Raw genomic sequence first — 55,365 nt, forward strand, 5'->3', positions numbered from 1 at the left:
CCCTGTTCGACGAGGAGAACCAGGAGCACAACCACACGATCTGGCACCTGTCCGACGGCCCCGACGGGAACAAGGGCGGCTGGAGCACCGGCGAGGACCGCCTCGACTACCTGATGGACCCCAAGCCCCTCGGCGGCCCCGGCACGGCCCCGAAGCCCGACCCGGCCCTGTACGGCACGTACTCCGCCACGCAGGACACGGTCGGCGTCGTCAAGGGCAAGGCCCAGGAAGTCAAGAACAAGCTGAGCTGAGCGAGACAAAAGGGAGGGGCGCCCAGGCCAAGGCGCCCCTCCCTTCTTGCCACAGCGGGAAAATCAGGCCCGGCTGGCCGCGGCCCGCGACGTGGCGGGCTTTTCCGCCAGCGCCTTTTCGTACACGCGCAGGATGTCCACGGCGATGCGGTCCCACGAGTACCGCGACTGCGCCCGGTCCATCCCCGCCACGCCGTACGCCTCGCGCTGCGCCGGGTTCTCCAGCAACCGCCGCAGGGTCGCGGCGAGCACCTCCGGCCGCTTCGGCGGCACGAGCTCGCCGGTCACCCCGTCCACCACGGTGTCGGTGAGCCCGCCGACCGCGGCCGCGACCACCGGGCGGCCACACGCCATCGCCTCCAGCGGGACGATGCCGAACGGCTCGTACCACGGGGTGCACACGACGAGGTCGGCCGAGCGCAGCAGCGCCGGCATGTCGCTGCGCGACACCTTGCCCAGCAGGTGCACCCGGTCCGCGACGCCGCACCGCTCGGCCAGCTCACGCAGGCGGCGCGCCTCCGGGTCGTCGGCGAGCCTGCCGTGGTCCGGACCACCGGCGATGACCAGCTCCGTGTCCGGCACCCCGGCCAGCGCGGCGATCGCGGTGGCGAAACCCTTGCGCGGCACCAGTCTGCCCACGCTGACGACGCGGTACTTGGCGCCACGGGACGCCGACGGCCCCTCCGCGCCGAACCGCTCCAGGTTCACGCCACACGGCACGACGGACATCTTCGGCCGCGGCAGGCCCATGCGCGCCAGCTCGAACACCTCGTCCGAGCACGTGGCCGCGACCTGCGCCGCGTTCTTGCCGATCAGCCGCTCCAGCCGCACCCGGTCCGGCGGGCTCGTGTCGGCCGAACCCTGGTGCCTGCGCTTGACCGCCCCCAGCGCGTGAAAGGTCTGGACCACCGGGAGGTCGCTGCCGCGCGTCGCGAGTATCGAAGCGAGCCCCGACATCCAGAAGTGCGCGTGCACCACGTCGGGCTGGTCGGCCGCCCACTGCCGGGCCAGGAACCGGCCGAACTCGGTCATGTGCGGCAGCAGCTCGTCCTTCGGCACGTACCGCGCCGGCCCGGCCGGCACGTGGACCACCTCGTACCCGGCTTCCGTGCGCACGCGCTCCGGCTGGCCCGCGTCGTCGCAACGGCTGTAGACCGTCACCTCGTGCCCCTGCCGGCACAGCGCCGCCGACAGCTCGGCGACGTGCACGTTCTGGCCCCCCGCGTCGACCTCGCCGAGCGCGGCCAACGGGTTGGCGTGCTCGGAAACCATCGAGATCTTCATGTCTACCTCCAGACGTCTCAGCTCCGCACCAGCCGCTCGAGCAGGTCGTCCCAGTTGCGCAGGAACGCCTCGAGCCCGTAGTGCGCCAGCGCGTACTCGCGGGCGCTCTTGCCCATGCGGTGCGCGAGTTCGGGTTCGGAAACGAGTGCACGGACCGCGTCCGTCAGCTCCGCGACGTCGGCCGAGACGAACCCGGCCTCCCTCGGCACGGCGCGGGCGGCTTCCGTGCTGGCCACCGCGACCACCGGCATCCCCAGGTGCATCGCTTCCAGCAGCGAAAGCCCCAGCGACGTCCAGCGCGGGGTGTGCAGGTACAGCCGGCACCTGGCCAGTTCGTCGTACATCTGTTCCTGGCCGAGGTCGCCCTTCGGCCGCACCCGGTCACCGAAGGCCAGTTTCTCGACCCCGATGCCGAAGACGTGCAGTGGTGCCGCTTCCGCGAACACGGGCAGCAGGTCCGTCCCCACCGCCCTGCCGCGGCGGACCGGTTCGTTCATCACCACGCCGGCCACCGGGTCCTCGCCGGTGTAGCGCTCGCCGGGGTCGACGATGCCGTGCTCGATCACGGTCGTCGGCGCCCGGCCCGAGTCCCACATCAGCCGGTTGTAGTGCGTGACGTGGACGATGGGGATTTCGGCGGTGTCGGCGAGGAAGTGCCGCGTGCGCGGCACGTCCCCGGTGGGCGTGTTGTGCTCGAGGAAGACCGCGGGCACGTCACGGCCGGGCTTGCGCCCGGTCCAGCGCTCGACCAGGTCGAGCTCCTCGCGGCGCTGCAGGACGACCACGTCGAACCCGTCGTCCCGCAGCTGCCGCGGGCTGACCTCCTTGGCCGAGTCCGGCCAGTCCCGGCCGGCCCGGCCCATCCCCCATTTGCCGCCCTCGGGAAGGGCCGGCAGCAGGTATTCGTGCCGCCCGCGCACGAACGCCCCGGTGTAGGAACCGTGCGAGTGCCACACGAGTACCCGGAGCCGCTCCTCCTCTGCCCTCTTCATGGTCGAAACATTCACCCGGGAAGGAGCAGCTAAACGCACCCGAGAGAACTGCTACTCTCCGTGTTCAGACTTCACCTGAGCGTGTGCGAGCCCGCTGCGGCAGCAGTCCCATGACCAGGCCCAGGACAGCGGTGACGCCGTGCAGGACGTTGTCGCCCCAGCCCACGTCGAAGAAGTGCCGGACGTCACCCGGCTGCATGGTCGCCGCGGACAGCGAGCCGTACACCGTGAACGCGGCGAGGCCGAAGAACAACACGAACCCGGCGACCTGCGCGGCCGCCCCGCCGCGCCACGCCGCCCCGAGCGCCAGCAGGCCGAGCGCGGTGCGCACCACGTCGAGCAACGGGCCGGTGTGGAACACCCACAATGGCTGGTCGATCAGGAAGAACCCGACGACACCCAGCGCCAGGTACACGACCCCGATCACCAACGCGAGTGCCCGGGACACCGCCGTGCGCGGGCGCGAGCGGATGTCGGAAGTGGTCATCGTTGTTACCTCCTCGCCGGTTACCTGGGCCCGGGTTTCCCGTACCGGGTCAGGTCAACCAGGATTGAGCGCTGTTCCACCGGGGTAGCCCGGACCATGCGACCAGACCACAGGACCTGCTCGGTCCGCGTTCCGCGGGCGTCCGGGGCATGACGGTGGCCAAGTCCCGCACCCAGGCAGGTACCGGCGAACTGTCCGACGAGGAAAAGATCTCGCTGTTCAAGCAGCTGGCCGCCACCGATCCCGCCGACCCGCGGCGGGAGAGCCTGCGGACCGCGCTCGTCACGGAGTACCTGTCCGTGGCCGAGCACATCGCCCGCCGCTTCAGCGGCCGGGGCGAGGCCTACGACGACCTGGTCCAGGTCGCCCGCGTGGGGCTGATCAACGCGGTGGACCGGTTCGAACCGGACCGTGGCAGCGACTTCCTCTCGTTCGCGGTGCCCACGATCATGGGCGAGGTGCGCAGGCACTTCCGCGACGCCAGCTGGTCGGTGCGGGTGCCCCGGCGCCTCAAGGAACTGCACCTGCAGATCGGGCAGGTGAGCGGTGAGCTGGGCCAGCGCCTCGGGCGCGCCCCGACGCCGACGGAAATCGCCCGCGCGCTCGACCTCACGGTCGACGAGGTGAGCGAGGGGCTGCAGGCGGGCAACGCGTACTACGCCATCTCCGTCGACAAGCCGGCCGGAGAGGAAAGCGAATCCGCTTCGCTCGCGGACACGCTCGGCGAAGAGGACAACGGGCTCGAATCCGTCGAGAACCACGAGGCGCTGCAGCCGTTGCTGCGCGAGCTCCCCGAACGGGAGCGCACGATCCTGATGCTGCGCTTCTTCGGCAACATGACGCAGACGCAGATCGCCAAGCGCGTCGGCATCTCCCAGATGCACGTGTCGCGGCTGCTCGCGCAGACGTTGCAGCACCTGCGGGAGAAGCTCACCGACGAGCGGTGAGCCGTTTCGCGGCCACGGGCCCCGGGTAGCCGCCCTGCCATGACTGGTTTCTTCCCCGGCGCGGGCGGCCCGAGCCCGTTCGACCAGTTCCTGGCCCAGTTCTTCGGCAACGCGATGCCAGGACGGCGGCCGCAGGCGGTGGACATCACCCGGTTGCTGACCGACCAGGCGCGTGAGCTGATCTCCGACGCCGCGGACAAGGCGGCCGAGCAGGGCCGGGACGACGTCGACACCGAGCACCTGCTGTGGGCCGCGACGCGCCTGCCCGCGACCCGCCAGCTGCTCGAAAACGCCGGTGCGAAGCCGGAAACCATCGCGAGCGAACTCGAAGGGCATCCGGGGTCCGAGCGCTCCACCCCCACCGCGCTCGCGCCCGGCGCGAAGCGCGCGCTGCTGGACGCGCACGGCATCGCCCGCAGCCTGGGCTCGTCCTACATCGGGCCGCAGCACCTGCTGCTCGCGCTCGTGGTCAACCCCCACTCGGAGGCGGGCCGAATCCTCGCCCGCGCCGGAGTGGACCCCCAGTCGCTGCAAGGGCCGCCGCCCGGGCGGCCGCAGCAGAGCGGTCCGCAGCAGCGGCGTGGCGACACGCCGACGCTCGACCAGTACGGCCGTGACCTCACCGAGCAGGCGCGTGAAGGCGGCGTCGACCCGGTCGTCGGCCGGGACGAGGAGATCGAGCAGACCATCGAGGTGCTTTCCCGGCGTACCAAGAACAACCCGGTGCTGATCGGCGAGGCCGGGGTCGGCAAGACGGCGATCGTCGAGGGGCTCGCGCAGCGGCTGGCCGACGGCGATGTGCCGGACAGCCTCGCCGGGCGTCGCGTCGTGCAGCTGGACCTCACCGCGATGGTCGCGGGCACGCGTTACCGCGGCGACTTCGAGGAGCGGATGACCAACCTGCTCAACGAAATCCGCGGGCACCGTGACGACCTGATCGTGTTCATCGACGAGCTGCACACCGTGGTCGGCGCCGGTTCGTCGGAGGGGTCGATGGGGGCGGGCAACATGCTCAAGCCCGCGCTGGCCCGGGGCGAGCTGCACATCGTCGGTGCGACCACTTTGGACGAATACCGCGAGAACATCGAAAAGGACCCCGCGCTGGAGCGGCGGTTCCAGCCGATCCTCGTGCCCGAACCCAGCGTCCAGGACACGATTTCGATCCTGCACGGGCTGCGTGACCGGTACGAGGCGCACCACCAGGTCCGCTTCACCGACGAGGCCCTCGCGGCGGCCGCCGACCTGTCCGACCGCTACCTGACCGACCGGTTCCTGCCGGACAAGGCGATCGACCTGATCGACCAGGCGGGCGCGCGCGTGCGGCTGCGCGCCGGGCGCAGGCCGAACCAGGTGCGGGAGCTGGAAAGCAGGCTGGAACAGCTGAACCGCGACAAGGAGCAGGCGATCGCCGAGGAGGATTTCGAGCGTGCCTCCCGCGCCCGCGATGAGATCAACGCGATCCGCGAGCAGCTGCGGCACGCCGACTCCGCGGGCCGTCCGTCCGGGACGGTGGAAGTCACGCCCGAGGACATCGCCGAGGTGATCTCACGGCTCACGGGCGTGCCGGTCAGCCAGCTCACCGAGGACGAGCGCGACCGCCTGCTGCGCCTGGAGGACCACCTGCACGAGCGCGTGATCGGGCAGGACGAGGCCGTGGCGGCGGTGGCCGAGGCGGTGCGCCGCTCGCGCGCCGGACTCGCCGAGCCGAACCGGCCGTTCGGCAGCTTCCTGTTCCTCGGGCCCACCGGCGTGGGCAAGACCGAGCTGGCACGGGCACTCGCCGAGGCGCTGTTCGGCGACCAGGAGCGGATGATCCGCATTGACATGTCGGAGTACGGCGAGCGGCACACCGTCTCCCGGCTGATCGGTGCCCCGCCCGGCTACGTCGGCTACGAGGAGGCCGGGCAGCTGACCGAGGCCGTGCGACGGCGCCCGTACTCGGTGGTGCTGCTCGACGAGGTCGAGAAAGCGCATCCCGAGATCTTCAACGTGCTGCTGCAGGTGCTCGACGACGGGCGGCTGACGGACGGCCGCGGCCGCACGGTGAACTTCGGCAACACCGTGCTGATCATGACGAGCAACATCGGCTCGGAGCTGATCACCAGCGGCACGCAGGGCGCGCTCGGGTTCGTGCAGAGCGGCGCCGGGGACACCGACCGGCCGTTGCGGGAACGCCTGATGCGGCGGCTGCGGGAGACGTTCCGGCCGGAGTTCCTCAACCGGATCGACGAGATCATCGTGTTCCGCAAGCTCGACGCCACCCAGCTGGAACGGATCACGGACCTGTTGCTGGACCAGACGAAACGGCGTGCGCACGCGCAGGACATCACGGTGGAGTTCACCCCGGAGGCGATCTCGTGGCTGGCACGCGAGGGCTACCAGCCGGAGTTCGGCGCCCGGCCGATGCGCCGCACGATCCAGCGTGAAGTGGACAACCAGCTGTCGAAACTGATGCTGCGCGGCGACGTCGGGCCGGGTTCGCTGGTCCGGGTCTCCGCGGGCGAGCAGGGCCTGTCCTTCGACGTCTCCGCCACCGCGGGAAGGTGACCCGACCATGAGCAACCCCGATCCCGAGCCCGACCGCACCCCCGGCCTCGAACCGGGCGGCGGCGTGCAGCCCGGCGACACCCCACCGGACTCCGGCTCGACGACGCTCGGCCTGTCCCACCACGAGCCGGACCAGCACCGGTCGGTGCCGGTGATCGCCATCGTGCTGTCGGTGGTGCTGGCCGTGCTCGTCGCCGCGCTGCTCGTCTCACTGGCCGTGGGCTGGCTGCGCTTTTAGCCCGCCTCAGGGTTCCGGTGCTCCCACCGGGTTCGGTGTGGGGACGACCGCCGGTACGAGCGCCTTCGCCAGCGGCCGCAGCACGGCGTCGAGTTCGTGCAGCTCGGCGTCCGTGGCGGCGGCGTATGGCTGGGCGGCCAGCTCGTCCGTCCGGCGTTCGATGTGCTCGCGCAGACGGCGTCCCTCGGCGCTGAGCCCGCCCTCGGCGAGCAGCCCCCGTGCCGTCAGGCGAGCGGCAGCGGCCTGCCACTCCTCCTCCGTCCAGCCGCGGCTCCGCAGCATGAGTTGCCTACTGCCGTCCTCGGCGTCACGCAGGACGTGCGCCTCCAGGCCGCCGATGTCCTCGGACACGAGCAGCGCCACGTGCCCGTCACCGCGGTGCTCGCGCAACACGCTGGTGGCGTGCCACAGCGCGGCGACCGGGTCGTCCGGCCACTCCAACTCAGCGTTGGCCGCCGCGAGCGGGCGCCCCTCGCAGCGCGCCGACCCGACGATCCGCCGCAGCACCGCCGTGACCTCGGCCAGCGGTTCCGCGTCCAGCCCCGGCAGGTGGGCGCGCAACGCGGCCACCGCCCCCTCGGTGCGAGCGGCTAGCGCCTGCGCGGGAGACGCCATCGTCCACACCTCCGGCACGGCGCGAGCCACGAAGGACGGGGCGAAGTTGTGGAACACCGCGGTCACCGTGCCGGCCCCGGCCTCGCCCAGCGGCGCCGCGCGCATCGCGAAGTAGCCACGCCAGAAACCCCGCAGCCCCACGGCTTCGTGCGCCGCGCGCGCCTCCGGGGCGAAGTACGTGACGTCGTGGATGGCCTCCAGGACCGTCCACAGCTCGCGCGGTCCCGTCACGGCCGCGTCACCAGGCAGCTCCCCGAACCGGTCGCCAGCAGGTTGCCCTGCTCGTCCCGCAGTTCCGCCTCGCCGAACGCCACCCGCGAACCGACCTTCACCACCCGGCCCGACGCCCGCAGCTCACCCGCCGACGGGTGGATCGCCTTGAGGTAGTTCACCTTCAGCTCGATGGAGGAGTACAGCACCCCCGCCGCCAGCTTCGTGTGGACCGCGCAGCCGATCGCCGAGTCGAGCAGCGTCGCGGCGACCCCGCCGTGGATCAGGCCGATCGGGTTGTACAGGGACTCGTCCGGCACGGCGGTGAAGATCACCTCCCCGTCGGCCACCTTCACCAGCCGCATGCCGAGGTGGGCGGCGATCGGCGCGCCGGGGATCCGGCCCTCGGCGATCTCCGTGAGGTACTCCAGCCCCGGCAGCTCACGTCCCCGTGCCGCCGCCGCGAGCGGGTCCTCCCACGTGATCGTCTTCTGCCGCACCGCGTCGTCCGCCATCGAAACCCTCCTAAGACAGCTGTCATAACCGACGTCATCTTATGACAACTGTCTTAATCCGTCACCGGTCGGCGCCGCCCGAACCCCGTCGCCGCCTCGAAGGCGTGCCCGGCCTGCAGCACCGCGAAGTCGGCGAGGTGCGGCCCGACGATCTGCACGCCGATCGGCAAGCCCGCCGGGGAGAACCCGGCAGGCACCGCCAGCGCGGGGCAGCCGGTCACCGAGACGAAGTAAGCCGAGCGCATCCAGTCCAGGTACGTCTCCATCGGCACCCCGTCGACCTCTGCCGGGTACTCCAGCGCCGCGTCGAACGGCGGCACCTGGCTGACCGGCAGCACGAGGAAGTCGTACCGCGTGAAGAACTCGTGCACGCGCCGGAACAGCTCCGTGCGCAGGACCTCCGCCCGCCCCAGGTCCGGCCCGGTCAGCCGCCTGCCCTCCTCGGTGTTCCAGCGGATGGTCTCCTTGAGCGCCCCCGAGCCGAGCAGCGGCCCGAACTGCACCTCGAACTGCCACGCCCGCAGCGTGCGGAACGCCTCGTCGGCGCCGGAGAAGTCCGGGCAGTCCCGCTCGACGAGGCAGCCCAGCTCCTCGAACACCTTCGCCGACGCCTCGACGACCGCCCGCACCTCCGGCTCGACCGGCACCGCGCCACCGAGGTCCGGCGACCACGCGACCCGGGCCCCCGCGAGATCGCGCGCGAGCGGCCGCGCGAAGACGGCGCCCGGTTCGGCGAGGGAAATCGGCGAGCGCGGGTCCGGCCCCGCCACCGCCGACAACAGCAGCGCGACGTCCTCCACCGACCGCGCCATCGGCCCCTGCACCGACAACGTTGCCCAGCCCAGCCGCGCGTTCGGGCTCGGTACCCGTCCCGGTGATGGCCGGAAGCCGACCACGTTGTTGAAGGACGCCGGGTTCCGCAGCGACCCGCCCATGTCGCTGCCGTCGGCCAGCGGGTGCAGGCCGCACGCGAGCGCGGCCGCCGCTCCCCCGCTGCTGCCACCCGCGGACCGGCTCAGGTCGTAGGGGTTGCGCGTCAACCCGAACACGGGGTTGAACGTGTGCGAGCCGGCGGCCCACTCCGGCACGTTCGTCTTGCCCAGCGTGATCGCGCCGGCCGCCCGCATCCGCGCCACGATCAGCTCGTCGTGCTCGGGCACGTGGTCGGCGAACAACGGCGAACCGTAGGTGGTGCGGATCCCGGCCGTGTCGTGGGTGTCCTTGTGCGCCACCGGAAGCCCGTGCAGCGGCGGCAGCGGCGCGCCCGACGCGGCCAGCTCGTCGGCGGCCTTCGCCGCGGCCAGAGCCTTCTCGGGCACGAGGGTGACCACCGCGTTGACGGCCGGGTTCACCCGCTCGATGCGGTCGAGGTGCGCCTGGACCACCTCGCGCGCGGACAGCTCCCGCGCGGCGAGCGCGTCCCGCAACTCCACAGCGGAGGCGAAGCAGATTTCATCCATTGTTCGATGATGGGCCATGTCACCGCCTCGATCAGCCGCGATGAGACCATGACGCCATGCCCGAGGAGCCGGAACGCCGTGTGATCGACCCCGCCGCGGTCGCGGCCGCGCTCGAGGGCCTCGGCGACCGGGCCGTCGTGCAGCGGTGGGCCGAGCGCTTCTCGATCCTCGCCGACCCGTCGCGGCTGACGCTGCTCGTGTGCATCCACTACGCCCGCGAGATCGCTGTGACCGATCTCGCGGCGGCGGCCGGCATGACCGACACCGCGGTCTCCCAGGCGCTGCGGCTGCTGCGCGCACACGGCCTCGTGACCGGCCACCGCACCGGGCGGGTCGTGCGCTACCGGCTCGCCGACGCCACCGTGCACGAGCTGATCCACCACGTCCGGCCCCACCCGGACGCGCTGCCGTAGCCCGTCCGGCCGGGTACGGTGCGAGGCATGATCGGCCTGCCCGAAGGAATCACCGCCTGCCTGTTCGACCTCGACGGTGTGCTGACCGGCACCGCCGCCCTGCACCGCGAAGCGTGGAAGGAGACCTTCGACGCGTTCCTGCGCGAACGGGACGGAGAGGGCTTTCAGCCCTTCACGGACGCCGACTACGCGACCTACGTGGACGGACGTTCGCGCGCCGACGGCGTCCGCGAGTTCCTGACGTCGCGCGGTATCACGCTGCCCGAGGGCACCCCCGACGACGCACCGAGCACGCCGACCGTCAACGGCCTCGGCAACCGCAAGAACGAGCTGGTGCTCAAGGTCATCGAGGAGCACGGCGTCGACCCGTACCCGGGTTCGGTGCGGTACCTGGAGGCCGCCGAGCAGGCCGGGCTGGCGATCGCCGTGGTGACGTCGTCGGCGAACGGCGCCGCGGTGCTGGAGGCCGGGCACCTGAGCCGGTTCGTCAAGGCCCGCATCGACGGCATCGTGATCCGCGAAGAGCGCCTGCGCGGCAAGCCCGCGCCCGACTCGTTCCTCGCGGGCGCCAGGGCGCTCGGTGTCGCGCCTGAACACGCCGCTGTGTTCGAGGACGCATTGGCGGGGGTGCAGGCGGGCCGGGCGGGTAACTTCGGTTACGTGGTCGGCGTCAACCGCGCGAACCAGGCGGACGAGCTGCGCGCGCACGGCGCCGACGTGGTGGTGAACGACCTCGCGGACCTGCTGGGGGACCAGGGATGACCGGAGCGGCCGAAGGCTACGAAACCGCGCCATGGCACCTGACGTGGCGCAACCTGGCGGTCGACCAGCTGCAGCGGACGGAATCGACGTTCGCGCTCGGCAACGGGCACATCGGCATCCGCGGCACGTTCGAGGAAGGTGAGCCGCGCGGCCTGCCCGGTACCTACCTCAACGGATTCTACGAGGAGCACGACCTGCCCTACGCGGAGGCGGGCTACGGCTACCCCGAAGCGGGGCAGACGGTCGTCAACGTCACCGACGGCAAGGTCATCCGGCTGCTCGTCGAGGACGAGCCGTTCGACACGCGGTACGGCACGGCGACGGCGCACGACCGCACGCTCGACTTCCGCGCGGGCACGCTGACCCGCAACACCGAGTGGGTCTCCCCCACCGGCCGCCACGTGCGGGTGCGCACGCAGCGGCTGGTGTCGTTCACGCAGCGGGCCGTCGTCGCGATCCGGTACGAGGTGGAGCCGCTGGACGCCGACACGCAGCTGGTGCTGCAGTCGGACCTGCTCGCCAACGAGCCGATCGAGTCCGACACCAGCGACCCGCGGGTGGCGGCGGCGCTGCAGAACCCGCTCGCGTCGGAGTTCTCGTTCGCCGAGGACTTCCGCGCCGTGCTGGTGCACCGCACGAAGCGGTCGGGGCTGCGCGTGGCCGCGGCCATGGACCACCTCATCGAGTCGCCGGACGGGCTGCGCACCACCATCAGCGCCGAGGACGATCTCGCCCGGCTGACCATCGCGGTGGACGTGCCGCGCGGGAAGGTGTTGCGGCTGACCAAGTTCCTCGCCTACGGCTGGTCGGCGCAGCGCTCGATCCCCGCGCTGCGGGCGCAGGTGGACGCCGCGCTCGCCGGGGCGGTGCAGACCGGCTGGGACGGGCTGCTGGCCGAGCAGCGCGCGTTCCTCGACGACTTCTGGGACACCGCGGACATCCAGCTCGACGGCGATCCGGAACTGCAGCAGGCGGTGCGGTTCGCGTTGTTCCACATCCTGCAGGCCGGGGCCCGCGGGGAGAGCCGCGCGATCCCCGGCAAGGGGCTGACCGGCCCCGGCTACGACGGGCACGCCTTCTGGGACACCGAAACGTTCGTACTGCAGGTGCTCACGTACACCATGCCCGAAGCCGCGCGAGACGCGCTCCGCTGGCGTCATTCCACTTTGGACAAAGCGCGGGAGCGCGCGGCGCAGCTGGGGCTGCGGGGCGCGGCGTTCCCGTGGCGGTCGATCAACGGCGCCGAGTGCTCGGCGTACTGGCCGGCGGGCACGGCGGCGTTCCACGTCAGCGCCGACATCTCCGACGCCGTCGTGCGGTACCTCGCCGCGACGGGTGACGAGGAGTTCGAACGGGGCTGTGGCACCGAAATCCTCGCCGAGACGGCCCGGCTGTGGATGTCGCTGGGCCACTTCGACTCGCACGGGCGGTTCCGCATCGACGGCGTGACCGGGCCGGACGAGTACTCGGCGGTGGCGGACAACAACGTCTACACGAACCTGATGGCCGCCAGGAACCTGCGTGAGGCCGCGGCTTCGTGCGAGCGGTGCCCGGAGGTGGCCGAGGCGCTGGGCGTGACCGCGCGCGAACTGGGCGACTGGCGCGAGGCGGCGGCGCGGATGCTCGTGCCCTACGACGCCGAGCGGGGCGTGCACCCGCAGTCGGAGGGGTTCACCGAGCACAAGGACTGGGACTTCGGCAACACCCCGCTGGAGGACTACCCGCTGCTGCTGCACTACCCGTACTTCGACCTGTACCGCAAGCAGGTCGTGAAGCAGGCGGACCTCGTGCTGGCGCTGCACCTGTGCGGCGACTCGTTCACGCCGGAGGAGAAGGCCCGCAACTTCGCCTACTACGAGGCGCGGACGGTGCGGGACTCGTCCCTTTCGGCGGCGACGCAGGCCGTGATCGCGGCGGAGGTCGGGCACCTCGACCTCGCGTACGACTACCTCGGTGAAGCGGCGCTGACGGACCTGCACGACGTGCACAACAACGTGCAGAACGGGCTGCACATGGCCTCGCTGGCCGGAGCGTGGCTCGGGATCGTCGCGGGCTTCGGCGGCATGCGCGACCACAACGGCGAGTACGGTTTCGCGCCCCGGCTACCGTCCGCTTTGGACAGGATCGAGTTCCGGATGTGCGTGCGCGGCAGCCGGTTCGCGGTCGAGATCCACGCCGACCGCGCCACCTACCGGCTCCTCTCGGGCAAGCCGGTCGAGATCACGCACCACGGCCAGGCGTGCACGGTGGCGGAGGAGCCGGTGACGCTGCCGATCCCGCCCATCGACCCTGGCCCGGCACCGCAGCAGCCCCCGGGCCGCGCGCCGTCACGGCGGCACCCGGAGAGCCTGCGGCCCGAGGAGCCGGTCCCGGCGTCCTGACGACGTCGCGTCCGGAAAGCGCCGGCGCCGCCGACCCATCTCCGGTTGACTACCCGCGGTACGCGGAAGCCGGGCACGGAGGAGCGTCATGGAACGCGGTGGGCAGTTCGCGGTCGTCGTCCAGTTCTGCCTGCTGGCGCTGGCGTGGGGAGCGAGCTTCCTGTTCATCAAGATCGGGCTCACCGCCCTGTCCCCCGCCCAGGTCGTGTGGTCGCGGCTGGTCTTCGGGGCACTCGCGCTGGTACTGGTGGCGATCGTCCGCCGCACGGCGGTGCCACGGGAACCGGCGCTGTGGGGCCACCTCGCCGTGGTCAGCGTCCTGCTGTGTGTGGTGCCGTTCCTGCTGTTCGCCTGGGCGGAGCAGCGCGTCTCCTCCGGGCTGGCCGCCATCTACAACGGAACCACCCCGTTGACCACGACGGCGTTCGCCGCGGCGGTGCTCCGCACCGAGAAGCTCACCCGCGACCGGGCCGCCGGACTGGTGCTCGGTTTCCTCGGCGTGCTGCTGATCATCGGCCCGTGGTCGATCACCGGGCAACACGATCTTTTGCCCCAGCTCGCCTGCCTCGGCGCGACCACCTGTTACGGACTGGCCTTCGCCTACCTGCGCAGGTTCGTGTCCCCGCGGGGGGTGCCGGCGCCGACGGCGGCGTTCGTCCAGGTCACCGTCGGCGCTGTGCTCATGCTGGCGGCCACCCCGTTCCTCGCCGCCGACCCGATCACCCCGACCTGGCCGGTCGTGCTGAGCATGATCGCCCTGGGGCGGTCGGCACGGGTCTGGCCTACATCTGGAACACCGCCGTCGTCAGCGCGTGGGGCGCGGCGAACGCCGCGTCGGTCACCTACCTGACGCCGGTCGTCGGAGTCGTGCTGGGCGTCGTCGTGCTCGGCGAGCCGCTGACCTGGCACCAGCCGGCCGGCGCCGCGCTGGTGCTCGCCGGCATCCTCGCCGCACACGGCCGGTTGAGCACGCGGCGGAAGCGGGAACCCACTGCCCACGACATCGGCGCCCGGGTCACCCCGACCTGGCCGGTCGTGCTCAGGAAGCGCTCGCCTGCAGGTAACGGGCGAGCGCGTCGCGGTGGTGGGCGAGCCTGTCCATCCGGGACTGCACCTCGCGCATGGCGTCGGCCAGGATGGCGGTCAGCGCCGGGCAACCGTTGAGGCGCGGTTCCTTTCCTTCCGCGCACGGGAGCAGGTCGCGGATCACTTCGGTGGGGAGACCGGCGTCGAGCAGCCCGCGGATCTGCGCGACGATCATCGGGGCGTCGTCGGCGTAGTCGCGGTACCCGTTGGCCCGCCGCGACGAGACCAGCAGGCCCTGCTGCTCGTAGTAGCGCAACAACCTGGGGCTGACCCCCGTCAGCCGCGACAGCTCACCGATCCGCACGTGATCTGCTCCACATCCGTTGGACCTTGCCACCAGTGTCACACTTTACCTTCGGCCGCATGGAACACACCCATCTCGGCCGGACCGGGCTGCGGGTCTCGCGGCTCGTGCTGGGCACCATGAACTTCGGCCCGGACACGTCCGAAGAGGACAGTCACGCGATCATGGACAGCGCGCTGGCGCACGGGATCAACTTCTTCGACACGGCCAACATCTACGGGTGGCGGACCGGCGAGGGCTGGACCGAGCGGATCGTCGGACGGTGGCTGGAGAAGTCCGGCCGCCGCGACGACGTCGTGCTCGCCACCAAGGTGTACGAGCCCATGGGCGACGGCCCCAACGACCGCGGGCTGTCCGCACGCCACATCCGGCAGCAGGTCGAGGGATCCCTGCGCCGCCTGCGGACCGACCACATCGACCTCTACCAGGCACACCACGTCGACCGGCACACGCCGTGGGAGGAGTTCTGGCAGGCGATGGACACCCTCGTCGCCCAGGGCAAGGTGCTCTACGTCGGCTCCTCCAACTTCGCCGGGTGGCACATCGCGCAGGCCAGCGCCGCGGCGAAGGGCCTCGGCCTGGTCAGCGAGCAGCACCTCTACAACCTGGCCGAGCGCACCGCCGAGCTGGAGGTGCTGCCCGCCGCGCGGGCACACGGGCTCGGCTTCATCCCCTGGTCGCCGCTGCACGGCGGCGTGCTCGCCGGCATCCTGCGCAAGTCCCGCCGCCGCGGCAGCGGCTCGGAGATCACCGCGAAACGGCTCGCCGACAACCGCGAGCGGGTCGAGGCGTACGAGGCGTTCTGCGACGAGCTCGGGCACCACCCCGCCACCGTCGGCCTCGCCTGGCTGCTGCACCAGGAAGGCGTGACCGGGCCGATCGTGGGCCCCCGCACGGTCGCGCACCTGGAACAGTCGCTCACCGCGCTCGACGTCCACCTCGGCGAGTCCGAGCTGGCCAGGCTGGACGAGATCTTCCCCGGCCCCGGACCCGCACCGGAGGCCTACGCCTGGTGAGCCCCCTCAGCGGGTGGGCAGGCGGATCGTGAATGCGGAGCCCCTGCCCGGGGTGCTCGCGACGGTGAGTGTGCCGCCGTGGGCTTCGACGAGGTGCTTGGCGATGGCGAGCCCGAGGCCGCTGCCGCCGGGGGACGGGGATGCGCGGTAGAAGCGGTCGAAGACGTGGGGCAGGTGCTCCTCGGCGATGCCCGGTCCGGTGTCGGTCACGGTGAACTCCACGGCGTGCGCGCGCTCGAGCACCGTGACCGACACGGTCCCGCCGGCCGGGGTGTGCCGGATCGCGTTCGACACGAGGTTGCCCAGCGCCTGGCGCAGCCGGGTGGGGTCGGCGTGCACGACCACGAGTTCGGCGGCCACCACGCGCAGCTCGACCGCGGCCGCCTCCGCCCGCGCGCGGTGCGCGGCGACGGCCTGCCCGGCGAGGTCGGCCGCCTGCCGGTCCTCCGGGTGGACCCGCAGCATGCCCGCGTCCGCGAGCGCGAGGTCGTGCAGGTCGGCGACGAGGCGTTCGAGCAGCACCTGCTCCTCCAGCAGCGACGCGACCAGCGCCGGGTCGAGCGGGAGCACGCCGTCCTGCACCGCTTCCAGGTGGCTGCGGACGTTCGCGAGCGGGGTCCGCAGCTCGTGCGTCACGTCGCTGACGAACGCCCTGCGGTGCCGCTCCGTCCTCCCGATCGCGTCGGCCATCGTGTTGAACGCGGCGGCCAGGCGCGTGACCTCGTCGTTGCCGTGCACCTGGACACGGGCCGCCCGGTCGCCGTTCGCCATCCGCCGCGCCGCGGCGGTCAGCGCGCTGATCGGCCGGACCAGCCGGCGCCCGGCCCACACCGTGACCACCGCCGCGACGGCCAGGACGGCCGCCGCGGTCGCCGCGGTGCGCCACCAGCCTTCCGGCGAGAACGGGTCGAACCGGTCGCTCTCGCCGAGGTACAGATCCGCGGGCGCGGCCACATACGGTTCCTTCGCCTCGGCCCGCGCGTTCTCCACACAGCCTGTCCACTGTGGACTCAAGGCCTGCCGTGGACGCAGCACTCGCGCCCCGGCCTGATCGGTCCCGGTTTCGAACGCCAGGCCGTGCGCGGTCAGGCACGGGGCGGCGAGGTCGACGACCCGGTCGTCGAGCGCTCGGGTGGCCGCCGAGGGCGCGGACAACGCGGTGGGCACACACGGGTCCTGCGGCGCAGCGCCGGAGCCCCGCTCGCTGATCTGCCGGTTCGGGACGGTGCGGTCCGCCGCCGTGCGCCGCAGGCAGTCGAGCGCCTCCTGGACGTGGGCCTGCCGCTCGCGCTGTTCCTCCTCGGTGAGCTGCCAGACGTAGAACCCGATGTCCACGCCGAGCGACGGTTCGCGCACCACCACGTTCGGCTCCGGCCGGCCGGTGCCGGGCGGCGGCCGGGTCGCGTCGATCCTCGCCGCAGGCGTCGACGGCAGCGCGGCGGCGCCCTGCCCGAGCAGCGCGGCCGAGTCCGCGAACGGCTCACCGCCGGGGGCGGCGAGCGCTATGCGGCGCCCCGTGCGCTCGGCCAGCTCACGCACCAGCGCCTCGACGCCGTCCCAGCCGCGGTGCTCGTCGGCGTAGGTGTACAGCTGGGCGAGGATTGCGCTGTCGGTCGGCAACAGTGCGGCGTCGGCGGCCAGCTCGTCCCGCAACCGGCTACCCGTGCCGTAGGTGGCGAGCACGGCTGTCGCACCCACGGCGAGCGCCGCCACCGCCAGTGACAGCCCGACCAACCGGGCCAGGAGGCTACGGCGCACCGCCGGTCCCCTCCTCGCGCGGCTCGGCCAGCTTGTAGCCGACGCCGTACACCGTCAGCAGGTACCGCGGCCGGGTGGGGACGGGCTCGACCTTGCGGCGCAGGTTCATCACGTGCATGTCGATCGTCCGGCTGGTGACGTCGAACCCGCCGACCCGCTCCAGCAGCGACTGCCGCGTGAACGCCCGCCCCGGCGAGGCCGCGAGGCAGGCCAGGATCGTGAACTCCGCCGGCGTCGTGGCAACCGGGCGACCACCGGCGTGGACCTCGTGCCGGGCGAGGTCGACGACCAGGTCGCCGACGCGGTACCGCTCGGGATCGGCACGCGGGGCGCGGGCCGCGCGCCGCAGCACCGCGGCCACCCTGGCGACGAGCTCCCTCGGCCGGTAGGGCTTGGTGAGGTAGTCGTCGGCGCCGAGCGCGAGGCCGAGCAGCAGGTCGTCCTCGGCGGCCCGCGCGGTCAGCATGATGATCGGGATGTCCCGGTCCGACCGCAGCGACCGGCACACGTCCAGCCCGTCCACCCCCGGCAGCAGGACGTCGCGCAGCAGCAGGTCCGGCGCGCGGTGCCGCGCGTGGTCGAGCGCGGCCCGCCCGTCGTGCACGACCGTGGCCTCGTGCCCCTCGCGTTCGAGGTACCGGCGGATCAGCTCCGCCTGCTTGCGATCGTCCTCGGCGACCAGGATGCGTGCGGGCATACCGCGAAGTCTGGCCGACCCGGCTGTGAACTCCCTGAAAGAACCCGGCGCCCGCCCGATCCTGACAAGATCCTGACCACCGCCCGGCAGGCTGCGGGCCATGACCACAAACGACACGACCGCGACCTCCCGCCGGACCGTGCTCGCCGCGCTCGGCGTCGGCACGCTCGCCGCCGGTGGGGCTCTGACAGCCACCGGCTCCGCCGGGGCCACCAGCGCCCGGCTCCCCGCCGCACTCCGGCCCGGCGGCGAGTTCGACCGGTACCTCGCCCAGCTCGCCCGGGATGACGCGTTCTCCGGCACCGTCCTGCTGACACACGACGACAGAACCGTCCTGTCCCGCTCGCACGGCCTGGCCGACCTGGCGCGGGGCATTCCCAACGGACCGGACACGCTCTTCGCGCTCGGTTCCATCACCAAGCTCTTCACCGCGACCGCCATCCACCAGCTCGCGGAGCGGGGCGCGCTGTCCTACGGCAAGCCGCTGAAGAACTACCTGCCGGGTTTCCCGCCGGAGGTCGGCGAGTCCGTGACCATCCACCAGCTCCTCACGCACACCTCCGGCCTTGGCCGTCCCTCGATCAACCCGCCGCGACCGCCCGGCTCCGAGCAGTGGAAGACACTGGACGAGATCTTCACCGGCACCCTCGACTTCATCCGCGGCCTGCCGCTGAACTTCACCCCGGGCAGCAGGAACGCCTACAGCAACGACGGCTACTTCGTGCTCGCCGCGATCGTCGCCGAGCTGACGGGGCAGCGGTACTTCGACTACGTGCGCGAGCACGTCTTCCGCCCCGCGGGCATGTCCACCGCGGGTTTCTTCACCGCCGCCCAGTGGCGCGAGGACCGCCGCATCGCCCACCCGTACGACAAGTCCGGCGGCGGGTGGACCGACGTGATCGACATGTCCGACGGCGCCATCATCGGCAGCCCGGCGGGCGGCGCGTTCGCCAGCGCCGCCGACCTGGCGCGCTTCGCGAGTGCGTTCCAGCGGAACAGGCTCCACTCGGCGGCGTACACGCACCTCGCGGCGAGTCCCAAGTGGCCACTCGCGGCGGACAACTCGTTCTTCGAGGGGTACGGGCCGACCACCCAGTACACGAACGGCCGGCTCAGCAACGGCCACAACGGCGGCGCGAGAGGGGTGTCCACGAACCTGGACTGGTTCCCCGGCTCCGGCTGGACCGCCGTGGTGCTCGCCAACCACGAGGCGGCCGCCGTGGGCGTGGCCCACAAGGCCCGCGAGCTGATCACCGCGGCGCCCTGATCCGGCCGGGAACCGCCGTTCGTGCGGGACGGCGGTTCCCCCGGCGGCCTAGTCCGGCGGTTCGGGGGTCGGGTTCCCGGCGGGCACGTCCTCGGACTCCGGCTGCTGCCGGACCTCCCCGCTGTTCGGCGGTTTCGCCGGGACGTCCTCGGTCTGGCCGGGTTCCAGATCCGGGTGCTGCAGCCGGGGGAACTCCGGCGTCAGCGGCGGATCCGGGTCGATGTGGTGCTTCCTGCCCTGTTCCTGTGCCATGACACCGGCCTACCGCATTTCCGCGAAACGTCAACCCGGCTGGCACCGCGGGCACCACACCGTCCCGCGCCCACCGGTCCGCCCGTGGCGCAGCGCCGTCCCGCAGCGGGGGCACGCGCCGGAGGGCTCGTCGCGGTGCCCGGTCAGCCAGGACGCCCTCGGCGGCACCCGCCCGGCCCGCACCGCCGTCCGCAGGGTGGACCGCATCCGCGCGTGCAGCCGGTCCACTTCGGCCGGGGACAACTCCCCCGCCGGCGTCCGCGGGTTCAGCTTCGCGCGCCACAGGATCTCGTCCGCGAGCAGGTTGCCCAGCCCGCTGAGCACGGCCTGGTCGGTCAACGCGCCCTTGAGCTGCCGCCGCGCGGGCAGCAGCTCGCGGAACCGTCCTTTCGGCACCTCCAGCGCGTCCGGCCCGGTACCGGCCAGCAGCTCCTCGAGCCCGGACTCGCCGAGCAGCCGCAGGCCCTGGAGCTTGCGCATGTCCCGGTACCGGAGCTCGCCACCGGCCATGCGGAAGACCACCCTGTCGTGCCGGTGCGGCGGACCGGTCGACAGCGAACCGGTCATGCCGAAGTGCAGCACCAGGGTCTCCGGCCGTCCGCCGACGGGCGCGATCAGCCACTTCCCCAGCCGCCGCGGCGGCTCGAACCGCTGCCCCGTCAGCGACTTGCGCAGCCGCTGCGCACTCACGCCCCGCAGCACCTGGGCGTCGTGCACCACCACGTCTTCGATCCGCTTCCCGGCGTGTTCGGCGAGGACGCGCCGGAAACCTTCGACATCGGGTAGTTCGGGCACGCTGCCCGGCTTCCACGCCGGCGCGAAGGGCAAACTGGGCAGATGGTGCTTCCGAAGGGCCTCGCCCGCTTCAACCGCGTCGTGACCAACCGCCTGCTCGGCCCGCTCGCCGGCCGGGGCGGCCCGCTGGCCCGGGTCGTGCACCGCGGCCGGCGGTCCGGCCGCGAGTACCGCACCCCGGTCGGCGTCTTCCCCACGCCGACGGGCTACGCCATCCCGCTGACCTACGGCCCGGACACGGACTGGGTGCGCAACGTCCTCGCCGCGGGGGCCTGCGAACTCGAGATCGGCGGCGGGGTCGTGAAGCTCACCAACCCCCGCGTCGTGCGCGACGAACGGCGCACGGTGGCACCGGCCGCCCAGCGGTTCTTCCTGGCTCTGACGGGGATGACGGAGTTCCTGTACCTCGACCGCGCCTGATCAGCTCAGCATCTCCCGCAGCTGGCCGACCACCTGCACGCGCCGCTCCAGGCCCGGCTCCAGCAGCTGCGCCTGGAGCGTGGTCACCCCGGCTTCGGCATACGCGGCCAGACGCTCCTTGACGTACCCGGCGGGCCCGATGAGGGAGATCGCCTCCAGCAGCTCCGCCGGGATCGCCGCGGCGGCCTCGTCCTTCTTGCCGTCCAGGTAGAGGTCCTGGATCTTCTTCGCCTCGGCTTCGTACCCGTAGCGGCACGCCAGCTCGTTGTAGAAGTTCTTGCCGCGCGCGCCCATCCCGCCGACGTAGAGCGCCACCACGGGCCGCACCCAGTCGAGCATGTGCTTGACGTCGTCACCGATCGCGACCGGCACGCCGACCTGCACGTCCAGCTCACCCAGCGCCGGGTCGCGCTTGGCCTTGCCCTCCGCCAGCGAGGCGCCCCACACGTCGGCCGCCTTCTCCGGGTGGAAGAAGATCGGCTCCCAGCCCTCGGCGATCTCCGCGGTCATCGCCACGTTCTTCGGCCCCAGCGAGGCGAGGATGATCGGGATGCGCTCGCGCACGGGCTGGTTGATCAGCTTGAGCGGCTTGCCCAGCCCCGTGCCCTCGTCGGCGGGCAGCGGGATCTTGTAGTACTTGCCCTCGTGCACGACGCGCTCGCGCCGCCACACCTGGCGGCAGATGTCCACGATCTCGCGGGTCCGCCCCAGCGGCGCGTCGTACCGCACGCCGTGGAAACCCTCGATCACCTGCGGCCCGGACGCGCCGATGCCGAGCGAGAACCGGCCACCCGACACGAAGTCCAGCCCCGCGGCCGTCATCGCGGTCAGCGTCGGCGTGCGGGTGTAGATCTGCAGGATCCCCGACGCCAGCTCGACGCGTTCGGTGCGGGCGGCGAGGTAGCCGAGCTGGCTCACCGCGTCGAAGGAGTACGCCTCCGGCACCGACACCAGGTCGAGCCCGGCCTTCTCCAGCTCGACGACGTCGGCCACGCTTTCCGCGAAGCCACCGGCGTAGGAGATCTGCGTCCCGATCCGCATCTGTGCCGCCTTCCGAACTGAGCGCCCGCTTAGCTGCTGGCCACCCTACCGCACGGAGGCGACCCAGTTCCGGACCACGGTGTCGAGCACGGCCAGCGGGAGGATGCCGGAACCGAGCACCGCGTCGTGGAAGTCGCGGATGTCGAACCGCTCCCCCAGCGCCGCCTCGGCTTCCGCCCGCACGCGCTGGATCTCCAGCCTGCCGACCATGTAGGACAGCGCCTGCCCGGGCACCCCGGCGTAGCGGTCGATCTCCAGCTCGATCTCCAGCGGCGCCATCGGCGTGTGCTCACGCAGGTAGTCCACCGCCTGCTGCCTGCTCCACCCCAGCGCGTGCATCCCGGTGTCGACGACGAGCCGCCCGGCGCGCATCGAGTCCTGGGTGAGCATCCCGAAGCGCGAGACGTCGCTGGAGTACAGCCCCATCTCGTCGGCGAGCCGCTCGGCGTAGAGGCCCCAGCCCTCGAGGTAGGAGTTGATCTCGGCGATCTTGGCGAGCAGCGGCGCCCCGGTCAGGTTCATCGCACCGCTGATCTGGAAGTGGTGCCCCGGCACGGCTTCGTGGAACGCGATGGCCTCGCTGGTGTGGCGGAACCGCTCCTCGGCGTGCGAGGTGTTCGCGTAGTAGACGCCCTGGCGCGTGCGGGCGAAGTCGGGCCCGATGTAGTACGCGATGGTGCCGCCGTCGGCCTCCGCCGGCGGCACCGGGCGCACCTCGCACTCCTGCTCCGGCACGGTGCGGAACCACTGCGGCGCCACGGCTTCCGCCTGCCGGATCGCCGAGCGCGCCGCCTCCAGCAGCTCGTCGCCGCTGCCCCAGCGCAACTCCGGGTCGGTGCGCAGCCGCTCGAAGATCTCCGGCAGCTCGGTGGTGCCGAACACGCGCGAGCCCAGCTCCCGGTACTCCTCGGCGAGGGCGTCGATGAGCCGCAACCCGGTCTCGTGCAGTTCCTGCGGGGTGTGGTCCGTGGTGGTGTGGAAGCGGACGAGCCGCGCGTACCGCTGCTCACCGTCCGGCTGCCAGCACAGGCCCGCCTTGTCCTCGGACAGCGCCCGCGGCGCCAGCTCGTCGAGCAGGAACTCCCGGTAGCGCGCGAACGCCGGGCGGACGACGTCGGCCAGCAGCTTCTCCTGGCTGTCCACAAAGGAGTGTCCGGAGAGGCGCAGCGGGTCGTCGTCGGGTGCGTCGAGGTACCGGCCGAGCGCCTCCGCGCCCGCCCGCACCAGGAAACCGGGCAGCGCCGCGTCCCGCTGCCGCTCGATCACGGCGTCCAAATAGGACGGAATGGCGGCGAGCCGGGACACGTACCCCTCGGCCAGCTCGTCCGTCGTCACCGTGAGCACGGGCAGCAGGTTCAGCAACCGCAGCCCCGGCGCCGACAACCCGTCGCTGACGGAGAACTCGACCTCGGCGGCGTCGATGCGGTCCACGGCCGCACGCGCCTGCTGCACGACGAGACCCCGCGTCACGGGATCGCCCTGCGCGGACTCGGCCGCAGCCGCGATGTCGGCGTAGCGCGCCCGGAACCGCTGGTCACTGTCGGCGCTGTAGTCCGGCAGCCGCCCGTGATCCCCTGGCAGGCCCAGTATCGAGGGCGCGGTGGGGTCCTCGGCGAACCACGTCTGGACGAACTCGTCGGCGAGCCGTTCGACCTCGCTCACGCCGCCTGCTCCTCGATCCACGCGCCGACGACGGCGTCCAGCACGGACATCGGCAACGCGCCCCCGCCGAGCACGACGTCGTGGAACGCGCGGATGTCGAACCGGTCGCCCAGCGCCCGCTTCGCCTGCTCGCGGATGCGCAGGATCTCCAGGCGCCCCACCATGTAGGACAGCGCCTGGCCGGGGTAGGCCAGGTAGCGGTCCACCTCGTTGTCGATCTCCACCTGCGGCATCGGGGTGTGCTCGCGCAGGAACGCCACGCCCTGCTCGCGGCTCCAGCCCTTCGCGTGCAGGCCCGTGTCCACGACGAGACGGCCGGCGCGCATCGAGTCCATGGTGAGCATGCCCAGCCGCGTGAGGTCGCTGGAGTACAGCCCCATCTCGTCGGCGAGCCGCTCGGTGTAGAGGCCCCAGCCCTCCGCGTAGGCGTTGAAGTCGCCGATCCGGCGCAGCAGCGGCAGGTCGGTCAGCGTCAGCGCGGTGGAGAGCTGGAAGTGGTGCCCGGGGATGGCCTCGTGGAAGGCGATGACCTCGGAGGTGTGCCGGAACCGCTCGGTGACCTCGTAGGTGTTGGCGAAGTAGGTGCCGGGCCGCGAACCGTCGACGGCGGGCTGCAGGTAGAACGCGGTGGGCGCGCCGGGCGCCTCCGCCGCGGGCACGGCCTGCACAACCCACGGGTGCGGCGGGATGCGGCCGAACCACCGCGGGGACGCCTCTTCCGCACGGGAGATCGCCTCGCGGGCGGAGGTCAGCAGCTCCTCCTCGTCCTTCCAGCGCAGCGCCGGGTCGGTGCGCAGCCGCTCGAAGATCTCCGGCAGCTCCGTCGTGCCGAACACGCGGGAACCGAGTTCGGCGTACTCCTCGGCGAGCTCCTCCATGATCCGCAGCCCGGTCTCGTGCAGGTCGTCGGGCGAACGCTCGGTGGTGGTGTGGGCGCGGGCGAGCGCGGCGTACATGCGCTCGCCGTCGGGCAGCCAGCACAGGCCGCCCTTGTCGGCGGGCCGCCCGTGCTGGACGATCTCGTCGGCCAGCACATCCCGGTACCGCGCGAACCCCGGGCGGACGACGTTCTCCAGCAGCTCGGCGCGGCGCTTCGCGAAGTCGTCACTCGGCGCGGGCTGACGCTGCAGCGGGTCGTTCGCCGGGTCGGCGAGGTAGCGGTCGAGGTGCGCGATCGCCGCCCGCACGAGGTGGGCCACCGGCACGCGCCCGGCGGCGACACCGCTGCGGTGCCGCTCGGCCGCCTGCTCCAGGTACGCCGGGATCGCGGCGAGGCGGCCGAGGTGCCGCTCGCCCTGCGCCTCGGTGGCGACGCCCAGCATCGGCAGCAGGGTCAGCAGCCCGGCGGCGGGGGCGACGAACATGTCGGTGACCGTGTACTCGGCCGTGTGCGCGCTGATCTTGTCGAGGTAGCCGCGGGCCTGGCTGACCAGCACGTCCCTGGTGGTGCGGTCCTCGGCCGTTTCCGGTTCCAGCGCCAGCGCGCGGCTGACGAAGTCCCGCAGCAGGCCGCGCTGCTGGGCCTCGGCGACCTCGCTCAGGTCGCCGATCCCCTCCCGGTCGGACTCGATGCCGAGCATGGCGGGCCACAGCGGCTCGGCGTCGAACAGCGCTTCCACGAACTCGTCGGCAAGTTTGGTCACCTCGGTCACCGGCACAGGCTACGCCCGGTAGGGAGGAGGTAGCGTTTCCGATCGTGGCCGTGACCGATCCCGTGGACGCCCGCCTGCTCGCCGCGCTGGCCGAGGTGGGCAAGATCGCGGTGCACGAGCTGGCGGCGAAGGTCGGGATGGACCCGCGCGAGGTGGCGTACCGCCTGGTCGCGCTGTCCGGCAGCGGATTACCCCTGCTGGTCGGCGTGGAAAGCGATCCGAACGGGCTGCGGGCCGCGCTCGCCGGGGCGTGGGCCCCGCCGCCGTACGGCCGGGTCGCCGCACCCCCGCCACCGCCGCCTCCCCCGCCGCCGGTCGATCCGGTGCTGAGCACGTGGGGTCCGCCGCAGACGGCGTCGTGGGCCCGCGGCGACCGGCAGGCCGCGGTCCGGCAGGCGGGCCGCGTCGGTGACGCGCTCGCCGCGACGGGACTGGACGGCGAGCAGCTGACCGTGCGGCTGCTGGAGGTGCAGGACCCCGCGGACTTCCTGTTCGGCGCCGCGGGTTACCGGCTCGAACCGGGTGAGCGGGCGGTCGTCGTGCACACCGAGGTCACCAACCGGGGCGCCGTGCCCTTCGGCGCGCTGCCCGACAACTACCTCGAACTGGTGACCGCGGAAGGCAAGGCGGTCCCGAAGGCGCCGGTGTCGCTGACCTCGCGCCCGCCGCACCGCATCGGCGTGCGGCCCGGCGAGACGGTCGGCGGGCACACCGTGTACCTCGTCCCCGAATCGACGCGGATCGCCGCGGTGCGGTGGAGCCCGCGGCCGGAGCCGGACGAGCGCACGCTCACCTGGTCACTGGACTGAAGCACGCAGGCGGACGCAGCACGCGTCCGGCGCCGGGCAGAGGTACGCGCGCTCGGGCGGCTCCCCCAGACCGGCCAGAAGTCCTTCCGTGAAGCCGAGGTTCATGCCGCAGATCAGTTCGGTGTGGCGCTGGGCGAGGCTGTGGAAGGGGCAGTTGGCGAGCACCAGCTCGTCCCGCTCCGGGCGCGGCTCGTAGCCGTGCTCCTCCAGCACACGGCGGAGGGCGTCCTCACCGCGGGCCGCGATCTCCCGGCCGAGCGCTTCGCCCGCCGCCCGCGCCCGCGTCCGCAGGACCGGTCCCGGCGGTGCGCCCGAGGCGTCCGCCTCCGCGACGGCGTCCGCGAGCAGCAGGGCGGCGAGTTCGTACTGGCGGTCGGGCAGGGACACGCTCACCTGGTCGCGGGAGCGGCGGTAGAGCTTGGCGGGCCGGCCCGCACCGGGCCCCCTGCGCCCGGTGCGGCGCTCGAAGCTGACTTCGAGCAGCTGTTCGGCCACGAGCCGGTCGAGGTGGAACGCGACCGTGGCGCGGGGCAGGCCGGTCGCCTCCGCCACCTCGTCCCTGCCGACCGGCTCCGGCTGCCGGACGACGTGCTCGTAGAGCTTCCGGCGGGTCGGCTCGTCGAGCGCGGCGACGGCCGAGACGGCGCGGGCGGCCGGGAGCTTGTCCATCCCCTGGACTCTAAAGCACACCGTCGTTGACGAAAACCGGGAAGGCGTTCTAAAGTCAGCGCACCTTGGCGTTAGAAAGGGAATCCCGGGTGACTGTCGAAGAACTGCCCACGGCCGCTGTGACGACGCGGCACCTCAGCGTCGTGCACGACCGCGAGACGGTCGACCTGCCCGCCGCGCGGCGCGCGATCGCGGACCTGCTCGTGGCACTGGGCAAGGACCCGGCGTCCGAGCACCTGGCCGACACCCCGAGGAGGGTCGCGAACGCCTACGCGGAACTGCTCAACCCGCGCGAGTTCCAGCTCACCACGTTCCCCAACGACGAGGGCTACGACGAACTCGTGCTCGCCAAGCGGATCCCGTTCTCGTCCCTGTGCGAACACCACATGTTGCCCTTCCACGGCTTCGCCCACGTCGGCTATCTGCCCGGCGAGCGGATCCTCGGCCTGTCCAAGCTCGCCAGGGTCGTCGAACTGTTCGCCCGCGACCTGCAGGTGCAGGAGCGGCTGACCAAGCAGGTGGCGGACTGGCTGCAGGAGCACCTGGCGCCGCGCGGGGTCGGGGTCGTGATCGAGGCCGAGCACCTGTGCATGTCGCTGCGCGGCGTGCAGGCGACCGGTTCGCGCACGGTGACCTCAGCGCTGCACGGACTCGTGCGGGAGGACCGTGGCACCCGTCAGGAGTTCTTCGCGCTGACCGGCATCCAGGCCTGAGGATCAGCGCCTGCCGCCGACCGCGTCGTCGAGCCAGTCGTAGATGATCTCCTCGGCACCGGGATTGCCCATGTGCCCAGGGTTCCCGCGCACCAGCGCGAACGGACATTCCATCCGGTTCTGGGCGGAGATCCACTCGGCGTCGAACAGGTGGTGGGCACCGCCACCCTGCGCCACGACGGCGAACAGCCGGCCGGCGTGGGTGTGCGCGGCGCGGAACGCGTAGTAGCCGCCGGTGCTGACCCCTCTGGCGAGGATCTTGCCGGGGTCGAACCCGTACCTGGCAGCGTTCGCGGCCACCCAGTCGAGGACGCTGCTCATCAGCCGGTCCGGTGAGGCCGGTCCGGTAGGCGGCCTTGCCCTTTTCCCAGGCCTCCGGTCCCGCCGTCCATCCGCCACTTGTGCGACCACAGCGCCGAAACCGACTCGTGGTGCGCGAAGGAGGGAAAGCCGCCTGCCGACTGGGCGTGGTACGGCGGAACCATCGTGCACCTCACCAACTGAGAAGACCGATACCGAGAGCGAGCACGGCCACGCCCTGCAGGACGGCTCTGGGCACGATGACGCGGTCCCAGTTCCGCTGCAGGATCCGCGCGTCCGCAGGGGTTTCGTGCGCGTCGGCCGCCGCGGTGAGCTTGCGGTTGATCGGCGCGCTGACGCGCAGGTAGAGCAGAACCCAGACCACCAGCAGCAGGAACGCCACTCCCCCGGCCACCGCTCCGGCGACACGGCCGTCGACCGCGGCCAGCACCGCCGCGAGGGCCGCGGCGACGACGCCCAGGATCCCCGGCACCGGCATCCGCCGGTCAGCGAAGCGGTGCAGGTTGCCCATGACCGCGGCGAGCGTGGCGTCGTCGACCCGCGCGAGCGCGGACCGCTGGACGAGCGCGCAGAAGACGTCGGTGCCGTAGACGACGCCCGTGCTCAGGACCGCCAGTAGCGCGGCGAGCTGCGAGATCATGCCTGACCGCCGAGCGCGGGCAGGGCGCCGATCCGCTGGAACAGCTGCATCAGGTTCAGCTCGTCCCAGTGCTCGGCGAACATCCCGTCCCGCACGCGCCAGATGTCGATGCTGCGCATCTCGACGGGCTTGCCGGTCGCCAGGATGCCCATCAGCTCACCGTCGTGGGTGCCGCGGTAGACGAACCGGCCCACGACGCGGTCCCCGGAGACGACGAGGTCCTCCATCGTGACGCGCACGTCCGGCAGGCCGGCGAAGAACACGGTCCAGAACCGGCGGTTGGCCTCGCGCCCGTCGGCGACGAAGTCGTTGTGGTTGACGTAGTCCTCGGCGACGAACTCGTCCACCAGGTCCGGGTTGTGGGTGTTGAGCATCTCGACGTAGAGCTCGGCGAGCCGCTGTCCGGTCATGTCAGTCTCCTCGGGCAGTTAGCACTGCTAGCGCTAGCAACGCTAACCCAGCGCCGCACGAGCGTCAATAGCGTCGCTAGCACTTCTAGCGGTGCTAGGATCAGGTGTGGCCATCGAGGACCGCCGGCACCGCGAGCGCACTGCCCGCCGCCGGCTCATCACGGAGACGGCGCGTTCCCTCGCCGAGCGCGAAGGCTGGGACGCGGTCACCACCCGCAGGTTGTCCACCGAGATCGAGTACAGCCAACCGGTGCTGTACAAGCACTTCGGCTCGATGGAGGACATCGTCGAGGCGGTCGCGCTGGACGGCTTCGGCGAACTCGCCGAGGCGCTGCGCGCGGCACGCGGCGGCAGTGGCGCCGACGAGCTCACCCGAGTCGCCGCCGCGTTCAGCGAGTTCGCCGCGAAGAACCCCGCCCTCTACGACGCGATGTTCATCCGGGCCACGCGACTGCGGTTCGCGGCGGACGACACCCCGGCGCCGCTGGTGCGGGCGTTCGGGGAACTACGCGGAGCGGTCGCCACCATCGCGGGCGCGCGCGACGTCGACACCCTCACGGAGGTCATCTGGGCGGCGCTGCACGGGTTGACGATGCTCAGCCGCGGCGACCGGCTCCGCCCGGGCCATGACGCCGAGCGCATCGAGCTCCTCGTCGCCCAGTTCCGGCCTTAGCTCTCGTCGCGCAGCACCCGCAGCGCGTGGGCCAGGTCTTCGGGGTACTCCGCCTCGAACTGGACCCAGCGGCCGTCCGCGGGGTGGGCGAAGCCGAGCGTGCGCGCGTGCAGCCACTGCCGCGTCAGACCCAGCTTGCGCGCCAGCACCGGGTCCGCCCCGTACGTCAGGTCGCCGACGCACGGGTGCCGCAGCGCCGAGAAGTGCACGCGGATCTGGTGCGTGCGCCCGGTCTCCAGCTTGACGTCCAGCAGCGACGCCGCCCGGAACGCCTCGACCACCTCGTAGTGCGTCACGCTGGGCCGCCCGCCCGCGACCACGGCGAACTTGTAGTCGTGCTTGGGGTGCCTGTCGATCGGCGCGTCGATCGTGCCGCGTGTCGGGTCCGGGTGGCCCTGCACGACGGCGTGGTAGCCCTTCTCGACCGTGCGCTCCTTGAACGCGCGCTTGAGCACCGTGTACGCGTGCTCGCTCTTCGCGACGACCATCACGCCCGTCGTCCCCGCGTCGAGCCGGTGCACCACGCCCTGCCGCTCGGCGGCACCGGACGTGGAGATGCGCAGGCCCGCCGCGGCGAGCCCGCCCACGACCGTCGGCCCGGTCCAGCCGGGGCTGGGGTGCACGGCCACGCCGACCGGCTTCGACACGACCACGATGTCCTCGTCGTCGTGCAGGATCTTCATGCCTTCGACCGGCTCCGCGACGACCTCGACCGGCCGGTCCGGGTCGGGCAGCGTGACCTCCAGCAGCCCGCCCGCGGCGAGCCGCTCCGACTTGCCGACGGCCTTGCCGTCGAGCAGCACCTCGCCGGACTCGGCCAGCTCCGCGACGACCGTGCGCGAGAGCCCGAGCAGCTTCGCCAGCCCCGCGTCCACGCGCATCCCGTCGAGCCCGTCCGGGACGGGCAGCATCCGCGTGCTCACTTCTTGCCCCGCCTCGTGCCGTCGTAGTCGCGCCCCAGCAGCGACAGCAGCACGATCAGCACCCCGCCGACGCAGATGCACGAGTCCGCGACGTTGAACACCGGCCACACCTCGGCGTTCGGCGCGAAGACCGAGATGAAGTCCACGACGTGGCCGCGCAGCGGGCCGGGCGCGCGGAAGATCCGGTCCACCAGGTTGCCCAGTGCGCCCGCCAGCACGAGCCCCAGCCCGATCGCCCAGCCCGGCGAGCGCAGCCGCCCGGCGAACCAGATCAGCGTCACGACGACCCCGATCGCGACGATCGCCAGCACCCACGTCAGCCCGGTGGCCATCGAGAACGCGGCCCCGGAGTTGCGCACGAGCTGCAGGTACACCAGGCCGCCGAGCACGCGCACCGGCGCGTGACCCTCCAAAGTGGACACCACGACGGCCTTGGTGACGATGTCGAGCGCCAGCGCGGCCACCGCCACGCAGGCCAGCAGCACCACGCGGCGCTTGGGCGGGGCGGACGGGGCCGGCTCTGCCTCCGGCTGCGACTGGTGTTCGGTGCTCACGCCGCCATTGTCCTCCCGGCACTGACCAGCACGGCCAGCGCCCCGGCCAGCGCCACCGCCCCCGGCACGAGCAGGCCGAGCGGGCTGCCGGTCAGCGCCACGGCGGCCAGCAGGAACCCGGCCACGACCACGGCCAGCACGACACTGCGGTGCAGCCACGCGAGCGCGGCCAGGCCCAGCGCCGCCGTCACCGGGTCGACCAGCTCGGCCCTGAGCGCCGCCCCGAGCGCGTAGGCCGCGAGCGGCAGGCACACCAGGCACGTCCGCAGCGCGACCCGGCTCCCCGGCCGCACCACCGCCCACGCACCGGCGCACAACCCGAGCAGACCGAGCGGAGCACCGATGGCCGCCGCGAGCACCTGCCCGTCGGCCGACCGGGTGGCGGCGGCCAGCCCGGTCGACAACGCGATCACCGCGAGCCCCGCCACGCCGGTCAGCACGACGCGGCCCGGCGACCCGATCCGCCGCCGGTACCAGACGAGCGCGCCGAGGAAGGCGACCGCGACCGCCAGCTGCCACGGCGTCCCCCACCGCCACGCGCTGGGCAGCGCGGGCGGTGTCAGCAGGAACTGCTGGTACGGCACCCCCACCAGGTACTGCTGCTGCCGCACCGGGTGGAACCCCTGGAGGGAGGTGTAGGCGAACCAGGGCCGCGGCGAGCGCAGCTCCCACGCGGTCGCCGCCAGCAACGCGAACCCCAGCAGGGCCGGTGGGAACCACGCGGCCCGACGTTCCCCAGTCATCGGGGCGAGGGTACTCAGCGCAGGAAGGACGGCACCGCACGCGGGTCCGGTGTCGGCGCCCAGCGACCTTCCGGCTTCCCGTAGGTCCACCTGGCGCCGCGGGCGGTGATCTGCCGCAGCGCGAGCGCCAGGCGGTCGACGTGCTCGGCGGTCGTGCCGAGGCCGAGGCTCACCCGCAGCGCCGCCTGCCCGCCGGTCAGCCGCCGCGTCGCGATGTGCGCGCAGAACGCGCCGTCGCGGACGCCGATGCCGTACTCGGCGGACAGCACGGCCGCGAGCCAGCCCGGCTCGTACCCCTCGACCACGAAACTCACCGTGCCCACGCGGTCACCGTCGTCGTCGAACAGCCGCAGCTCCGAAAGCCCCGGCACGGCGGCGAGCCCCCGGCGCAGGCGGCCGAGCAGCTCCTCCTCGTGCGCAGTCACCGCGGACCAGTCGGCCGAGAGCTGCTCGCACGCGACACCGAGCGCGTACACGCCGACGGTGTTGGGCGATCCGGCCTCGTGCCGCTCCTCGCCGCTGTGCCACACCACGCCGCCCTCGGTGACGTTCTTCGTCGCGCCGCCACCGGCGAGGTACGGGGCCGCGGCCCGCAGCCAGTCCGCCCGTCCGACGAGGGCACCGGCGCCGAACGGCGCGTACAGCTTGTGCCCGGACACCGCCACGTAGTCGACGTCCAGCTCCCGCAGCGAAATCCGGCGGTGCGGCGCGAGCTGGGCACCGTCGAGCGCGACGCGTGCACCGTGCTTCCGCGCCACCGCGGCGATTTCGCGCACCGGGAGCAGTTCGCCGGTGACGTTGGACGCCCCGGTCAGCACGACCAGCCGCGGCCCCTCCGGGCACTCCGCGAGCGCACTGTCCACAGCGGACACCGCGGCGAGCCGGGTGCGCGGGGTGGCGATGCGGCGCACGTTCGGCCCGCGCCACGGCAGCAGCGCCGCGTGGTGCTCGGTGTCGAACAGCACCACGGAGGTGTGCCGCGGCACGGCGCGGGCCAGCAGGTTCAGCGAGTCCGTGGTGTTGCGCGTGAAGATCACCGCGTCGGAGGAGCGGGCGTCCACGAAGCGCCGCAGGGCGTCCCGTGCCCGCTCGTAGACCTTTGTGGACACCTGCGAGGCGAAACCCGCGCCGCGGTGCACACTCGCGTACCACGGCAGGAACTCGTCCACCGCGTCACGGACCGCCGCCAGACACGGCGCGCTCGCGGCGTGGTCCAGGTTGGCGTACTCGACGGTTTCCCCGGTCACCAGCGGCACGCGGGTGTTCAGGGTGGCCGGCACGGTGGTGCGGACGACGGGGTCGAGTGCGAGAGTCATGACGCCTCCTCGGCGGGTCCAGGACCCACGAGGGGCCCGCGCTTGCCCACCGCACCGCGCGGCGGGCCAGGTCCTCACCCGGGGCACCCCACCGCGGTCGGAGGGTTGCCGGCCAGCAAGCCGGGGCTACGCGCTGGCACTCATGACCTATGCCGACACTCTAGCCGACGGTTTCCACTCCGATCAACGCCCCGTCTCACCGCGCCAGCGGGCCAGCGGCCCCGCCCGGTCCACGGCCCGCAGCCGCTGCTCCGCGTGCTGCAGCGCGGATTCCGTCGCCACGACCAGCAACTGGTCGCCCTCCTGCAGCCTGCTGTCGCGTTGCGGCGTGAAACTGGTGCCGTCCCGCACGATCAGGCTCAGCGAAGCGCCCGGCGGCAACCGCAGCTCGTTGAGGTACACGCCGTGCAGCCGGGAACCGGGCTGGACGCGCACCTGCAGCAACGCCGCGTCCAGCTCGTCGAGCGGCGCGGCGTCGACCTCGATCTCCTTCGGCTCGGCGCCGCCGGTGAGCCCGAGGACCTTCGCGACCGGGACGAGCGCCGTGCCCTGCACCAGCGTCAGCACGATCACCAGCACGAACACGGCGTCCACCAGCCGTTCCGCGCCGGGCAGCCCGGTGGCGAGCGGGATCATCGCGAGCACGATCGGCACCGCCCCGCGCAACCCGGCCCACGCCAGGAACACCTGTTCGCGCCACGGCACCCGGAACGGCAGCTGCGACAGCAGCACCGACAGCGGCCGCGCGACGACCAGCACGACCGCACCCGCCACGAGCCCCGGCACCACGGCGTCGAGCAGCCGCTCCGGCGAGGCGAACAGGCCCAGCAGCACGAACAGCCCGATCTGCGCGAGCCAGCCCATGCCCTCCGCGAACGACAGGGTGTCCGAGCGGTGCGGCAGCCGGGCGTTGCCCAGCACCAGCGCGGCGACGTACGTGGCCAGCAGTCCCGAGGCGTGCGCGAACTGGCCGGAGGCGTACGCGACGACGCACACCGCGACCGTCGCCAGCGGGTACAGGCCGGTGGCGGGCAGCGCGGCCCGCCGCAGCGCCCATCCGCCGGCCAGCCCGAGCACCGCGCCGATCGCCAGGCCCGCGAGCAGCTCGTACCCCACGAGCAGCGGCAGCGTCCAGTCCACGCGCGTGCTTTCCGCCAGCACCACCACGACGATGTACACCGGGGCGTCGTTGATACCGGACTCCAGCTCCAGCGCCCCGGCGAGACGGCGCGGGATGCCCGCGCTGCGCAGCACCGAGAACACCGCGGCCGAGTCCGTGGACGCGAGCACCGCGCCCCACAGCAGCGCCATCCGCCAGTCCAGGCCCAGCAGCCAGTGCAGTGCGGCGCCGGTGATCGCGATGCTCAACCCGACGGCCACTGTGGACAGTGTGATGCCCTGCCACAGCGCGGGCCGCACCGAGGACCAGCGGGTGGTCAGCCCGCCCTCGGTGAGGATCAGCACCAGCGCGGCGAGGCCGAGCGACTGGGTGAGCGAGGCGTCGGAGAACTGGATGCCGAATCCGGCCTCGCCCAGCAGCACGCCGAACCCGAGGTAGATCAACAGCGACGGTAGCCCGACCCTGGTGGACAGCCGGACGGCGAGCACGGCCGCGAGCAGCACGGCCGCGCCCAGCCCCAGCACGACCGGCAGTTCCGCCACCGCCACCTCCCCTCCGCGCACCCAAGGGTATAGAACCGCCGGAAAAACCCGTGGACCGGCGCGGACCCGCCGGGGATGCTGAGCCGGTGCTCGTCGTCTTCTCCCCGTCGCCGCGGGGTGCGCTCACGCTGGTGCACCGCGACGACGGCGTGACACTGGAAATGCGGTCGTACGACCGGAAGTCGCGGGTGCCGCACGACCTGGCACACGCGGTGACCGAACGCGAACTGGGCTGGCGCACCGGCGTGTTCGGCTGCCTGGCCGCCGGGGCGTTGTTCTCCTCGGTGCGGGTGCTCGACGGCCGCCAGCGGTACGACGCACGGGAGCGCAGCAGGCGGCTGATCGCGGGGCACGCGCGCGACATCGGGGTCGCCGAACTGCTGGCGTGGGTGGTGCACGAGGCCGTCGAACACGGCACGGGGAACCCGTTCCTCGCCGCGCGCGACGCCTGGGGCACGCTGCGTGAGGATCCTTTTCCTTACGACGAAACGGATTTACAGCGGGCCACCAGTACCCTGCGAAGGCTTGGCGACGCGTGGCTGAACCTGCCGCCGGGTGACGGCCTGCGGTTCTCGTGGCCGCGGCGGCTCACCGCGCCCGCAGTGCCGCCAGCACGTCCTCGACCCCGGCGGGTGCCGCGGCGAGTTCGATGAGCTTGTCGCGGCCGCGTTCCCCTTGCACCACAAGGACATCGCGGCTGCGGACGCCGAGCTCGCGGGCCAGCACCTTCCGCACGGCCTCGTTCGCCTTGCCCTCGATGGCGGGCGCCCGCACCGACACGACGAGCGCGCCCGCGTGTTCCCCGCCGACGGCGTCCCGCTTCGCCCCGGGCTTCACCCGGATCGCGAAGCGGGTCACGCCAGCACCTCCGGCTCGACACCCAGCCGCACGAACGGTTCCGCCACGCACACCCGCACCGCGCGGTGCGGCTCCCGCAGCACCCAGCCCGCGGCGGTGGCGCGCGCCAGCAACGCCGCCGGCACGGCGCCGCCGAAGTGGTCGCGCCGCTCGGTCCAGTCGAGGCAGTCCCGCAGCAACGGCCGCCGCCCGCGGGAGGGCACCACGACGTCCAGCTCGGCCAGCACGTCCCGGCCGCGGCCGGTGAGCGTCAGCCCGTCCCCCAGGTCCACCAGCCCGGCCTTCACCATGCCGTCGCGCAGCGCCACGCCGAGCGTGCCCGCCAGGTGGTCGTAGCAGGTGCGCGCGAACGCCAGCCGCCGCACGCGCACGGACTCCTTCAGCCCGCGCGCGGGGCGGTGCGACGCGTGCTGCGCGAGGTGCTCGATCAGCTCGGCGACCCGCGGATCGGCCAGCCGCACGTAGCTGTGCCGCCCCTGCTTCGCGCTGGTCACGAACCCGCTCTCCCGCAGGCGCGTCACGTGCTCGCTCGCGGTCGATGGCCCGACTTCGGCCGCCGTGGCCAGCTCCCCCACGGTCCACGCCCGCCCGTCGAGCAGGGCGAGGCACATCGCCGCCCGGCTCGGCTCCGCGAGCACGGCGGCGACTTCGGCGAGCCCGACCGTCTGCACGAGGACCACGGTAACCCCGCGACGTGTCGGCGCCGGCCGAAACGTCCCGCTCCTAGCGTCGGGACCATGAACAAGCGGTGGGCGCTCCTGTCCCTGTGCCTGGGCCTGTTCCTGGCCCAGACCGACACCACGGCGGTCAACCTCGCGCTGCCCGCGATCAGCGCGGGCCTGCACGGTTCCCTGGTGCACCTGCAGGAGGTGGTGGACGCCTACAACGTCGCGTTCGCGGCGTTGCTGCTGACCGGCGGCGCGCTCGGCGACCGGTTCGGCAGGAGACGGCTGTTCCGCACCGGCACGGCGGTCTTCGTCGCGGGCTCCGTGCTGTGCGCGCTCGCGCCCACCATGCCGCTGCTCGTCGCGGCACGGGCCGTGCAGGGCGCCGGTGCCGCGCTCGCGATCCCGCAGAGCCTGGCGCTGCTCGCCGTGACGTTCCCCGGGCGCCGCGAGCGGCACCGCGCGATGGGCGCGTGGTCCACGGTCACCGGCGTCGCGCTCGCGTCCGGCCCCGTGCTGGGCGGGTTCCTCGTCGAGCACGCGGGCTGGCCCGCCATCTTCTGGCTCAACCTGCCGATCGGCCTGGCGGCGCTCGCGCTCAGCCTGGCGGTGCCGGAGTCGGCCGACCGCCATCCGCGCGGGCTGGACCTGCCGGGTCAGCTGCTGGCGGTGGTGTTCCTCGGCGTGCTCACGTTCGCGGTGGTGCACACCGACCTCGCCGCCGGGGCCGCCGGAGTGCTCGCGGCCGTGGCGTTCCTGCTGGTGGAGCGCAGGAAGCAGGCGATGCTGCCGCTGCACCTGCTCCGGCGCGGGCCCCTGCCCGCCGCCTCGTCGGTCGCGTTCTGCATGACCTTCGCCATGTACGGCTTCCTGCTGCTGGCCGGGCTGTACCTGCAGCACGACCGCGGGGCGGGTGCGCTGCTCGCCGGGCTGGAGCTGCTGCCCATGCCGCTGCTCGTGGTGGTGGGTTCGCCGCTGACCGCACGGCTCGTGACCCGCTTCGGCCCGCGCCCCGCGATGATCGGCGGCATGGCGCTGATCGGCCTCGGGCTCGGCGCGTTCGCGCTCGCCGGGCCCGGCATCCCCCTGCCCTGGCTGGAACTGGTGTTCGCGGTGCTGGGCGCGGGGCTGGCGCTGAACGCGGGACCGGTGGTCGGCGTCGCGGTCGCCGCCGTGCCGCCCGACCGCGCCGGGCTGGCGGCGGGCGTGGTGAACCTCGCCAGGCTGTCGGGTGCCGCGTTCGGCGTCGCCGTCCTCGGGGCCGTCCTGGCCGCGGCCGGGCTGCGGATGGCGCTGGCCGCCGGAGCGCTCGTCGGGGTGGCCGGTGCCGTCCTCGCCTGGCGCGGGGTTCAGAGCCCGCCGAGGAAGGCCGCCGAGGTGGCCACGGCGGGCTTCGACGAGTTGGCGCCCAGCAACAGCACCGAGAACGCCACGTCGTCGCGGTAACCGGCGAACCAGCCGTTGGCCTGGGTCCCGTCCCCGAACTGGGCCGTCCCCGTCTTGCCGAACACCTTGCCGCTCCCGGCCAGCCCGGTCGCCGTGCCCCCGGTGACGACCTCGCGCATCATCGACCGCAGCGCCGACAGCACCGCACCCGGCGGCGCGTCGTACCCCGTGGTCACGGTCGTCTGCTGCCCGCGCACCAACTGCGGCGTCACGGCCTTGCCCGCCGCGACGGTGGCCGTCATCAGCGCCAGGCCGAACGGGCTCGCCTGCACGGTGCCCTGCCCGATCGCGGACTCCACCTGCTCGGCGTCACTACCCGAGGCGACGACCTTGCCCGCCTCCGTCGTCAGCCCCGGGATGTCGAAATCCGCGTTCAGGCCGAACTGGCCCGCCGCCTTCGCCAGCGCGTCCTTCGGCAGCTGCGACGCCAGCTGCGCGAACGTCGTGTTGCACGAGTGCGCGAACGCCGAATGCAGCGGCAACGACGGCAGCGAGAACTCGTCGTCGTTCGGGATCGTCCGCTGCCCCAGCTTCACGGTGCCCGGGCAGTCCACGACGCTGTTCGCGTCCACGCCTCCCGCTTCGAGCGCCGCCGCCGCGGTCACGATCTTGAACGTCGACCCCGGCGCGTACTGCCCGGTCAGCGCGTTGCCGTCGGTCACGCGCGCGTTCTGCGCCACCGCCAGGACGTCCCCGGTGGAGGGCTGGATCGCCACCAGCATCGCCGGCCCAGCGGTGGCGTCCACCGCAGCCTGCGCGGCCGCCTGCGCCTTGCCGCTCAGCGACACCTGCACGGGCGTGGTGTCGGCCTTGCCCTCCTGGTACAGCGTCTGCTCGCCGGCGTTCGGCCGGACCCGCACGACCGACCACGCCTTGCCACCGCCGCCGCGCAGCCGCTGGACCGACGGCAGCACGAGCGGCGCGGCCTTCGGGTCCATCGCCTTGCCGTCGCGGTCGCTGACCGGCGGGCCACCCGCGCCGTTGCGCACCTCCAGCCGGTCACCCTGCCCCAGGTCGGGGTGCACAGCGGCGGGCGTGAAGTGGACGCGCCAGCCGGAGTCGTCGTGCTTCAGCGGCAGCGTCACGTCGTAGTTCCACACCCGGGAGTTCCCGAGGTTCCACCGGACGTGCACGAGCGCGGACTCGCCCTGGACCTGCCCGAGCGTCGCGGTCAGCTTCTCCGCCGCGAGGCTCTGCCGGACGGCGAGCAACGTGGTGCGCGCGGCAGGCACGTCGTCGGTCAGCGCGGCGGCGGCGTCGGGATCGGCCGACCACGCCGCCAGGTACCGCGTCACCACGTCCCCGGCGTCCTGCCCGGAGGACGAGGACGCCGAGGCGGGCGTCCGGCCGGAGCCGCCACGCAGCACCACGAACGCCGCCACGACGATCGCGACCACCACCACGGCGCCCCCGGCGAGCACCCACCTCTTCGCGTTTCGCGACACGACCGGTTTCCCCCAGCTTCTCCCGCTTGCCGGTCAATCGATCACGAAGCGCTGTTCGTTACCGCCTTGCGCACCAGGACCCGGACCTTGACACCTTCGCCCACGGTGCCCTCGGAGCCGCCCTCGACGGCGCCGTAGGACACCGCGACCGTGAGCGTTTCGCCCGCCAGGAACTCCTCGTGCTCCTTCGCGGCCGCGACGACGTCCTCGGGCGCGTCCACGGTCAGCTCGATCCGGTCCGCCACGTCGAGCCCGGCGTCACGGCGCGCCTGCTGCACGACGCGGATCAGGTCCCGCGCGAGGCCTTCCGCCGCCAGCTCCGGCGTGACGTCGGTGTCCAGCAGCACCAGACCCGAGCCCTCCGGCAGTTCGGACGCCGCACCCCGGTCCTTCGCGACGAGACGCCGCTCGTACTCGTTGTCCAGCAGCTCGATCCCGGCCGCGACGACGGCGCCCTCCGGCGAGGTCGTCCACTCCCCCGCCTTGACGGCCTTGATCACCTTCTGCACGTCCTTGCCCAGCCGCGGCCCGGCCGCGCGGGCGTTCACCGCGACCTCGAACCCGCCGTGTGCGGCGACATCGGTGGTCAGTTCCACCGCCTTGACGTTGACCTCGTCGGCGATCAGGTCGGTGAAGGCCCGCAACGACTCGGCGTCCTCGGCCGCGACGAGCAGCTTCGCCAGCGGCAGCCGCACCCGCAGCTTGTTCGCCTTGCGCAGCGACAACGCCGACGAGCACACCTGGCGCACGCGGTCCATGGCCCGCACCAGCGACACGTCCGCGGGCAGCTCGTCCACCAGCGGCCAGTCGGTCAGGTGCACCGAGCGGCCGCCGGTCAGCCCGCGCCACACCGCCTCCGTGGTCAGCGGCAGCAGCGGCGCGACCGTCCGGCAGGTCACCTCCAGCACGGTGTGCAGCGTGTCGATCGCGTCCTGCTCCCCGGCCCAGAACCGGTCACGCGAGCGGCGCACGTACCAGTTCGTCAGCACTTCGAGGAACTCGCGCACGCGCTGGCACGCACCCGCGATGTCGCAGACGTCCAAACCGGACTGGACGTCGGTGACCAGTTCGTTGGTCTTGGCCAGGATGTAGCGGTCGAGCACGTGCTTGGAGTCCGTGCGCCAGTGGCCTTCCATGCCCTCCGCGTTGGCGTACAACGCGAGGAAGTAGTACGAGTTCCACAGCGGCAGCACGGCCTGGCGCACCGAGTCGCGGATGCCCTTGTCGGTGACGATCAGGTTGCCGCCACGCAGGATCGGGCTCGCCATCAGGTACCAGCGCATCGCGTCGGAACCGTCGCGGTCGAAGACCTCGTTGACGTCCGGGTAGTTCCGCAGCGACTTCGACATCTTCTGCCCGTCGGAGCCGAGCACGATGCCGTGCGAGACGCACATGTTGAACGCCGGCCGGTCGAACAACGCCGTCGCCAGCACGTGCAGCACGTAGAACCAGCCGCGGGTCTGCCCGATGTACTCGACGATGAAGTCGCTCGGGTAGTGGTGCTCGAACCACTCCGCGTTCTCGAACGGGTAGTGCACCTGGGCGTACGGCATCGAGCCCGAGTCGAACCACACGTCGAACACGTCCGGGATGCGGCGCATCGTGGACACGCCGCTCGGGTCGTCCGGGTTGGGCCGCGTCAGCTCGTCGATGTACGGGCGGTGCAGGTCCTTCGGCCGCACGCCGAAGTCGCGCTCCAGCTCGTCGAGCGAGCCGTACACGTCGACGCGCGGGAACTCGGGGTTGTCCGAGACCCACACCGGGATCGGCGTGCCCCAGTACCGGTTGCGCGAGACCGACCAGTCACGCGCCCCCTCCAGCCACTTGCCGAACTGGCCGTCCTTGACGTGCTCGGGGTACCAGGTGATCTGCTGGTTCAGCTCGACCATCCGGTCGCGGAACTCGGTGACCTTCACGAACCACGACGACACCGCGCGGTAGATCAGCGGGTTGCGGCAGCGCCAGCAGTGCGGGTACGAGTGCTCGTAGGTCTCGTGCCGCAGCAGGACCGCGCCCTGCCGGGCGGCGGAACCGGTGCCGTTCTTCAGGTCCCGGATGATGTTCGGGTTCGCCTCGAACACCTGCTGGCCCTGGTAGTCGGGCACGGTGGCGTCGAAGCGGCCCTTCGCGTCGACCGGGGTGACCGGCGTGATGCCGGCCTCGTCGGCGACGGCCTTGTCGTCCTCACCGTAGGCGGGCGACATGTGCACCACGCCGGTGCCGTTGTCGGTGGTGACGAAGTCCGCGAGCAGCACCTGGTGGGAGTTCTCGTTGCCCAGGAAGTACGGGAACGGCGGCTCGTACCGCAGGCCCTGCAGCGCGCTGCCCTTGTAGCGCGCCACGACCGTCGGCTCCTCGCCCAGCTCACGCGCGTACGCGGCGACGCGCGCCTCGGCGAGCAGGAACCGCTTCCCGTCGGCCTCGACGACGACGTAGTCCACGTCGGGGTGCACGGCGGTCGCCTGGTTCGACGGCAGCGTCCACGGGGTCGTCGTCCAGATCAGCAGGTACGTGCCGTCCAGGTCGTTCCCGTTGCCCGACAGGCGGAAACCGACGGTGACCGCCGGGTCCTGGCGGTTCTGGTACACGTCGTCGTCCATCCGCAGCTCGTGGTTGGACAGCGGCGTCTCGTCGCGCCAGCAGTACGGCAGGACTCGGTAGCCCTCGTAGACCAGGCCCTTGTCCCACAGCTGCTTGAACGCCCAGATGACCGACTCCATGTAGGACAGGTCGAGCGTCTTGTAGTCGTGCTCGAAGTCCACCCACCGGGCCTGCCGGGTGACGTACTCCTGCCACTCGTTCGTGTAGCGCAGCACGGATTCGCGGCACGCCTTGTTGAACTCGGCGATGCCCATCGCGTCGATCTGCGACTTGTCGGTGATGCCCAGCTGCCGCTCGGCCTCCAGCTCGGCGGGCAGGCCGTGGGTGTCCCAGCCGAAGCGGCGCTCGACGCGCTTGCCGCGCATGGTCTGGTACCGCGGCACGATGTCCTTGACGTACCCGGTCAGCAGGTGGCCGTAGTGCGGCAGCCCGTTCGCGAAGGGCGGGCCGTCGTAGAAGACGTACTCGTTCGAGCCGTGGACCCCGGCTTCGCGGTTGTCGATGGTCGCACGGAAGGTCCGGTCGGACTCCCAGTAGGCCAGCACGTCCTTTTCCAGCTGCGGGAAGGACGGCTGGGACTCGACCTGGCCCTGGGTCTGCTCCCCCAGCTGTGCCTTGGGGTACATCGGCGCGCTCCTCGCGGTGTTTTCCGTCGCTCTCGTATGGGATCCGGCGATCCCGCACGGGGACGAAACCGCGCCGTCCGGCGCGTTCCGCGGTACCACCCCGCTTGCCCGCGCGTGCGCGCGAGCCGCTCGTTCGGCGGCTGTCACGGGCCGCACCCGTCCGGTTCTACTGGGACTCGCGTCCGTTCTTCCGGAGGCTCCCCGGTGATGGCCGGATCGACGCCTGTACGGAAAGAGGTTAGCGCACCGTGCACGCGGTTATCGCGATGGCCACCGCCCACGCGGCGGCGCCCAGCACGCCGACGACGTGCAGCCCGGAGACGAACGCCGCGTGCCGCGCCGGTTCTCCCACCACGGAGCCGAAAACCGCGACACCGATCGCCCCGAACGCCTGCCGGGCGGTGTTGTTCACCCCGCTCGCCACCCCGGCCCGGCCCGCGGGCGCCCCGCCGACGGCGGCGGACACGACGGCGGTCGTCAGCAGGCCCATGCCCAGCCCGAGACCGAGCCACGTCGGCAGCACGGTGGCGTAGCCGGTGTCCTGCCCGACACGCAGGAGGTTGAGCAGCGCGACCGCGCCGAGTGCGAGTCCGGCGAGCATCGGCACGCGGGGTCCGAGCCGCGCGGTGAGCCGCCCGGCGACCGGGCCGAGCAGGGACAGCGGCAGGAACCCGGGCAGCAGCCGCACGGCCGCGGCGAACGGCGGGTAGCCGAGCACGCCCTGCAGGTACAGCGTGAGCACGAGGATCGTGCCCAGCCCGACGAAGTTCATCGCGCCCGCGACGAGGTTCGCGCCGGTGAAGCGGGGTGAGCGCAGCAGCTCCGGCGGCAGCATCGGCTCGGCGGCGCGCCGCTCCACCACGACGAACACCGCGCCCGCGAGCACCGCCAGCGCCCCGGCCGCGATCGCGTGCTCGATCACCGCGAACACCAGCGCCGCCAGGCAGACCGCGGCGCTGACCGCGCCCGCGAGGTCGATGCGCCTGCCGGTGCGCCCGCTGTCCGGCACGATCCGCAGCGCGGCGACGACCGCGAGGGCGGTGAGGGGCACGTTGAGCCAGAACAGCAGCCGCCAGCCCCCGGCCGTGAGCAGGGCGCCGCCGAGCACGGGTCCGCCCGCGAGCGCCAGTGCCGAGACCCCGGCCCAGATCCCGAGCGCCCGTGCCTGTTCCCGTTGTCCCGGGTAGGCGTGCGTGAGGACGGCGAGCGTGCCGGGCAGGAGCAGCGCGGCGCCGACGCCCTGGAGCACGCGGAACCCGACGAGCACCACGCCGGTCGGCGCGAGCGCGCAGCCGGCGGAGGCGAGCCCGAAACTCGCGAAGCCGGTCACGACGATCCGCCGGTGCCCCAGCACGTCGCCCAGCGCTCCTCCGGCCAGCAGCAGGGCGGCGAGCACGACGGCGTACCCGTCGACCACCCACTGCTGCGTGGGCAGGCCCGCGTGCAGCTGGGTGCCGATCGTCGGGAGGGCGACGTTGACCACCGTGACGTCGAGCTGCACCAGGAACATCCCGGCACACAGGGTGAGCAACAGCATGGCTCCAGGAAAACGCCGGAACGCTTCCGGTGGGGTGGAAGTGTCGCCGGGGCATCCTGGGGGCATGGGTGGAGATGCCGACATCGCACGGACGGCGGCGCTGTTCGCCGATCCGGCGCGGGTGCGCGTGCTGATGGCCCTGGCGGACGGGCGGGCGCTGGCGGCGTCCGTGCTGGCGGCGGAGGCGGGGCTGTCGGCGCAGGGCACGAGCGCCCACCTGGCGCGGTTGCGTGAGGCGGAGCTCGTGGAGGTGGAGCGGTCGGGGCGGCACCGGTTCTACCGGCTGGCGGGGCCGCACGTGGCCGAGATCCTGGAGACGCTGGCGCGGAGTTCGCCGCCGCAGCCGGTGCGTTCGCTGAAGAGCGGCACGCGCGCCGAGGCGGTGCGGTTCGCCCGCACCTGCTACGACCACCTCGCGGGCAAACTGGGCGTGGCGATCACCGCGGCACTGCTGGAGCGCGGCGCACTACGCCGCACGGACGGCGACCCGACGACGGCCCGCCGCGCGGAGGACCGCCTGTCCGCGCCGATGGCCACCCACCCGTACGAGCTGGGCCCCGCCGCGGAGCGACTTTTCGGAACACTGGGCGTGGATCTCGGTGCGGCCTCCCGCGGGCGGCGGCCGTTGTTGCGCTTCTGCCTCGACTGGTCCGAGCAACGCCACCACCTGGCCGGCGCCCTGGGCGCGGCACTCGCCACGGCCCTCACCGACAGGGGCTGGCTCGAACCCCGCGCCCCAGGCCACCGCGCCGTCCGCGTGACCCCCGCAGGCCGGGAACACTTGGCCGAACAACTCGGCGTGGCGCTGTAAAAGTCAGCGGGACTTGCTCGCCGACAGGAGTTTCGCGTCCGGGGTGCAGCGGGCGCAGGGCGTGAAGCCCAGGTCGCGCGCTTCCTTCACCGAGATGGGGATCGTGTCGCGGTCGGCGAGCCACGTGCATTCCGCGACGTGGTAGCGCGGATACTCGTCCACCACCAGGACCTCGACGTCCAGCTTGGCGACCGCCTCGGCGTCCTCCGGGCTCGTCGGCTCCACGGCCGGATCGCCGGTCTGCACCACCGGGGTCTGCTCTTCGTCGAGTTCGCCGGTCACCCGCAGCAGCTCGGTCTCGTCCCCGGCCGGCTCCTCGACCTCATCGTCCGGATCCGGGGACTCCGACGGCTCAGGCTCCGACGGCTCCACGGCACGGGCCGGCCGCCGCCGGGCAGCACGCCGCCGCACGAAGTCGGCGACCAGGACCAGCCCGGCCAGCACCGACAACGCGATCGACGCCCAGGCCCACAGCGAACTCGCCGTGATCAGTGCCGTGACCAGCAGCCCGAGGGCCGCCAGGACCAGGATCAGAACGATGTAGAGCACGGTGAATTACAACACGGACCACGCCAGGAAACGGCTCCGGCCCTCTGCCCGCGAGAGCCGGAACCGATCCAGTGCGTGAGGGAGTCCGCGTCAGCCCGCCTCGGCGCGCGGCCCGAACGAGTAGCCCTGGCTGCCGCCGGAGCCCGAACCGGAACCGCTGGAGCTCGAGGACGCCGACGCCGGAGCCGCGGACCCGCGGTCGTCCAGCTCGCGCAGCTGCGACTCGAGGAAGCCGCGGAGCCTCGTCCGGTACTCGCGCTCGATCGTCCGCAGTTCCTCGATCTTCTTGCCGAGCGTGGTCTTCTCGGCGTTCATCGTGTTCATCGTCTCGGTGTACTTGCGCTGCGCCTCGCGTTCCATCGAGGTCGCCTTGTCGCGCGCCTGGCGCTCCAGGGTCTCCGCACGGGTCCGCGCGTCGTTCAGCATGGACTCGGCACGCGTGCGCGCCTCGTTGACCATGGAGTCCGACTTCGCGCGCGCGTCCGACAGCAGCTGCTCGGACTTCGCACGGGCCTCGGCCAGCATGCCGTCCGACTCGGTCTTGGCCTCGGCGGTCAGCCGGTCGGCCATCTCCTGCGCCAGCCCCAGCACCTTGGCGGCCTGCACGTTCGGCTCGCCCGCGTCGGCCATCGAGTGGGCCTGGGTCTGCTCCACGGGCGACGGCGGCGGCACCGGCGCCAGCCGGCGCGAGGTCTCCTGCACGCCGCTCCCGGCGCGGGCCGCGTCGAGGTCGCTGCGAGCCGACTCCAGCTCGGCGTCGAGCTGCTCGACCTGCTGCCGCAGCTCGTTGTTGTCCTCGATCAGCCGCGCCAGCTCGGTCTCCACCAGGTCGAGGAATGCATCCACCTCGTCCTCGTTGTAGCCCCGCTTGCCGATGGGTGGCTTGCTGAACGCGACGTTATGCACGTCAGCGGGGGTCAACGACATCAGATCACCTCACGCACTCCATGGCCTGCTCCGACATCCCCGGGCTTCCCCGATATCACCCGGGATACGCCAGTTGCATCAGTATGAACACAACCAACAGCAGCACCATAATCGATAAGTCCAGTCCGACGCCGCCAATGCGCACCATCGGGATGAGCCGCCGAACCAGCCGGACCGGCGGATCGGTCACTGTGTAGATGGTCTCGAGCGTCACCGCAACCCCGCCCGCCGGGCGCCACTCCCGCGCGAACGCTCGCACGAGTTCGACGACGACACGCGCCGTGAGCAGCAGCCAGAAGACGAAGAGCACGTAGTAGACGACAGTCCAGAGCACATCCACGCGTCCACTCTGCCACACCGGGCCCCGCCCCTCCGCACCCGAGACGTCCGAGTTGTCCAGGGGGCGTGACCCTACTGTGATTTATCCAACGCTATCACTCGAATGGGCTAAAGTTTCACTCTACGTCACGCGCTCGCTACGGTTTTGCCTACGCAGAGCGCACGGGGCTCACTCCAGTCAGTGACGAAGGAAGAGCCCGCCCTCGGCGATCCGGCGCCGGTCCTCCGCGCTCACTTCGACGTCCGGCGGGGACAGCAGGAACACCTTGTTCGTGACGCGGTCCATCGAGCCGCGGAGCGCGAACGCGAGCCCCGCCGCGAAGTCCACGAGACGGCGCGCGTCCGCGTTCTCCATCTCCGTCAGGTTGATGATCACGGGCGTGCCCTCGCGGTACGCCTCGCCGATCGCCCGCGCCTCCAGGTAGCTGCTGGGGTGCAGGGTGGTGATCTTGCTCAGCGGGTCGCGCTGGGGCGCCCGAGGCGCCTCGGGGACGGGCCGCAGCCGGGCCACCGGCTCCGGCTGGCGCTCCACGGCGAGTGCGCCGTGCACCGCGGGCTCACGCCCGTGAGACCGGCCCAGTGGCTCGTCTTCGTAGTCGGAGCGGTACCGTCGACGCGAGCGCGCGGGTGGCTCCTCCTCGTACCGGTCGTCGTAGGAGTCGTCAGCGAAGTCCTGCCGGTAGTCGTCGTTGTCGTCGTACCGGTCGTAGGAGTCGTAACCGTCTTCGTCGGCCGGGATCATGCCGAAGTAGGCCTTCAGCTTGTTAAGCGCACTCATGCCTCTCCCTAGCCGCTCCCTCACTCGATTACCCGGAGATCATCGCGCACTTCCGGGTGATCCGCTTGCGATCGAGGCTAAACCGCGGCCACCGAGCAACGCGGTTCCGACACGCACACAGGTCGAACCGTGCGCGATCGCCTGCTCCAGATCGCCGCTCATGCCCGCGGACAGCTCAGTGGCTCCCGGGTGGTCGCGACGGAGCTTTTCCGCAGCGAGAGCCAGCTTTTCGAAGGCCGGTGCGGGGTCGGCGCCCAGCGGCGCCACGGCCATCACGCCCCGCAGCCGCAACCCACCCGTCCGGGCGATGTAGGCCGCCAGTTCGCCGAGTTCCGGAAGCGGACAGCCACCACGCGCCGGGTCGCCGTCGATGCTCGCCTGCACGAGCACGTCCAGCTTCGGGCGGCCTTCGGCGAGCACCGCCTTGTCGAGCGCGGCGGCCAGCCGGACGGAGTCCACGGACTGCACCTCGTCGGCCCAGCGCACGACGGAACGCGCCTTGTTGCGCTGCAGCCGGCCCACCATGTGCCAGCGGATCCCCGCCTCCGGCCGCAGCCGCGCGACCTCGGCGGCCTTCGCGCCCGCCTCCTGGTCGCGGTTCTCGGCGAGGTCGGTGAGCCCGAGGTCGGTCAGCAACGCGGCGTCGGACGCGGGGAACGTCTTCGTGACGGCGAGCAGCCGCACCTCCTCGCGGGCGCGTCCCGCCGCCTCACACGCCTTCCGGACGCGCGCCTCGACCTGCTCCAGTGCCTTCGCCAGCTGCTCTTTGCGTTCCCCGCTCACGGACGTTCCCACTCCCCTCGTTCCTCGGTCCGCGGCAACGTCCGCGAGGCACGAGCGCGCTGTACCAATCGGAGCGACTCCTCCCTCCGGTCGTCGTCGCTCATTCTTCGATCCACGTCAGTGCCGCGATCCGGCCCGTGGTGCCGTCGCGGCGGTAGCTGAACAACGTCTTGTCCTCGAACGTGCAGCGCGGATCGACGCCGATCTTGCCGACACCCGCCTCGGCGAGCTGGTGCCACAGCCCCGCACGCAGGTCCAGACCCGGCGTGCCCTTGCGGGTCTTGGTCGCGCTGCCGGGCAGGTGCTTCTCGACGTCACGCGCCATGTCGGCGGGCACCTCGTAGTCCTCGCCGCAGATGGCAGGGCCGAGCAGGACCTCGATCCGCTCCGGGCGCGCGCCCAGTTCCGTCATCACCTTGAGCGTCGCCGGGACCACCCCCACGCGCGCGCCCACGCGGCCCGCGTGCACGGCCGCCACGACGCCGGCCTCGGCGTCACCCAGCAGCACCGGCACGCAGTCGGCGACGAGCACCGCCACGGCGACGCCGGGGGTGGCGGTCACGAGCCCGTCGGTCGCCTCGGCCGGGCCGTCCTCGGTGCCGTCGACAACCGTGACGGTGCGCCCGTGCACCTGTTCCATCCAGGCGATCCTGTCCAGCCCCAGCTCGTCGGCCAGCCGCTTGCGGTTGGCCGCCACGGCGGCGGAGTCGTCGCCGACGTGGTCGCCGAGGTTGAAGGATTCGTAGTTGCCTGCCGACGACCCGCCTGCCCGGGTCGTCACCACCCGTCGAATGCGCACGTCTCCACCTTCCCAGAAACGGGCGCGGAGGTCAGCGGCGCATGAACGGCGGAACGTCGACCTCGTCGTCGGTGGGGTCGTCGGTGACCGGCACGGCGCGGCCCGGCAGGCTGCCCTGCCCGTTGCGCGGCGCCGGGTACGCGCCGCGGGATCCGGTGCCGGGCTGCGGGAGCGACGGCGACTGCGGCGGAGGCGGGTACGACGAGGGCGTCGAGGTGCGCGGCGGCGGGAAGGCACCCGAGGCGGGCGGCGGCGGGCTCGACGGGGTGGGCGGCGTGCGCACCTGCCCCGCCTCGGCCGACGCCGTCGTGGTCGACGGGCGCGAGCCCACGGCGGGCGGTTCGAGCTTCTTGTGCGTCGGGGCGCCGGCGTCGAACCCGGCGGCGATGACGGTCACCCGCACCTCGTCGCCGAGCGAGTCGTCGATGATCGTCCCGAAGATGATGTTGGCGTCGGGGTGCGCGGCCTCCTGGACCAGCGAGGCGGCCTCGTTGATCTCGAACAGGCCGAGGTCGGAGCCGCCCGCGATGGACAGCAGCGCGCCGTGCGCCCCCTCCATCGAGGCCTCCAGCAGCGGCGAGTTGATCGCCTTCTCGGCGGCCTGCACCGCCCGGCCCTCGCCGCGCGCGGAACCGATGCCCATCAGCGCGCTGCCCGCGCCCGACATGACCGACTTGACGTCGGCGAAGTCCAGGTTGATCAGACCGGGCGTGGTGATGAGGTCGGTGATGCCCTGGACACCGGAGAGCAGCACCTCGTCGGCCGAGCGGAACGCGTCCATCAGGCTGACGCCGATGTCGCCGAGCTGCAGCAGCCGGTCGTTGGGGATGACGATCAGGGTGTCGCACTCGTTGCGCAGCGCCTGGATGCCGTCCTCGGCCTGCTTGCCGCGCCGCTTGCCCTCGAAGGTGAACGGGCGCGTGACCACGCCGATCGTGAGCGCCCCGAGCTTCCGCGCGATCGAGGCGACGACCGGTGCGCCACCGGTGCCGGTGCCACCGCCCTCGCCCGCGGTCACGAAGACCATGTCGGCGCCCTTGAGCACCTCCTCGATCTCCTCGCGGTGGTCCTCGGCCGCCTTGTGCCCCACCTCGGGGTTGGCGCCCGCGCCGAGGCCACGGGTCAGCTCGCGGCCGATGTCGAGCTTGACATCGGCGTCGGACATCAGCAGTGCCTGCGCGTCGGTGTTCACCGCGATGAACTCGACACCCTTGAGGCCGACCTCGATCATGCGGTTCACGGCGTTGACACCGCCACCGCCGATGCCGACGACCTTGATCACCGCGAGGTAGTTGTGCGGGGGCGTCATCGGGTCCGCCTTCCTGATCGTGAGTACTCGTACCGCTCGCCGGAGTGGCACAACCGTAAACCTCAAGTTGAGACTTAGAGTTATGTCAACTTCTGGCTTGGTGCAGGACGGTAGGGATCAGGCAGGCCGGAATCCAGCAGCCACGCCGCGTGTCGCGCAAGGCGGTGCAAAATCACCGGACCGCCAACACTTTTCTCCCCACACCGGGTGGCGTCAAGGAGCCCGCCCCGGAGTTGGGTGAGCATGCCGTCGCCTGACCGCAGTCGAGGCATTCTTTCTTTTTCCCTGGTCCCGCCTCGTGCCTGGGTACCGGGGTCCACCGGCGCCGGCGCGCCTGCTGAGCGGCGGGAAGGGAGCGTCCTCAAGAGACGGTCGGCAGGTCCGGGCTCGCCACGTCGTAGGTGTGGCCTTCCCTGGTCAGCAGCACCGTCAGGACCTTCATCTTCCGGTCCGGGTCCTCCGCGCTGCCCCAGCGCACCACCTTGCCGTTCGCCAGCGTGAACTCCACGCCGCCCGGGGTCTGGGCGCGGATGACCGTCACCTGATCCTTCAGGGGCTGCGGGAGGTTCCCCAGCACCGCCACGACCGAGCGCGTCACCGCGTCGTCCGGGGAGACGGTGAGCAGGCTCAGCTCGGGCAGCTTCTCCGGCTTGTTCTGCACCGTCTTGTAGTCCAGCCCGGTGCTGTCCACCAGGTGCACGCCACCGTCGCGGCTGAACCAGCCCACCGGCGTCCGCTCGGTCACCGCGATTTCGACCGTCGAAGGCCAGGACCGCGACACGTCCACCGTCGCCACGCCCGGGAGCTTCAGCACCCGTTCGGCGATCGCATCCGTGTCGACGAACATCATCGGTTTGCGGTCGGGCACGGCCGCCGCCGCGAGGACCTGGTCCGCGGGCACCGTCTTGGCGCCCTCGACCTCCACCGAGCGGACACCCAGCAACGACGTGAAGAACACCAGGTACACCACGGTGATCACGGTGAGCACCGTCAGCAGCGCGACCCACCGCCGCCGCAGCGCCCGGCGCCTGCTGACGCCCGTGCCGGTGCGGTTGCGCGCGGTCAGCGGACGGCGGCCCCGGTGGCTGCGCACCGGCCTGCCGGTCGTCCGCCGCGCCGACGGCCTCCGCCGCTGCACCCGCGTCGTCATGCCCGCCGGTCCAGCTCCGCCAGGATCTCCGGACCGAGCTGCGTCACGTCCCCGGCGCCCATCGTCACCAGCAGGTCACCCGGCTTCACCAGGTCCGCCGCCAGCGGCACCACGCGGTCGAACGCCGGCTCGTAGTGCACGCCCGCACCGGTGATCCGGTCCGCGATCAACGCGCCCGACACGCCCGGCTGCGGCTCCTCGCGCGCCCCGTACACGTCCAGCACCACGACCTCGTCCGCCAGCGACAGCGCCTGCGCGAACTCCGCCGCGAACGTCTTCGTGCGCGAGTACAGGTGCGGCTGGAACACCACGACCACCCGGCCGCTGCCCGCCGCGTGCCGCACCGCCCGCAGCTGCGCCGCGACCTCCGTCGGGTGGTGGGCGTAGTCGTCGTACACCCGCACGTCCCCGGCACGGCCCTTGAACTCGAACCGCCGCCGCACCCCGCCGAACGCGCCCAGCCCCTCGGCCAGCCCGTCGACGGGCGCGCCCAGCTCGATCCCGGCCAGCAGCGCGGCCACCGCGTTGAGCGCCATGTGCTCGCCCGGCACCGCGACCGGCACGAGGATTTCCTCGCCCCGCAAGGAGATCCGCACCCTGCCGCCGGTGTCGGTCGCCTGGTAGTCCAGCACGCGCGCGTCGTCCTCGCCGGTGACCGTGCGGCCGTACCGCTGCACGCGCACGCCCGCCTGCTCACCCAGCGCGCTCGCCGCCGCGTCGTCCCCGCACACGATCAGCAGCCCGTCCGGCTGGATGCGCTTCACGAACTCCGTGAACACCGCCGTGTAGGCCTCGGGCGTGCCGTGGTGGTCGAGGTGATCGGGCTCCACATTGGTCACCACGGCCACCGAAGGCGAATACGTCAGGAACGAACCGTCGCTCTCGTCCGCCTCCGCGACGAAGATCCCGCCCTCGCCGTGGTGCGCGTTCGCGCCGGACTCGTTGAGGTCACCGCCGATCGCGAACGACGGGTCGAGGCGGCAGTGCTGCAACGCGACCGTCAGCATCGACGTCGTCGACGTCTTCCCGTGCGTACCGGCGATGCACGCGACCCGGTGGCCCTCCATCAGCAACGCGAGCGCCTGCGCCCGGTGCAGCACCGGGATCCCGCGCTCGCGCGCCGCCGCCAGCTCCGGGTTCGTCTCCTTGATGGCCGTGGACACCACGACCGCGCTCGGCTCGCCGAGGTTCTCCGCGCGCTGCCCGATCTCGATCCGGGCGCCCTGCGCACGCAGGCTGAGGAACGCCCGCGAGTCCTTGGCGTCCGAACCGGACACCTTCGCGCCGCGCGCCAGCAGGATCCGGGCGATCCCGCTCATGCCGGCGCCGCCGATGCCGATCAGGTGCGCGCGCTCCAGCTGCGGGGGAACGCTCATTTCGCCACCTCCAGCACGATCCGCGCCAGCACCTCGTCGGCCTCGCGGTGGCCCATGCCCACCGCCGCCGCGCCCATCTTCGCCAGCTCGGCCGGATCGGTCAGCCGCGGGACGACCAGCTCGGCCACCTTCGCCGGGGTCAGCTCCGCGTCCGGGACCAGCAGCGCGGCACCGGCGTCCACCGCCGGCTTGGCGTTGGTCGCCTGCTCGCCGTTGCCGATCGGCAGCGGCACGAACACCGCGGGCAGGCCGACGGCCGACACCTCGGCCACCGTCATCGCACCCGAGCGGCACAGCACCATGTCCGCCGCCGCGTACGCCAGGTCCATCCGCTCCAGGTACGGCACCGGCACGTACGGCGGGCGCCCGGGGAACTCCTGCACGGCGAGCGTGTTCTTCGGGCCGTGCGCGTGCAGCACGCCGATCCCGGCGTCGGCGAGGTCCTTCGCCGCACCGGACACGGCGTTGTTGATCGACCGCGCGCCCTGCGAACCGCCGAACACCAGCAGCGTCGGCGCGTCCGGGTCGAGGTCGAAGTGCTTGCGGGCCTCGGCCCGCAGCGCGGCGCGGTCCAGCGACGTGATGGACCGGCGCAGCGGGATGCCGATCACCTCGGCGCCCGGCAGCGGTGTGCCCGGCACGGCGACGGCGACGCGGGCGGCGAACCGCGCGCCCACCCGGTTCGCCAGGCCCGGCGACTGGTTGGCCTCGTGCACGACGATCGGGACCCGCCCGCGCGCGGCGAAGTACGCGGGCAGCGAGACGTAACCGCCGAAACCGACCACGACGTCCGCGCCGACCCGGTCCAGCACCGCGCGCGCCTGCTTCACCGAGTCGCGGACCTTCAGCGGCAGGCGCAGCAGGTCGGCGGTCGGCTTGCGCGGCAGCGGCACCGGCGGGATCAGCTCCAGCGGGTACCCCCGCCGGGGGATGAGCTCGTTCTCCAGGCCCTTCGGGGTGCCGAGGGCGACGACGGTGGCGTCGGGCCGCAGGCGCTTCACCGCGTCGGCGAGCGCCATCGCGGGCTCGATGTGTCCGGCGGTGCCGCCACCCGCCACGACGACGGTGGGGGCCCGCCCGCTCACGGCTTTGCTCACGTGGTTCCTCTTCGCGTCGAACGTCTACCGTAGTCCCGCGCCGCGCGCCGCCGCTCCGCCGGCTGGGCGGAACGGGTCCGGCGCGCGGACGGCCGGGCCCCCCGGGAGGCCGTGGCGCGTCCGCCGCCTCGCCGCCGGGTGGGTGGGCGGTAGACGTCGGGCGCGGGCAACCGCAGGAGGCGACCGAATTTACCCGGTCCCTGCGAACGCAGTGCGGCGACCGACTCGGGTTCGTGCCTCGCCGCGTTCGCGAGCACGCCCATGAGGAACATCGTGACCCAGATCGAGGTGCCACCGGCCGAGATCAGCGGCAGCGTGACACCCGTGACCGGCAGCAGCCCGACCACGTACCCGATGTTGATCCCGGCCTGCGACACGGTGAACACGGTCAGCGTGCCCGCCACGATGCGGATCCACGGGTCGAGGTTGCGGGTGGCGATGCGCAGCCCGACGACGGTCAGCCCGACGAACAGCCCGATCACCACGACGCAGCCGACGAAACCGAGCTCCTCGCCGATCACGGCGAAGATGAAGTCGTTCTGCACGTTGGGCAGGTACGCCCACTTCGACGGGCCCTGCCCCAGCCCCTTGCCGAACAGCCCGCCGTCGGCGAGCGCGTACTTGGCCTGCGTGGCCTGGTAGGCGGCGCCGCTGGTGTCGTTGGCGGGCGAGAGGAACGACAGCACGCGCGCGGCGCGGTAGCTCGCCGTCAGCGCCAGCACCACCACGCCCGCGATCCCGCCGGCGAACAGCACCGCGAACAGCCGTTTCGGCGCCCCGGCGAACCACAGCAGCGACCCCAGCACCACGCCGAGCGTGATCGTGCCGGACAGGTTCGGCTGCGCCATCACGAGCGCGAACATCAGCAGCGCCACCGGCACCACCGGGACGAGCAGGTGCCGCCACTGGTGCAGCAGCCCGTACTTGGTGACCAGCACGTGCGCGCCCCACAGGGCGAGCGCGACCTTGGTGAACTCCACCGGCTGCACTGAGAACGAGCCGATCACGAACCAGCGCTGCGCGCCACCGCCCGCCGAGCCCAGCGGCGTCAGCACGAGCGCGAGCATGCCGAGGCACACCAGCACCGCCATCGACGACAGCGCGCGGATGCGCTTGAGCGGCAGCCGCAGGCCCACGTAGAACACGACCGCGCCGGACAGCACGAACACCAGGTGCTTCTTGAACAGCGAGTACACGCCCGAGCCGGTGGCCGGGTCGACCGACGCGACCGACGACGCCGACAGCACCATCACGATGCCGATCGACGTCAGCAACCCGGTCAGCGCGAGCACCAGGTGGAAGTCGGCCAGCGGGCGCGACAGCCACGCCGTCAGCGCCGTGTAGACCGTGCCGATCCGGCGCTCCGGCCGTTCCCGGCGCGGCTCCTCCGCCTGGGGTCTGTCTTCGAGCGCCGTCATCCACGCCGCCGCGGGAGTCCACGCACCGCCTCAGCGAAGGCGTTCCCACGGTGGGCGTAGTCCCGGAACAGGTCCATCGATGCCGCTGCCGGTGCCAGCAGCACGACGTCACCGGGACGTGCCAGCACTCGGGCCGCCTCTACCGCCGCACTCATGGGTTCATCGTGACCCGGCGGGACGGTCCGGACGGGGACATTCGGCGCGTGTCGCGCGAGAGCGGCGGCGATCACCCCGGAATCGGTGCCCAGGAGCACCGCCCCGCGCAGCCGGTCGGCGACGGCGGCGACGAGGTCGTCGACGTGCGCGCCCTTGAGCAGCCCGCCCGCGATCCACACCACGTCGGGGTGGGCGAGCAGCGAACCCGCC

At 72.4% G+C, this 55,365-nt stretch carries 55 protein-coding genes, 2 pseudogenes and 1 riboswitch (1 of these 58 only partly in view); of the genes and pseudogenes, 17 read left to right on the plus strand and 40 right to left on the minus strand.

Features of this window, described 5'->3' with window-relative positions; genetic code table 11:
- A pseudogene (locus ABFX51_RS27545) lies at positions 1 to 251 on the plus strand (manganese catalase); the annotation flags it as partial.
- Between the two features lie 63 nt (positions 252 to 314).
- Here the strand turns inward: ABFX51_RS27545 and ABFX51_RS27550 are convergent.
- The 3 genes from ABFX51_RS27550 to ABFX51_RS27560 all read right to left on the minus strand — a co-directional run bounded on the left by ABFX51_RS27550 (position 315) and on the right by ABFX51_RS27560 (position 3,014).
- A complete protein-coding gene (locus ABFX51_RS27550) occupies positions 315 to 1,535 on the minus strand; it encodes a glycosyltransferase (RefSeq protein ID WP_346055362.1) in 1,221 nt (406 codons plus the stop codon).
- Between the two features lie 17 nt (positions 1,536 to 1,552).
- Entirely contained in the window at positions 1,553 to 2,527 is a 975-nt protein-coding gene (locus tag ABFX51_RS27555) for a glycosyltransferase (RefSeq protein WP_346055363.1), read from the minus strand.
- 64 nt (positions 2,528 to 2,591) lie between these two features.
- Complete coding sequence (locus tag ABFX51_RS27560; RefSeq protein ID WP_177228884.1) at positions 2,592 to 3,014, minus strand: DUF4383 domain-containing protein; 423 nt, start codon at positions 3,012 to 3,014, stop codon at positions 2,592 to 2,594.
- A 149-nt stretch (positions 3,015 to 3,163) separates the two neighbouring features.
- On the opposite strand from ABFX51_RS27560, the gene ABFX51_RS27565 reads away from it, so the two are divergent.
- Genes ABFX51_RS27565 through ABFX51_RS27575 form a run of 3 tightly spaced genes read left to right on the plus strand, consistent with a single transcriptional unit; the run spans position 3,164 to position 6,746 of the window.
- Positions 3,164 to 3,961 carry a SigB/SigF/SigG family RNA polymerase sigma factor gene (locus tag ABFX51_RS27565; RefSeq protein ID WP_177228883.1) on the plus strand — a complete coding sequence of 266 codons (798 nt, stop codon included), beginning with the start codon at positions 3,164 to 3,166 and terminating at the stop codon, positions 3,959 to 3,961.
- A gap of 39 nt (positions 3,962 to 4,000) precedes the next feature.
- Positions 4,001 to 6,508 carry an ATP-dependent Clp protease ATP-binding subunit gene (locus ABFX51_RS27570; protein ID WP_346055364.1) on the plus strand — a complete coding sequence of 836 codons (2,508 nt, stop codon included), beginning with the start codon at positions 4,001 to 4,003 and terminating at the stop codon, positions 6,506 to 6,508.
- A gap of 7 nt (positions 6,509 to 6,515) precedes the next feature.
- The gene (locus ABFX51_RS27575; RefSeq protein WP_091513034.1) at positions 6,516 to 6,746 is read left to right on the plus strand and encodes a DUF6480 family protein; all 231 of its coding nucleotides are present in this window, start codon (positions 6,516 to 6,518) and stop codon (positions 6,744 to 6,746) included.
- A 6-nt stretch (positions 6,747 to 6,752) separates the two neighbouring features.
- On the opposite strand, the gene ABFX51_RS27580 is transcribed toward ABFX51_RS27575, so the two are convergent.
- From ABFX51_RS27580 to ABFX51_RS27590, 3 genes are read right to left on the minus strand one after another with little or no spacing between them, the layout of a single operon-like run.
- Positions 6,753 to 7,592 carry an SCO6745 family protein gene (locus ABFX51_RS27580; RefSeq protein WP_346055365.1) on the minus strand — a complete coding sequence of 280 codons (840 nt, stop codon included), beginning with the start codon at positions 7,590 to 7,592 and terminating at the stop codon, positions 6,753 to 6,755.
- Complete coding sequence (locus ABFX51_RS27585; protein ID WP_091513029.1) at positions 7,589 to 8,086, minus strand: PaaI family thioesterase; 498 nt, start codon at positions 8,084 to 8,086, stop codon at positions 7,589 to 7,591. Before ABFX51_RS27585 ends, ABFX51_RS27580 begins: the two co-directional genes overlap by 4 nt.
- A gap of 53 nt (positions 8,087 to 8,139) precedes the next feature.
- A complete protein-coding gene (locus tag ABFX51_RS27590) occupies positions 8,140 to 9,546 on the minus strand; it encodes an amidase (protein ID WP_346055366.1) in 1,407 nt (468 codons plus the stop codon).
- A 56-nt stretch (positions 9,547 to 9,602) separates the two neighbouring features.
- Between ABFX51_RS27590 and ABFX51_RS27595 the strand changes: the two genes are divergently transcribed.
- From ABFX51_RS27595 to ABFX51_RS27610, 4 genes and pseudogenes are all read left to right on the plus strand, one after another.
- The gene (locus ABFX51_RS27595) at positions 9,603 to 9,959 is read left to right on the plus strand and encodes an ArsR/SmtB family transcription factor (RefSeq protein WP_091513024.1); all 357 of its coding nucleotides are present in this window, start codon (positions 9,603 to 9,605) and stop codon (positions 9,957 to 9,959) included.
- 27 nt (positions 9,960 to 9,986) lie between these two features.
- Positions 9,987 to 10,721, plus strand: a complete 735-nt coding sequence (locus ABFX51_RS27600; protein ID WP_091513022.1) for an HAD family hydrolase — start codon at positions 9,987 to 9,989, stop codon at positions 10,719 to 10,721.
- Entirely contained in the window at positions 10,718 to 13,102 is a 2,385-nt protein-coding gene (locus ABFX51_RS27605) for a glycoside hydrolase family 65 protein (protein ID WP_346055367.1), read from the plus strand. The genes ABFX51_RS27600 and ABFX51_RS27605 overlap by 4 nt, the downstream gene beginning before the upstream one ends.
- Before the next feature lie 88 nt (positions 13,103 to 13,190).
- A pseudogene (locus ABFX51_RS27610) lies at positions 13,191 to 14,080 on the plus strand (DMT family transporter); the annotation flags it as partial.
- Positions 14,081 to 14,141: 61 nt separating this feature from the next.
- Here ABFX51_RS27610 and ABFX51_RS27615 read toward each other — a convergent pair.
- On the minus strand, positions 14,142 to 14,492 hold the full coding sequence (locus ABFX51_RS27615; protein ID WP_346055368.1) for a MerR family transcriptional regulator: 351 nt from the start codon (positions 14,490 to 14,492) through the stop codon (positions 14,142 to 14,144).
- Positions 14,493 to 14,551: 59 nt separating this feature from the next.
- Between ABFX51_RS27615 and ABFX51_RS27620 the strand changes: the two genes are divergently transcribed.
- Positions 14,552 to 15,508, plus strand: a complete 957-nt coding sequence (locus ABFX51_RS27620; protein ID WP_346055369.1) for an aldo/keto reductase — start codon at positions 14,552 to 14,554, stop codon at positions 15,506 to 15,508.
- Between the two features lie 6 nt (positions 15,509 to 15,514).
- On the opposite strand, the gene ABFX51_RS27625 is transcribed toward ABFX51_RS27620, so the two are convergent.
- Positions 15,515 to 17,266, minus strand: coding sequence for a sensor histidine kinase (locus ABFX51_RS27625; RefSeq protein ID WP_346055370.1), 1,752 nt, complete (start codon positions 17,264 to 17,266; stop codon positions 15,515 to 15,517).
- On the minus strand, positions 17,256 to 17,963 hold the full coding sequence (locus ABFX51_RS27630; protein WP_346055372.1) for a response regulator: 708 nt from the start codon (positions 17,961 to 17,963) through the stop codon (positions 17,256 to 17,258). Before ABFX51_RS27630 ends, ABFX51_RS27625 begins: the two co-directional genes overlap by 11 nt.
- A 100-nt stretch (positions 17,964 to 18,063) precedes the next feature.
- Between ABFX51_RS27630 and ABFX51_RS27635 the strand changes: the two genes are divergently transcribed.
- Entirely contained in the window at positions 18,064 to 19,230 is a 1,167-nt protein-coding gene (locus ABFX51_RS27635) for a serine hydrolase domain-containing protein (RefSeq protein ID WP_346055373.1), read from the plus strand.
- 48 nt (positions 19,231 to 19,278) lie between these two features.
- On the opposite strand, the gene ABFX51_RS27640 is transcribed toward ABFX51_RS27635, so the two are convergent.
- Both ABFX51_RS27640 and ABFX51_RS27645 read right to left on the minus strand, forming a co-directional pair.
- Positions 19,279 to 19,482: a hypothetical protein gene (locus ABFX51_RS27640; RefSeq protein WP_091516621.1), complete on the minus strand. Its 204-nt coding sequence runs from the start codon at positions 19,480 to 19,482 to the stop codon at positions 19,279 to 19,281.
- A gap of 30 nt (positions 19,483 to 19,512) precedes the next feature.
- Positions 19,513 to 20,277 carry an Fpg/Nei family DNA glycosylase gene (locus ABFX51_RS27645; RefSeq protein ID WP_346055375.1) on the minus strand — a complete coding sequence of 255 codons (765 nt, stop codon included), beginning with the start codon at positions 20,275 to 20,277 and terminating at the stop codon, positions 19,513 to 19,515.
- A gap of 42 nt (positions 20,278 to 20,319) precedes the next feature.
- On the opposite strand from ABFX51_RS27645, the gene ABFX51_RS27650 reads away from it, so the two are divergent.
- A complete protein-coding gene (locus ABFX51_RS27650; protein WP_346055376.1) occupies positions 20,320 to 20,697 on the plus strand; it encodes a nitroreductase family deazaflavin-dependent oxidoreductase in 378 nt (125 codons plus the stop codon).
- Here the strand turns inward: ABFX51_RS27650 and ABFX51_RS27655 are convergent, their stop codons facing one another.
- Genes ABFX51_RS27655 through ABFX51_RS27665 form a run of 3 tightly spaced genes read right to left on the minus strand, consistent with a single transcriptional unit; the run spans position 20,698 to position 25,052 of the window.
- On the minus strand, positions 20,698 to 21,738 hold the full coding sequence (locus tag ABFX51_RS27655; RefSeq protein WP_091516617.1) for an LLM class F420-dependent oxidoreductase: 1,041 nt from the start codon (positions 21,736 to 21,738) through the stop codon (positions 20,698 to 20,700). It lies immediately after the preceding gene.
- Between the two features lie 45 nt (positions 21,739 to 21,783).
- A complete protein-coding gene (locus ABFX51_RS27660) occupies positions 21,784 to 23,400 on the minus strand; it encodes a DUF885 domain-containing protein (RefSeq protein ID WP_091516615.1) in 1,617 nt (538 codons plus the stop codon).
- Positions 23,397 to 25,052: a DUF885 domain-containing protein gene (locus ABFX51_RS27665; protein ID WP_346055377.1), complete on the minus strand. Its 1,656-nt coding sequence runs from the start codon at positions 25,050 to 25,052 to the stop codon at positions 23,397 to 23,399. Before ABFX51_RS27665 ends, ABFX51_RS27660 begins: the two co-directional genes overlap by 4 nt.
- Positions 25,053 to 25,096: 44 nt before the next feature.
- On the opposite strand from ABFX51_RS27665, the gene ABFX51_RS27670 reads away from it, so the two are divergent.
- Positions 25,097 to 25,861 (plus strand): AsnC family protein, encoded by a 765-nt coding sequence (locus tag ABFX51_RS27670; RefSeq protein WP_346055378.1) that lies wholly within the window; start codon positions 25,097 to 25,099, stop codon positions 25,859 to 25,861.
- On the opposite strand, the gene ABFX51_RS27675 is transcribed toward ABFX51_RS27670, so the two are convergent.
- Positions 25,850 to 26,530 (minus strand): helix-turn-helix transcriptional regulator, encoded by a 681-nt coding sequence (locus ABFX51_RS27675; protein WP_346055379.1) that lies wholly within the window; start codon positions 26,528 to 26,530, stop codon positions 25,850 to 25,852. The genes ABFX51_RS27670 and ABFX51_RS27675 overlap by 12 nt on opposite strands.
- An 89-nt stretch (positions 26,531 to 26,619) precedes the next feature.
- On the opposite strand from ABFX51_RS27675, the gene folE reads away from it, so the two are divergent.
- Positions 26,620 to 27,243: a GTP cyclohydrolase I FolE gene (folE, locus tag ABFX51_RS27680; RefSeq protein ID WP_428832506.1), complete on the plus strand. Its 624-nt coding sequence runs from the start codon at positions 26,620 to 26,622 to the stop codon at positions 27,241 to 27,243.
- Positions 27,244 to 27,246: 3 nt separating this feature from the next.
- On the opposite strand, the gene ABFX51_RS27685 is transcribed toward folE, so the two are convergent.
- From ABFX51_RS27685 to ABFX51_RS27695, 3 genes are all read right to left on the minus strand, one after another.
- A complete protein-coding gene (locus tag ABFX51_RS27685) occupies positions 27,247 to 27,564 on the minus strand; it encodes a hypothetical protein (RefSeq protein ID WP_346055380.1) in 318 nt (105 codons plus the stop codon).
- Positions 27,565 to 27,736: 172 nt separating this feature from the next.
- Positions 27,737 to 28,204, minus strand: a complete 468-nt coding sequence (locus ABFX51_RS27690) for a hypothetical protein (protein ID WP_346055381.1) — start codon at positions 28,202 to 28,204, stop codon at positions 27,737 to 27,739.
- Entirely contained in the window at positions 28,201 to 28,614 is a 414-nt protein-coding gene (locus tag ABFX51_RS27695; RefSeq protein WP_346055382.1) for an ester cyclase, read from the minus strand. The genes ABFX51_RS27690 and ABFX51_RS27695 overlap by 4 nt, the downstream gene beginning before the upstream one ends.
- A gap of 106 nt (positions 28,615 to 28,720) precedes the next feature.
- Here ABFX51_RS27695 and ABFX51_RS27700 point away from each other — a divergent pair, with 106 nt between their 5' ends.
- Positions 28,721 to 29,287, plus strand: a complete 567-nt coding sequence (locus ABFX51_RS27700; protein WP_346055384.1) for a TetR/AcrR family transcriptional regulator — start codon at positions 28,721 to 28,723, stop codon at positions 29,285 to 29,287.
- On the opposite strand, the gene ABFX51_RS27705 is transcribed toward ABFX51_RS27700, so the two are convergent.
- The 5 genes from ABFX51_RS27705 to ABFX51_RS27725 all read right to left on the minus strand — a co-directional run bounded on the left by ABFX51_RS27705 (position 29,284) and on the right by ABFX51_RS27725 (position 34,485).
- Positions 29,284 to 30,210, minus strand: coding sequence for an RluA family pseudouridine synthase (locus ABFX51_RS27705; RefSeq protein WP_091516595.1), 927 nt, complete (start codon positions 30,208 to 30,210; stop codon positions 29,284 to 29,286). The two genes, ABFX51_RS27700 and ABFX51_RS27705, sit on opposite strands and share 4 nt — an antisense overlap.
- Positions 30,207 to 30,764 (minus strand): signal peptidase II, encoded by a 558-nt coding sequence (lspA, locus tag ABFX51_RS27710; protein WP_346055385.1) that lies wholly within the window; start codon positions 30,762 to 30,764, stop codon positions 30,207 to 30,209. The genes ABFX51_RS27705 and lspA overlap by 4 nt, the downstream gene beginning before the upstream one ends.
- On the minus strand, positions 30,761 to 31,507 hold the full coding sequence (locus ABFX51_RS27715; protein ID WP_346055386.1) for a hypothetical protein: 747 nt from the start codon (positions 31,505 to 31,507) through the stop codon (positions 30,761 to 30,763). The genes lspA and ABFX51_RS27715 overlap by 4 nt, the downstream gene beginning before the upstream one ends.
- A 14-nt stretch (positions 31,508 to 31,521) precedes the next feature.
- Positions 31,522 to 32,823, minus strand: coding sequence for an aminotransferase class V-fold PLP-dependent enzyme (locus tag ABFX51_RS27720; protein ID WP_346055387.1), 1,302 nt, complete (start codon positions 32,821 to 32,823; stop codon positions 31,522 to 31,524).
- Positions 32,824 to 32,856: 33 nt separating this feature from the next.
- A riboswitch (SAM riboswitch) is annotated at positions 32,857 to 32,971 on the minus strand.
- Between the two features lie 35 nt (positions 32,972 to 33,006).
- A complete protein-coding gene (locus tag ABFX51_RS27725) occupies positions 33,007 to 34,485 on the minus strand; it encodes a potassium/proton antiporter (RefSeq protein WP_091516638.1) in 1,479 nt (492 codons plus the stop codon).
- A gap of 50 nt (positions 34,486 to 34,535) precedes the next feature.
- Here ABFX51_RS27725 and ABFX51_RS27730 point away from each other — a divergent pair, with 50 nt between their 5' ends.
- Positions 34,536 to 35,138: a hypothetical protein gene (locus ABFX51_RS27730; RefSeq protein WP_346055388.1), complete on the plus strand. Its 603-nt coding sequence runs from the start codon at positions 34,536 to 34,538 to the stop codon at positions 35,136 to 35,138.
- On the opposite strand, the gene ABFX51_RS27735 is transcribed toward ABFX51_RS27730, so the two are convergent.
- Complete coding sequence (locus tag ABFX51_RS27735; protein WP_346055389.1) at positions 35,074 to 35,343, minus strand: DUF167 domain-containing protein; 270 nt, start codon at positions 35,341 to 35,343, stop codon at positions 35,074 to 35,076. The genes ABFX51_RS27730 and ABFX51_RS27735 overlap by 65 nt on opposite strands.
- On the minus strand, positions 35,340 to 36,014 hold the full coding sequence (locus ABFX51_RS27740) for an ArsR/SmtB family transcription factor (protein WP_346055390.1): 675 nt from the start codon (positions 36,012 to 36,014) through the stop codon (positions 35,340 to 35,342). Before ABFX51_RS27740 ends, ABFX51_RS27735 begins: the two co-directional genes overlap by 4 nt.
- A gap of 66 nt (positions 36,015 to 36,080) precedes the next feature.
- On the opposite strand from ABFX51_RS27740, the gene ABFX51_RS27745 reads away from it, so the two are divergent.
- Positions 36,081 to 37,454 (plus strand): MFS transporter, encoded by a 1,374-nt coding sequence (locus ABFX51_RS27745; protein WP_346055391.1) that lies wholly within the window; start codon positions 36,081 to 36,083, stop codon positions 37,452 to 37,454.
- On the opposite strand, the gene ABFX51_RS27750 is transcribed toward ABFX51_RS27745, so the two are convergent.
- The 3 genes from ABFX51_RS27750 to ABFX51_RS27760 all read right to left on the minus strand — a co-directional run bounded on the left by ABFX51_RS27750 (position 37,358) and on the right by ABFX51_RS27760 (position 43,663).
- Complete coding sequence (locus ABFX51_RS27750) at positions 37,358 to 38,899, minus strand: penicillin-binding transpeptidase domain-containing protein (protein ID WP_346055392.1); 1,542 nt, start codon at positions 38,897 to 38,899, stop codon at positions 37,358 to 37,360. The genes ABFX51_RS27745 and ABFX51_RS27750 overlap by 97 nt on opposite strands.
- A 41-nt stretch (positions 38,900 to 38,940) precedes the next feature.
- Entirely contained in the window at positions 38,941 to 42,126 is a 3,186-nt protein-coding gene (gene ileS, locus ABFX51_RS27755) for an isoleucine--tRNA ligase (RefSeq protein ID WP_346055393.1), read from the minus strand.
- Between the two features lie 238 nt (positions 42,127 to 42,364).
- Positions 42,365 to 43,663 (minus strand): MFS transporter, encoded by a 1,299-nt coding sequence (locus tag ABFX51_RS27760; protein WP_346055394.1) that lies wholly within the window; start codon positions 43,661 to 43,663, stop codon positions 42,365 to 42,367.
- Positions 43,664 to 43,727: 64 nt separating this feature from the next.
- Between ABFX51_RS27760 and ABFX51_RS27765 the strand changes: the two genes are divergently transcribed.
- A complete protein-coding gene (locus tag ABFX51_RS27765) occupies positions 43,728 to 44,474 on the plus strand; it encodes an ArsR/SmtB family transcription factor (RefSeq protein WP_346055395.1) in 747 nt (248 codons plus the stop codon).
- Positions 44,475 to 44,477: 3 nt separating this feature from the next.
- On the opposite strand, the gene ABFX51_RS27770 is transcribed toward ABFX51_RS27765, so the two are convergent.
- The 12 genes from ABFX51_RS27770 to murD form a co-directional block, all read right to left on the minus strand.
- Positions 44,478 to 45,023, minus strand: coding sequence for a hypothetical protein (locus tag ABFX51_RS27770; RefSeq protein WP_346055397.1), 546 nt, complete (start codon positions 45,021 to 45,023; stop codon positions 44,478 to 44,480).
- A gap of 90 nt (positions 45,024 to 45,113) precedes the next feature.
- Entirely contained in the window at positions 45,114 to 45,950 is an 837-nt protein-coding gene (wag31, locus tag ABFX51_RS27775; protein ID WP_091516567.1) for a DivIVA-like cell division protein Wag31, read from the minus strand.
- 55 nt (positions 45,951 to 46,005) lie between these two features.
- Positions 46,006 to 46,290 (minus strand): YggT family protein, encoded by a 285-nt coding sequence (locus ABFX51_RS27780; RefSeq protein WP_177229006.1) that lies wholly within the window; start codon positions 46,288 to 46,290, stop codon positions 46,006 to 46,008.
- Between the two features lie 177 nt (positions 46,291 to 46,467).
- Positions 46,468 to 47,067 (minus strand): cell division protein SepF, encoded by a 600-nt coding sequence (locus ABFX51_RS27785; protein WP_091516564.1) that lies wholly within the window; start codon positions 47,065 to 47,067, stop codon positions 46,468 to 46,470.
- A 39-nt stretch (positions 47,068 to 47,106) separates the two neighbouring features.
- Positions 47,107 to 47,850: a YggS family pyridoxal phosphate-dependent enzyme gene (locus tag ABFX51_RS27790; protein WP_091516628.1), complete on the minus strand. Its 744-nt coding sequence runs from the start codon at positions 47,848 to 47,850 to the stop codon at positions 47,107 to 47,109.
- Between the two features lie 100 nt (positions 47,851 to 47,950).
- Positions 47,951 to 48,649, minus strand: coding sequence for a peptidoglycan editing factor PgeF (gene pgeF, locus ABFX51_RS27795; RefSeq protein ID WP_091516561.1), 699 nt, complete (start codon positions 48,647 to 48,649; stop codon positions 47,951 to 47,953).
- Between the two features lie 31 nt (positions 48,650 to 48,680).
- Positions 48,681 to 49,958: a cell division protein FtsZ gene (gene ftsZ / locus ABFX51_RS27800; RefSeq protein ID WP_091516558.1), complete on the minus strand. Its 1,278-nt coding sequence runs from the start codon at positions 49,956 to 49,958 to the stop codon at positions 48,681 to 48,683.
- Positions 49,959 to 50,319: 361 nt separating this feature from the next.
- The gene (locus ABFX51_RS27805; protein WP_346055399.1) at positions 50,320 to 51,108 is read right to left on the minus strand and encodes a cell division protein FtsQ/DivIB; all 789 of its coding nucleotides are present in this window, start codon (positions 51,106 to 51,108) and stop codon (positions 50,320 to 50,322) included.
- Positions 51,105 to 52,484, minus strand: coding sequence for a UDP-N-acetylmuramate--L-alanine ligase (gene murC / locus ABFX51_RS27810; protein ID WP_346055400.1), 1,380 nt, complete (start codon positions 52,482 to 52,484; stop codon positions 51,105 to 51,107). The genes ABFX51_RS27805 and murC overlap by 4 nt, the downstream gene beginning before the upstream one ends.
- Positions 52,481 to 53,581 carry an undecaprenyldiphospho-muramoylpentapeptide beta-N-acetylglucosaminyltransferase gene (murG, locus tag ABFX51_RS27815; protein ID WP_346055401.1) on the minus strand — a complete coding sequence of 367 codons (1,101 nt, stop codon included), beginning with the start codon at positions 53,579 to 53,581 and terminating at the stop codon, positions 52,481 to 52,483. Before murG ends, murC begins: the two co-directional genes overlap by 4 nt.
- A complete protein-coding gene (gene ftsW / locus ABFX51_RS27820) occupies positions 53,578 to 54,999 on the minus strand; it encodes a putative lipid II flippase FtsW (protein ID WP_346055402.1) in 1,422 nt (473 codons plus the stop codon). The genes murG and ftsW overlap by 4 nt, the downstream gene beginning before the upstream one ends.
- Positions 54,996 to 55,365: the final stretch of a UDP-N-acetylmuramoyl-L-alanine--D-glutamate ligase gene (murD, locus tag ABFX51_RS27825; protein WP_346055403.1), read on the minus strand. Its footprint extends 1,007 nt past the window's final position; only the last 370 of its 1,377 coding nucleotides appear in the window; its start codon lies beyond the right edge, outside the window; its stop codon occupies positions 54,996 to 54,998. The genes ftsW and murD overlap by 4 nt, the downstream gene beginning before the upstream one ends.

It is taken from the genome of Amycolatopsis dongchuanensis, assembly GCF_039542405.1.
Classification (GTDB): Bacteria; Actinomycetota; Actinomycetes; order Mycobacteriales; family Pseudonocardiaceae; genus Amycolatopsis_E; species Amycolatopsis_E sacchari.

Excerpts from the sequence above, each read along its gene's own strand:
- ABFX51_RS27765 (WP_346055395.1), top strand. The coding sequence starts at position 43,728 with ATGGGTGGAGATGCCGACATCGCACGGACGGCGGCGCTGTTCGCCGAT.
- ABFX51_RS27600 (WP_091513022.1), top strand. The coding sequence starts at position 9,987 with ATGATCGGCCTGCCCGAAGGAATCACCGCCTGCCTGTTCGACCTCGAC.
- murC (WP_346055400.1), bottom strand. The coding sequence starts at position 52,484 with ATGAGCGTTCCCCCGCAGCTGGAGCGCGCGCACCTGATCGGCATCGGC.
- ABFX51_RS27675 (WP_346055379.1), bottom strand. The coding sequence starts at position 26,530 with ATGGACAAGCTCCCGGCCGCCCGCGCCGTCTCGGCCGTCGCCGCGCTC.
- wag31 (WP_091516567.1), bottom strand. The coding sequence starts at position 45,950 with ATGTCGTTGACCCCCGCTGACGTGCATAACGTCGCGTTCAGCAAGCCA.
- ABFX51_RS27585 (WP_091513029.1), bottom strand. The coding sequence starts at position 8,086 with ATGGCGGACGACGCGGTGCGGCAGAAGACGATCACGTGGGAGGACCCG.
- ileS (WP_346055393.1), bottom strand. The coding sequence starts at position 42,126 with ATGTACCCCAAGGCACAGCTGGGGGAGCAGACCCAGGGCCAGGTCGAG.
- ABFX51_RS27550 (WP_346055362.1), bottom strand. The coding sequence starts at position 1,535 with ATGAAGATCTCGATGGTTTCCGAGCACGCCAACCCGTTGGCCGCGCTC.
- ABFX51_RS27690 (WP_346055381.1), bottom strand. The coding sequence starts at position 28,204 with ATGATCTCGCAGCTCGCCGCGCTACTGGCGGTCCTGAGCACGGGCGTC.
- ABFX51_RS27785 (WP_091516564.1), bottom strand. The coding sequence starts at position 47,067 with ATGAGTGCGCTTAACAAGCTGAAGGCCTACTTCGGCATGATCCCGGCC.
- ABFX51_RS27720 (WP_346055387.1), bottom strand. The coding sequence starts at position 32,823 with ATGACTCTCGCACTCGACCCCGTCGTCCGCACCACCGTGCCGGCCACC.
- ABFX51_RS27620 (WP_346055369.1), top strand. The coding sequence starts at position 14,552 with ATGGAACACACCCATCTCGGCCGGACCGGGCTGCGGGTCTCGCGGCTC.
- ABFX51_RS27760 (WP_346055394.1), bottom strand. The coding sequence starts at position 43,663 with ATGCTGTTGCTCACCCTGTGTGCCGGGATGTTCCTGGTGCAGCTCGAC.
- ABFX51_RS27630 (WP_346055372.1), bottom strand. The coding sequence starts at position 17,963 with ATGCCCGCACGCATCCTGGTCGCCGAGGACGATCGCAAGCAGGCGGAG.
- ABFX51_RS27655 (WP_091516617.1), bottom strand. The coding sequence starts at position 21,738 with ATGCGGATCGGGACGCAGATCTCCTACGCCGGTGGCTTCGCGGAAAGC.
- ABFX51_RS27650 (WP_346055376.1), top strand. The coding sequence starts at position 20,320 with ATGGTGCTTCCGAAGGGCCTCGCCCGCTTCAACCGCGTCGTGACCAAC.
- ABFX51_RS27715 (WP_346055386.1), bottom strand. The coding sequence starts at position 31,507 with ATGACTGGGGAACGTCGGGCCGCGTGGTTCCCACCGGCCCTGCTGGGG.
- ABFX51_RS27605 (WP_346055367.1), top strand. The coding sequence starts at position 10,718 with ATGACCGGAGCGGCCGAAGGCTACGAAACCGCGCCATGGCACCTGACG.
- ABFX51_RS27635 (WP_346055373.1), top strand. The coding sequence starts at position 18,064 with ATGACCACAAACGACACGACCGCGACCTCCCGCCGGACCGTGCTCGCC.
- ABFX51_RS27695 (WP_346055382.1), bottom strand. The coding sequence starts at position 28,614 with ATGACCGGACAGCGGCTCGCCGAGCTCTACGTCGAGATGCTCAACACC.
- ABFX51_RS27640 (WP_091516621.1), bottom strand. The coding sequence starts at position 19,482 with ATGGCACAGGAACAGGGCAGGAAGCACCACATCGACCCGGATCCGCCG.
- ftsZ (WP_091516558.1), bottom strand. The coding sequence starts at position 49,958 with ATGACGCCCCCGCACAACTACCTCGCGGTGATCAAGGTCGTCGGCATC.
- ABFX51_RS27595 (WP_091513024.1), top strand. The coding sequence starts at position 9,603 with ATGCCCGAGGAGCCGGAACGCCGTGTGATCGACCCCGCCGCGGTCGCG.
- ABFX51_RS27560 (WP_177228884.1), bottom strand. The coding sequence starts at position 3,014 with ATGACCACTTCCGACATCCGCTCGCGCCCGCGCACGGCGGTGTCCCGG.
- ABFX51_RS27575 (WP_091513034.1), top strand. The coding sequence starts at position 6,516 with ATGAGCAACCCCGATCCCGAGCCCGACCGCACCCCCGGCCTCGAACCG.
- ABFX51_RS27555 (WP_346055363.1), bottom strand. The coding sequence starts at position 2,527 with ATGAAGAGGGCAGAGGAGGAGCGGCTCCGGGTACTCGTGTGGCACTCG.
- ABFX51_RS27590 (WP_346055366.1), bottom strand. The coding sequence starts at position 9,546 with ATGGATGAAATCTGCTTCGCCTCCGCTGTGGAGTTGCGGGACGCGCTC.
- ABFX51_RS27565 (WP_177228883.1), top strand. The coding sequence starts at position 3,164 with ATGACGGTGGCCAAGTCCCGCACCCAGGCAGGTACCGGCGAACTGTCC.
- ABFX51_RS27685 (WP_346055380.1), bottom strand. The coding sequence starts at position 27,564 with ATGAGCAGCGTCCTCGACTGGGTGGCCGCGAACGCTGCCAGGTACGGG.
- ABFX51_RS27805 (WP_346055399.1), bottom strand. The coding sequence starts at position 51,108 with ATGACGACGCGGGTGCAGCGGCGGAGGCCGTCGGCGCGGCGGACGACC.
- ABFX51_RS27745 (WP_346055391.1), top strand. The coding sequence starts at position 36,081 with ATGAACAAGCGGTGGGCGCTCCTGTCCCTGTGCCTGGGCCTGTTCCTG.
- ftsW (WP_346055402.1), bottom strand. The coding sequence starts at position 54,999 with ATGACGGCGCTCGAAGACAGACCCCAGGCGGAGGAGCCGCGCCGGGAA.
- ABFX51_RS27570 (WP_346055364.1), top strand. The coding sequence starts at position 4,001 with ATGACTGGTTTCTTCCCCGGCGCGGGCGGCCCGAGCCCGTTCGACCAG.